This is a genomic window from Kitasatospora sp. NPDC097643 (genome assembly GCF_040302625.1).
Taxonomy (GTDB): domain Bacteria; phylum Actinomycetota; class Actinomycetes; order Streptomycetales; family Streptomycetaceae; genus Kitasatospora.
This window is the reverse complement of sequence record NZ_JBEOSA010000049.1, coordinates 1-56,603: the sequence shown is the minus strand read 5'-3', so window position 1 is coordinate 56,603 and position 56,603 is coordinate 1. Positions and strand designations below refer to the sequence as shown.

General features: G+C 72.7%; 51 protein-coding genes and 1 pseudogene (1 of these 52 running past the window's edge). 39 read left to right on the top strand and 13 right to left on the bottom strand.

Translation table 11 applies throughout. The annotated features are described in order from the left end of the window. Together ABTY15_RS27155 and ABTY15_RS27150 are read right to left on the bottom strand one after the other, a co-directional pair. Positions 1 to 50: the 5' portion of a DUF4231 domain-containing protein gene (locus ABTY15_RS27155; RefSeq protein ID WP_350600759.1), read on the bottom strand. 859 nt of this gene lie to the left of the window's left edge; the window shows 50 of its 909 coding nt (coding positions 1-50); it begins with the start codon at positions 48 to 50; the stop codon falls past the left edge of the window. 254 nt (positions 51 to 304) lie between these two features. Next, positions 305 to 1,069 carry a sugar isomerase domain-containing protein gene (locus ABTY15_RS27150; RefSeq protein WP_350600758.1) on the bottom strand — a complete coding sequence of 255 codons (765 nt, stop codon included), beginning with the start codon at positions 1,067 to 1,069 and terminating at the stop codon, positions 305 to 307. 219 nt (positions 1,070 to 1,288) lie between these two features. Here ABTY15_RS27150 and ABTY15_RS27145 point away from each other — a divergent pair, with 219 nt between their 5' ends. Next, on the top strand, positions 1,289 to 1,981 hold the full coding sequence (locus ABTY15_RS27145) for an iron-dependent transcriptional repressor DtxR (RefSeq protein ID WP_350600756.1): 693 nt from the start codon (positions 1,289 to 1,291) through the stop codon (positions 1,979 to 1,981). Between the two features lie 445 nt (positions 1,982 to 2,426). Here ABTY15_RS27145 and ABTY15_RS27140 read toward each other — a convergent pair whose 3' ends face one another. Next, entirely contained in the window at positions 2,427 to 3,134 is a 708-nt protein-coding gene (locus ABTY15_RS27140) for a bifunctional DNA primase/polymerase (protein WP_502893598.1), read from the bottom strand. 306 nt (positions 3,135 to 3,440) lie between these two features. Here ABTY15_RS27140 and ABTY15_RS27135 point away from each other — a divergent pair, with 306 nt between their 5' ends. Together ABTY15_RS27135 and ABTY15_RS27130 are read left to right on the top strand one after the other, a co-directional pair. Beyond that, positions 3,441 to 4,817 (top strand): NsdA family TPR-like regulatory protein, encoded by a 1,377-nt coding sequence (locus ABTY15_RS27135; protein ID WP_350600754.1) that lies wholly within the window; start codon positions 3,441 to 3,443, stop codon positions 4,815 to 4,817. A gap of 160 nt (positions 4,818 to 4,977) precedes the next feature. Beyond that, a complete protein-coding gene (locus ABTY15_RS27130) occupies positions 4,978 to 6,117 on the top strand; it encodes a hypothetical protein (protein WP_350600751.1) in 1,140 nt (379 codons plus the stop codon). A gap of 70 nt (positions 6,118 to 6,187) precedes the next feature. Here ABTY15_RS27130 and ABTY15_RS27125 read toward each other — a convergent pair whose 3' ends face one another. Continuing rightward, positions 6,188 to 7,489: an ABC transporter substrate-binding protein gene (locus ABTY15_RS27125; protein ID WP_350600749.1), complete on the bottom strand. Its 1,302-nt coding sequence runs from the start codon at positions 7,487 to 7,489 to the stop codon at positions 6,188 to 6,190. A gap of 255 nt (positions 7,490 to 7,744) precedes the next feature. Between ABTY15_RS27125 and ABTY15_RS27120 the strand changes: the two genes are divergently transcribed. Together ABTY15_RS27120 and purU are read left to right on the top strand one after the other, a co-directional pair. Next, positions 7,745 to 8,179 carry an SCO4402 family protein gene (locus ABTY15_RS27120; RefSeq protein WP_350600747.1) on the top strand — a complete coding sequence of 145 codons (435 nt, stop codon included), beginning with the start codon at positions 7,745 to 7,747 and terminating at the stop codon, positions 8,177 to 8,179. A 145-nt stretch (positions 8,180 to 8,324) separates the two neighbouring features. Continuing rightward, positions 8,325 to 9,191, top strand: coding sequence for a formyltetrahydrofolate deformylase (gene purU / locus ABTY15_RS27115; RefSeq protein ID WP_350600744.1), 867 nt, complete (start codon positions 8,325 to 8,327; stop codon positions 9,189 to 9,191). 67 nt (positions 9,192 to 9,258) lie between these two features. Here the strand turns inward: purU and ABTY15_RS27110 are convergent, their stop codons facing one another. Next, the gene (locus tag ABTY15_RS27110; RefSeq protein WP_350600742.1) at positions 9,259 to 10,464 is read right to left on the bottom strand and encodes a zf-HC2 domain-containing protein; all 1,206 of its coding nucleotides are present in this window, start codon (positions 10,462 to 10,464) and stop codon (positions 9,259 to 9,261) included. Then, positions 10,461 to 11,144: a sigma-70 family RNA polymerase sigma factor gene (locus ABTY15_RS27105; RefSeq protein WP_350600739.1), complete on the bottom strand. Its 684-nt coding sequence runs from the start codon at positions 11,142 to 11,144 to the stop codon at positions 10,461 to 10,463. The genes ABTY15_RS27110 and ABTY15_RS27105 overlap by 4 nt, the downstream gene beginning before the upstream one ends. Before the next feature lie 653 nt (positions 11,145 to 11,797). On the opposite strand from ABTY15_RS27105, the gene ABTY15_RS27100 reads away from it, so the two are divergent. Beyond that, a complete protein-coding gene (locus tag ABTY15_RS27100; protein WP_350600736.1) occupies positions 11,798 to 12,274 on the top strand; it encodes an ATP-binding protein in 477 nt (158 codons plus the stop codon). A 411-nt stretch (positions 12,275 to 12,685) separates the two neighbouring features. Here ABTY15_RS27100 and ABTY15_RS27095 read toward each other — a convergent pair whose 3' ends face one another. Next, positions 12,686 to 13,675, bottom strand: a complete 990-nt coding sequence (locus tag ABTY15_RS27095) for a GlxA family transcriptional regulator (protein WP_350600733.1) — start codon at positions 13,673 to 13,675, stop codon at positions 12,686 to 12,688. A 184-nt stretch (positions 13,676 to 13,859) separates the two neighbouring features. On the opposite strand from ABTY15_RS27095, the gene ABTY15_RS27090 reads away from it, so the two are divergent. From ABTY15_RS27090 to ABTY15_RS27075, 4 genes are all read left to right on the top strand, one after another. After that, positions 13,860 to 15,185, top strand: coding sequence for an MFS transporter (locus tag ABTY15_RS27090; RefSeq protein ID WP_502893597.1), 1,326 nt, complete (start codon positions 13,860 to 13,862; stop codon positions 15,183 to 15,185). Positions 15,186 to 15,206: 21 nt separating this feature from the next. Next, the gene (locus ABTY15_RS27085) at positions 15,207 to 15,734 is read left to right on the top strand and encodes a GNAT family N-acetyltransferase (protein ID WP_350600727.1); all 528 of its coding nucleotides are present in this window, start codon (positions 15,207 to 15,209) and stop codon (positions 15,732 to 15,734) included. 135 nt (positions 15,735 to 15,869) lie between these two features. Then, on the top strand, positions 15,870 to 16,211 hold the full coding sequence (locus tag ABTY15_RS27080) for a DUF4229 domain-containing protein (RefSeq protein ID WP_350600724.1): 342 nt from the start codon (positions 15,870 to 15,872) through the stop codon (positions 16,209 to 16,211). Positions 16,212 to 16,252: 41 nt separating this feature from the next. Next, positions 16,253 to 17,419: a LacI family DNA-binding transcriptional regulator gene (locus ABTY15_RS27075; RefSeq protein ID WP_350600722.1), complete on the top strand. Its 1,167-nt coding sequence runs from the start codon at positions 16,253 to 16,255 to the stop codon at positions 17,417 to 17,419. 112 nt (positions 17,420 to 17,531) lie between these two features. Here the strand turns inward: ABTY15_RS27075 and ABTY15_RS27070 are convergent, their stop codons facing one another. Beyond that, positions 17,532 to 18,755 carry an MFS transporter gene (locus ABTY15_RS27070; RefSeq protein WP_350600718.1) on the bottom strand — a complete coding sequence of 408 codons (1,224 nt, stop codon included), beginning with the start codon at positions 18,753 to 18,755 and terminating at the stop codon, positions 17,532 to 17,534. Positions 18,756 to 19,171: 416 nt separating this feature from the next. On the opposite strand from ABTY15_RS27070, the gene ABTY15_RS27065 reads away from it, so the two are divergent. Beyond that, positions 19,172 to 20,536 carry a dicarboxylate/amino acid:cation symporter gene (locus ABTY15_RS27065; RefSeq protein WP_350600717.1) on the top strand — a complete coding sequence of 455 codons (1,365 nt, stop codon included), beginning with the start codon at positions 19,172 to 19,174 and terminating at the stop codon, positions 20,534 to 20,536. 218 nt (positions 20,537 to 20,754) lie between these two features. Here ABTY15_RS27065 and ABTY15_RS27060 read toward each other — a convergent pair whose 3' ends face one another. Continuing rightward, the gene (locus tag ABTY15_RS27060) at positions 20,755 to 20,958 is read right to left on the bottom strand and encodes a cold-shock protein (RefSeq protein WP_030060085.1); all 204 of its coding nucleotides are present in this window, start codon (positions 20,956 to 20,958) and stop codon (positions 20,755 to 20,757) included. A gap of 457 nt (positions 20,959 to 21,415) precedes the next feature. Between ABTY15_RS27060 and ABTY15_RS27055 the strand changes: the two genes are divergently transcribed. From ABTY15_RS27055 to ABTY15_RS27025, 7 genes are all read left to right on the top strand, one after another. Continuing rightward, a complete protein-coding gene (locus tag ABTY15_RS27055) occupies positions 21,416 to 22,381 on the top strand; it encodes a menaquinone biosynthetic enzyme MqnA/MqnD family protein (protein ID WP_350600712.1) in 966 nt (321 codons plus the stop codon). 185 nt (positions 22,382 to 22,566) lie between these two features. Beyond that, entirely contained in the window at positions 22,567 to 24,837 is a 2,271-nt protein-coding gene (locus ABTY15_RS27050; RefSeq protein WP_350600708.1) for a serine/threonine-protein kinase, read from the top strand. A 154-nt stretch (positions 24,838 to 24,991) separates the two neighbouring features. Further along, entirely contained in the window at positions 24,992 to 26,212 is a 1,221-nt protein-coding gene (gene mqnC, locus ABTY15_RS27045) for a cyclic dehypoxanthinyl futalosine synthase (RefSeq protein ID WP_350600706.1), read from the top strand. Between the two features lie 121 nt (positions 26,213 to 26,333). Continuing rightward, entirely contained in the window at positions 26,334 to 27,089 is a 756-nt protein-coding gene (locus ABTY15_RS27040; protein WP_350600704.1) for an amidohydrolase family protein, read from the top strand. Positions 27,090 to 27,338: 249 nt separating this feature from the next. Continuing rightward, positions 27,339 to 27,926, top strand: coding sequence for a hypothetical protein (locus tag ABTY15_RS27035; RefSeq protein WP_350600702.1), 588 nt, complete (start codon positions 27,339 to 27,341; stop codon positions 27,924 to 27,926). Positions 27,927 to 28,046: 120 nt separating this feature from the next. Next, complete coding sequence (locus ABTY15_RS27030; protein WP_350600699.1) at positions 28,047 to 28,742, top strand: demethylmenaquinone methyltransferase; 696 nt, start codon at positions 28,047 to 28,049, stop codon at positions 28,740 to 28,742. Positions 28,743 to 28,947: 205 nt separating this feature from the next. Continuing rightward, entirely contained in the window at positions 28,948 to 30,237 is a 1,290-nt protein-coding gene (locus ABTY15_RS27025; RefSeq protein ID WP_350600790.1) for a geranylgeranyl reductase family protein, read from the top strand. 113 nt (positions 30,238 to 30,350) lie between these two features. Here the strand turns inward: ABTY15_RS27025 and ABTY15_RS27020 are convergent, their stop codons facing one another. From ABTY15_RS27020 to ABTY15_RS27010, 3 genes are all read right to left on the bottom strand, one after another. Continuing rightward, positions 30,351 to 30,788 (bottom strand): MazG-like family protein, encoded by a 438-nt coding sequence (locus tag ABTY15_RS27020; protein ID WP_502893596.1) that lies wholly within the window; start codon positions 30,786 to 30,788, stop codon positions 30,351 to 30,353. Between the two features lie 137 nt (positions 30,789 to 30,925). After that, positions 30,926 to 31,630 (bottom strand): peptidylprolyl isomerase, encoded by a 705-nt coding sequence (locus tag ABTY15_RS27015; protein WP_350600698.1) that lies wholly within the window; start codon positions 31,628 to 31,630, stop codon positions 30,926 to 30,928. A gap of 144 nt (positions 31,631 to 31,774) precedes the next feature. After that, positions 31,775 to 32,557, bottom strand: coding sequence for a TetR/AcrR family transcriptional regulator (locus ABTY15_RS27010; RefSeq protein WP_350600695.1), 783 nt, complete (start codon positions 32,555 to 32,557; stop codon positions 31,775 to 31,777). A 95-nt stretch (positions 32,558 to 32,652) separates the two neighbouring features. Here ABTY15_RS27010 and ABTY15_RS27005 point away from each other — a divergent pair, with 95 nt between their 5' ends. After that, positions 32,653 to 33,318, top strand: a complete 666-nt coding sequence (locus ABTY15_RS27005) for a CatB-related O-acetyltransferase (protein WP_350600694.1) — start codon at positions 32,653 to 32,655, stop codon at positions 33,316 to 33,318. A 194-nt stretch (positions 33,319 to 33,512) separates the two neighbouring features. Then, positions 33,513 to 34,442, top strand: coding sequence for a DMT family transporter (locus tag ABTY15_RS27000; protein ID WP_350600788.1), 930 nt, complete (start codon positions 33,513 to 33,515; stop codon positions 34,440 to 34,442). 13 nt (positions 34,443 to 34,455) lie between these two features. Here ABTY15_RS27000 and ABTY15_RS26995 read toward each other — a convergent pair whose 3' ends face one another. After that, positions 34,456 to 35,028, bottom strand: coding sequence for a hypothetical protein (locus ABTY15_RS26995; protein WP_350600693.1), 573 nt, complete (start codon positions 35,026 to 35,028; stop codon positions 34,456 to 34,458). A 193-nt stretch (positions 35,029 to 35,221) separates the two neighbouring features. On the opposite strand from ABTY15_RS26995, the gene ABTY15_RS26990 reads away from it, so the two are divergent. The 19 genes and pseudogenes from ABTY15_RS26990 to ABTY15_RS26900 all read left to right on the top strand — a co-directional run. Further along, positions 35,222 to 36,340, top strand: a complete 1,119-nt coding sequence (locus tag ABTY15_RS26990; protein ID WP_350600689.1) for a sensor histidine kinase — start codon at positions 35,222 to 35,224, stop codon at positions 36,338 to 36,340. Continuing rightward, positions 36,337 to 37,032, top strand: coding sequence for a response regulator (locus ABTY15_RS26985; RefSeq protein ID WP_350600686.1), 696 nt, complete (start codon positions 36,337 to 36,339; stop codon positions 37,030 to 37,032). The genes ABTY15_RS26990 and ABTY15_RS26985 overlap by 4 nt, the downstream gene beginning before the upstream one ends. 772 nt (positions 37,033 to 37,804) lie before the next feature. Continuing rightward, positions 37,805 to 38,164 carry an NADH-quinone oxidoreductase subunit A gene (locus ABTY15_RS26980; protein ID WP_030060100.1) on the top strand — a complete coding sequence of 120 codons (360 nt, stop codon included), beginning with the start codon at positions 37,805 to 37,807 and terminating at the stop codon, positions 38,162 to 38,164. Between the two features lie 100 nt (positions 38,165 to 38,264). Further along, entirely contained in the window at positions 38,265 to 38,819 is a 555-nt protein-coding gene (locus ABTY15_RS26975) for a NuoB/complex I 20 kDa subunit family protein (RefSeq protein ID WP_031079294.1), read from the top strand. Continuing rightward, positions 38,816 to 39,529 carry an NADH-quinone oxidoreductase subunit C gene (locus tag ABTY15_RS26970; RefSeq protein ID WP_350600683.1) on the top strand — a complete coding sequence of 238 codons (714 nt, stop codon included), beginning with the start codon at positions 38,816 to 38,818 and terminating at the stop codon, positions 39,527 to 39,529. The genes ABTY15_RS26975 and ABTY15_RS26970 overlap by 4 nt, the downstream gene beginning before the upstream one ends. Then, entirely contained in the window at positions 39,529 to 40,869 is a 1,341-nt protein-coding gene (locus ABTY15_RS26965) for an NADH-quinone oxidoreductase subunit D (protein ID WP_350600681.1), read from the top strand. The genes ABTY15_RS26970 and ABTY15_RS26965 overlap by 1 nt, the downstream gene beginning before the upstream one ends. Next, complete coding sequence (nuoE, locus tag ABTY15_RS26960) at positions 40,866 to 41,663, top strand: NADH-quinone oxidoreductase subunit NuoE (protein ID WP_350600678.1); 798 nt, start codon at positions 40,866 to 40,868, stop codon at positions 41,661 to 41,663. The genes ABTY15_RS26965 and nuoE overlap by 4 nt, the downstream gene beginning before the upstream one ends. Beyond that, positions 41,663 to 43,024 carry an NADH-quinone oxidoreductase subunit NuoF gene (gene nuoF, locus ABTY15_RS26955; protein WP_350600675.1) on the top strand — a complete coding sequence of 454 codons (1,362 nt, stop codon included), beginning with the start codon at positions 41,663 to 41,665 and terminating at the stop codon, positions 43,022 to 43,024. Before nuoE ends, nuoF begins: the two co-directional genes overlap by 1 nt. Continuing rightward, entirely contained in the window at positions 43,021 to 45,567 is a 2,547-nt protein-coding gene (locus ABTY15_RS26950; protein ID WP_350600673.1) for an NADH-quinone oxidoreductase subunit G, read from the top strand. Before nuoF ends, ABTY15_RS26950 begins: the two co-directional genes overlap by 4 nt. Further along, positions 45,564 to 46,907: an NADH-quinone oxidoreductase subunit NuoH gene (gene nuoH, locus ABTY15_RS26945; protein WP_350600671.1), complete on the top strand. Its 1,344-nt coding sequence runs from the start codon at positions 45,564 to 45,566 to the stop codon at positions 46,905 to 46,907. Before ABTY15_RS26950 ends, nuoH begins: the two co-directional genes overlap by 4 nt. Positions 46,908 to 46,913: 6 nt before the next feature. Further along, positions 46,914 to 47,525, top strand: a complete 612-nt coding sequence (gene nuoI, locus ABTY15_RS26940; RefSeq protein ID WP_350600667.1) for an NADH-quinone oxidoreductase subunit NuoI — start codon at positions 46,914 to 46,916, stop codon at positions 47,523 to 47,525. Beyond that, complete coding sequence (locus tag ABTY15_RS26935) at positions 47,522 to 48,454, top strand: NADH-quinone oxidoreductase subunit J (protein WP_350600664.1); 933 nt, start codon at positions 47,522 to 47,524, stop codon at positions 48,452 to 48,454. The genes nuoI and ABTY15_RS26935 overlap by 4 nt, the downstream gene beginning before the upstream one ends. Further along, entirely contained in the window at positions 48,451 to 48,750 is a 300-nt protein-coding gene (gene nuoK / locus ABTY15_RS26930; RefSeq protein ID WP_195911268.1) for an NADH-quinone oxidoreductase subunit NuoK, read from the top strand. Before ABTY15_RS26935 ends, nuoK begins: the two co-directional genes overlap by 4 nt. A gap of 14 nt (positions 48,751 to 48,764) precedes the next feature. After that, complete coding sequence (nuoL, locus tag ABTY15_RS26925; protein WP_350600660.1) at positions 48,765 to 50,660, top strand: NADH-quinone oxidoreductase subunit L; 1,896 nt, start codon at positions 48,765 to 48,767, stop codon at positions 50,658 to 50,660. Positions 50,661 to 50,771: 111 nt separating this feature from the next. Next, complete coding sequence (locus ABTY15_RS26920; RefSeq protein WP_350600655.1) at positions 50,772 to 52,406, top strand: NADH-quinone oxidoreductase subunit M; 1,635 nt, start codon at positions 50,772 to 50,774, stop codon at positions 52,404 to 52,406. Next, on the top strand, positions 52,403 to 54,040 hold the full coding sequence (nuoN, locus tag ABTY15_RS26915) for an NADH-quinone oxidoreductase subunit NuoN (protein WP_350600652.1): 1,638 nt from the start codon (positions 52,403 to 52,405) through the stop codon (positions 54,038 to 54,040). Before ABTY15_RS26920 ends, nuoN begins: the two co-directional genes overlap by 4 nt. Positions 54,041 to 54,352: 312 nt before the next feature. Next, positions 54,353 to 55,363: a polyprenyl synthetase family protein gene (locus ABTY15_RS26910; RefSeq protein ID WP_350600650.1), complete on the top strand. Its 1,011-nt coding sequence runs from the start codon at positions 54,353 to 54,355 to the stop codon at positions 55,361 to 55,363. Positions 55,364 to 55,457: 94 nt separating this feature from the next. After that, entirely contained in the window at positions 55,458 to 56,120 is a 663-nt protein-coding gene (locus tag ABTY15_RS26905; protein WP_350600648.1) for a response regulator, read from the top strand. 229 nt (positions 56,121 to 56,349) lie between these two features. Beyond that, positions 56,350 to 56,603, top strand: a pseudogene (locus ABTY15_RS26900) (2-oxoacid:acceptor oxidoreductase subunit alpha); the annotation flags it as partial.

Below are 56,603 nucleotides of genomic sequence, written 5' to 3'. Positions count from 1 at the left end.
GCCGCGTCGGCGGTCCAGAAGAGCTCGGGCAGCAGTTCCCGCTCGCGCACCCACCCCGTCCGCCCCGCCCCAGACGCCATCCTCGGCCCCCACCCGTCGCTCCGGTCGCACCGCTCTCCTGCCCCGGGCGGCTTCCCGGTACGCCTGCGCCGGGCCGGGGCCGCCCGCAATGGCCGGGAAGCCCCGGTGGATTGTCCGGGCCCGGTACGTTCGGTAGGCGAACCGGCACGGGCGGTGGCCGGGAGTGCCCCACCGGTACGGGTGCCCCGCCGGTACCGGTGTCCTGCCTGTGCAGTGCGGTGGATCAGTAGGTGTAGAAGACCCGGTCCGCGTTGTCGGCCATCTGCTTGGCGTTCCACTCGGTGCCGCCCGGGACGTTGCCGGAGCGGAACAGCGGCGGGGCGGCGGCGGTGCCGGCGGCCGCCGCGTCCGCCAGCCGGCCGACCGCCGAGGCCACCACGGCCTGCATCAGCGCGCTGGTGACGATCGTGGACACCGGGCCGAAGGTGGTCTCCGCGCCCGGATGGGTCAGCTCGCCGTCCCCGACCGCGATCTTGTTGTCCAGCACCACGTCGCAGTGGTCCTTCAGGTAGGTACCGGACGGGTGCGCCGAGGGCACCTCGGCCGGGTAGGCGAGCGAGGTCACCCCGACCACCTTCAGCCCGCGGTCCCGCGCGTACCGGGCCAGCTCCACCGGCATCATCTGGCGGCCGGACAGCGAGATCACGAACAGCAGGTCGCCCGCCGTGGCCGGGGTCAGGTCGAGGGTGGTGGTGGCCAGGCCGGAAACCCGCTCCAGCGCGCTGGACAGCGGCGCGGGCATCACCGTCACCCCGGCCATCCCGGGGACGTTCAGCAGGTTCACCGGCACCAGCCCGCCGGCCCGGTACACCACGTCCTGGGCCGGCAGCGCCGAGTGCCCGGCGCCGAAGGTGAACACCCGGCGGCCCTCGGCCACCGCCTGCGCGAGCAGCGCGGCGGCGGCCTCGATGGTGTCCGCCTCCTCCTCGCGGACCCGCTGGAGGTGCGAGACCGCGGCGTCGAAATAGCGGCCGACCAGGTCGTTCATCTGTTGCCTTCGCTCTCTGCCGGTGGGGGAGCCGGCCGGGTGGGGCGGTCCGGTGGTCCAGACCGCCAGTGGAGAAAGCTACGGCGAGCACGGTGCTGCCTCGGCGGCGCCGCTGTCAACAGGAACGAAAACCGCTGTCACGGGGCCCCGGGCGGGCCCGGTTCCCGCCCCGGTACGTCAGAATTGGCGTGAGGACACCGAGGAACGGAGCCAGCGGCGATGTCTGGGCTGATCGACACCACTGAGATGTACCTTCGCACCATCCTGGAGCTGGAGGAGGAGGGCATCACCCCGATGCGCGCCCGGATCGCCGAGCGCCTGGAGCAGAGCGGCCCCACGGTCAGCCAGACGGTCGGCCGGATGGAGCGCGACGGGCTGCTCCAGGTCGCCGGGGACCGCCACCTCGAACTCACCGAGGAGGGCCGCCGGCTCGCGGTGCGCGTCATGCGCAAGCACCGCATCGCCGAGTGCCTGCTGGTCGACGTGATCGGCCTGGAGTGGGAGCAGGTCCACGAGGAGGCCTGCCGCTGGGAGCACGTGATGAGCGAGACGGTCGAGCGCAAGGTGCTCGCCATGCTCGGCCACCCCACCCAGTCCCCGTACGGCAACCCGATCCCGGGCCTGGACGAGCTGGGCGACGCCAAGGCCGAGGGCGAGGGCTTCGACGCGGCGCTCGTGCCGCTGGACACCGTCCAGCCGGGCGACGACGGCGCCAGCGTCGTGGTCCGCCGGATCGGCGAGCCGATCCAGACCGACGGCGAACTGATGCGCACCCTGCGCCGGGCCGGGGTCCGGCCGGGCTCCACCGTCCAGGTGAGCGCCGGGGTCGGCGGTGTGCTGGTCGGCACCGGGGAGAACGCGGCGGAGCTGGGCAAGGACATCGCCCAGCACGTCTTCGTCGCCCAGGCCTGAGCCCGCCGCACGGACGAACGATCAGGGCCCGCTGCTCCCCGTGCAGCGGGCCCTTCTCGTCCTCCCCTCTTCCCTCCCGTTCCCCTCCACCCCTCCCGTTCCCCTCCGTCCCCTCCGTCCCTCCCGGTTTCCCCTCCGACCGCCTCGCCCGGCTTCCCCGTCCGAGCGACCCTTCCGGCGTCCCCTCGCACCGCAAATCCTCCCCTCGGCCGATCATGGCAATCCTTGAGCGTTGTCACTCGTCCGGGCGGCTTTCGCCGTTGACCAGCGGGTACACCGAGGCCTTATCCGGACATGCGTCTGACGGGCCCCGTCTCCGGTGGGAGACAAGGCCCGTCAGTCGCCGCGCGGGGTGTCGCGCGTTGCACGCCCTCACCCGATCGGCGGAGGGCGGCCGTTCACGGGACGGTGATTTCCCCGTCGCTCCCGCTCAGTGCACCGCCGCTCAGTGCACCGCCGCCGGCTGGGCGGGCTGGGGGCGGGCCGAGGGCGCCTCCCGGCCGCACGCGTACGCGAGCGGGCTGATCAGCTCGGCGGCGTCCGGCAGCCAGCGGTTGAGCGCCGAGGGGGAGCGGGCCCACTGGGCGTAGCCGGTGCCGCCGATCCGGGACGGCGGGGCGACCGTCCAGTCCCCCTCGCCGCGGGCGACCAGGTCGAGCCGCCCGGGCGGCCAGCCGAGCTTGCGGAGCATCTCCGGCAGCTTGGCCGCGACCCCGGGCAGCACCAGGAAGTGCAGCCGCCGCCCGATCCGCCCGGGCGCCGCGGGCAGCACCACGACCGGACCGAGCTGGAGGTCCATCCGCTCCATCCGGGCCAGCGCCAGGCAGCCGGCCGTCTCCGGGACGTCCAGGACGTCGAAGGAGCGGCCGGTGGGCAGCAGGATCGAGGCCTGCGGCCGCTCGGTCCACCAGCGCCGCACCGCACCCGGGCCGGCGCTCGCCTTGCGGGCCCAGTCCGCGTCCAGCGGGTGGGCCCCCGGCAGCGGGCAGCGCAAGTCGCCGCAGGAGCAGCGGGCGGGCCCGTCGCCGTCGATCAGCCAGGCGCCCGGGGCGACCTCCCAGTGGCGGTTCTCGGCGTAGCTGACGGCTTCGATGAGCAGCGGGGGCAGTCCGGCGTTCTTGCCCTGGTCGGGGGAGTCGGGGATGTCTTCCACACGCTGCTCAACTACCGTGTGTGAGGCTGGTTACGGCCCGGCGGAAGCCGGATGGGCGCATCCCGCCAATGTCACCCGAACCGGTTACCCAACCGCGCTGGAGCGGGCGGGGACGGGCGCAGTGGGGGCGCACAGGAGCATTTACCAGGGCGCGCGGGGGGTGGGGATCGTCACCGTGGGTATCCCGCTGGCGTTGCTGATCGCTAACCTGGTGTCAGATTCCTTGGACGGTCGGACAGTCGGCAACAGATCAGCAGAATCGTCGCCCGCCGGCCGGGACCGGAGGGTGTGGGGAGGCGAAGCCCAATGGCCGCGAGACCACTCGTCGCACGACAGCCCAACGAGCGTCTGCAGCAACTGATCCAGGAGGCCAGCTGCTCCAACGCCGGCCTGGCCCGGAGGGTCAACCTCTGCGGCGCCGAACACGGCCTGGACCTGCGGTACGACAAGACCTCCGTCGCGCGGTGGCTGCGCGGGCAGCAGCCGCGCGGGCAGGCGCCGGCGGTGATCGCCGAGGCGCTGGGCCGCAAGCTCGGGCGCAGCGTGTCGGTCGAGGAGATCGGCATGGCCGACGGCAAGAACCTCAGCTCCGGCATCGGCCTGCAGTTCGCGCCCACCCTGAACGGGGCCCTGGAGCAGGTCTGCGAGCTCTGGCGCAGCGACGTCGGCCGGCGGGACTTCCTGACCGGGGCGACGGTCGCCGCCTCCGCGCTGGTGGAGCCCAGCCGGGACTGGCTGATCACCCCGCCCGACCCGGTGGTGGCCCGCACCGGCGGGCCCCGGGTCGGCCCGACCGACGTGGCCGCGATCAGGGCGACCACCACCATGCTGGTCGACCTGGACCACCGCTTCGGCAGCGGGCACGTCCGCCCGGTGGTCGTGCACTACCTCAACTCGGTGGTGTCCGGCCTGCTCGGCGGCTCGTACCGGGACGAGACCGGGCGTCAACTCTTCGCCGCCGTCGCCAGGTTGACCGAGCTGGCGGGCTACATGGCGGTGGACACCGGACAGCCCGGCCTGGCCCAGCGCTACTACATCCAGGCGCTCCGGCTGGCCCAGGCGGCCGACGACCGCGGCTACGGCGGCTACGTGCTCGCGGCCTCGATGAGCCACCTGGCGGCCACCCTCGGCAACCCGCGCGAGATCGCCCAGCTCGCCCGCGCCGCCCAGGAGGGCGCCCGCACCGTCGCCACCCCGACGGCGATGGCGATGTTCTACGCCGCCGAGGCCCGCGGTCACGCCCTGCTCGGGGACGCCCGCTCCTGCGAGGCGGTGGCGGCCAAGGCACTGGAGATGATGGCGAAGCGCCGCCCGGAGGACGACCCGGACTGGATCGCCCACTTCGACGACGCCTACCTCGCGGACGAGCTGGCGCACTGCCACCGGGACCTCGAACAGGCCGGACCGGCCGAGCACTACGCCCGCCGGGCGCTCGACCTGCACCCGCCGACCCGGGTCCGGCGCCGCGCGGTGGACCTCGTGCTGCTCGCCACGGCGCAGCTCCAGCAGCGGGACGTCGAGCGCGCCTGCGAGACGGGCGCCCAGGCGGTGCGGCTGCTGAGCGGGCTGCGGTCGAACCGGGGCGTGGAGTACCTGGACGAGTTCCGGCGCCGACTGGAGCCGTTCCGCGAGCAGCGGGTGGTCCGCGAGTTCCACGCCAGGGCGGACGCCGAGGCCGCGTAACGCCCCGTGCGGGGAGCGTGAGGGATGTCCCGCCCACGTGGTCACCCGGTTCGGCGAACCGGTAGCGTGGGCGCGACGTCCAAGGAACTGTGATGCTCCCAAGAACCGACGAGATGTGGTCCGCCGTCAGCGCGCGGTCGTGCACAGGTGAGGAATCGCGTTGAGCCAGCGCCGCTCGTACCCCAACTCGGGTGACTTCAACCTGGACGACCTGTTCCGCCCCGAGCCCGGCCAGCAGCCCCAGGGCCAGCCGGGCCAGCCGGGCCCGCACGGCCAGCCGCCGCTGCCGCCGGTGGGCCAGCCGTCCGGGCAGCCGGAGTACCTCGGCGAGGCCGCGCACGCGATGCCCACCCAGGCCGTGCCGGCCCAGCAGGCCGCGCCCTGGGCCGGTGCGCCGCAGCCCGGCTACGGGCCCGCGCAGCACGAGCAGGCCCCGCAGACGCAGCACCTCCCGCCGTACCCGGTCGCCGACCCGCACGGCGGCTACCCGGCCGCGCAGGCGCAGCCCGGCTACCCGCAGCCCGGGCCGGCCCCGGTGCCGCAGCCGGACCCCGGCCAGCCGGGCTACCCGCCGGCCGGCTACCCGCAGCAGCCCGCGCTCGGCTGCGACCCCCGGATCTGGGAGAACACCCAGACGATCGACCGCGGGAGCCGCCGCCCGTCCCCGAAGCTGATCATCGGCGGGGTGGTGGCCGGCTGCGCGGCGGCGGGCATCCTGGTCGCCGTGCTGATGGGCGGGGACAACGACACCAAGGCCGACCCGAAGCACACCCCGGTGGCCGCCACCGGCAGCGCCGCCCCCGGCCCGGCCAGTGCCAGCGGCGCGGCCGCCGCCACCGTGAACCCCGAGGTCCAGGCCCAGGCGCAGCCGCTGTCGGACCTGCTGGGCACCGCGAGCGACAGCCGCGCGGCGGTGATCGGCGCGGTCGGCTCGGTGCAGAAGTGCGACAAGCTGCCCGACTCGCAGCAGGCGCTCACCGGGGCCGCCGGCAAGCGGCGCGAGCTGCAGACCAAGCTCGGCCAGCTGAAGACGGACAAGCTGCCCGGCGGCCAGCAACTGGTCGACCAGCTGAACGCGGCCTGGACGGCCTCGGCGCAGGCCGACGACGAGTACGCGGCCTGGGCGCAGGACTCCCAGGCCCCGGGCGCCTGCGACCCGAAGAAGCTGGACAACCAGCACTACAAGAACGCCGTCCAGGCGAGCGGCACGGCGACCACCGCCAAGAAGCAGGCGTCCACCCTGTGGAACGTGATCGCCGGCCAGACCGGGCTGCCCACCCGCGGCGACGGGGACCTGTAGGCGCGGGCGGTGGGCGGACGGGCGACGGGCGGACGGGCCGGTGGAGCGGCCCGTCCCGTGGGATCCGGGCTCAGGCCGGCGGGTGGCCGCCGGTGAGGACCCAGCGGACGTCGACGAAGCCCGGTTGTTGCAGGGTCATCCGGCCGCCCTTGACCACCTGGTAGGTGACCCAGGTGTTGACCAGCCGCGGGGACTCGGTGCTGGGCAGCATGTTGGTGGTGCCCCAGTTCAGCGGCGGGGTGAGGCCGACGTCGATGCCCTCGCCGGTGTCCAGCAGCCCGGAGACCGACTTCGAGGTGATCTGCTTGCCGGCCGCGTCCAGCTTCTCGACGACCGCCCGGAACACCTCGTACGAGACCCAGGTGGTCTGCACGCCCGGGTCGGACACGTCGATGGTCCGGCCGCCGGTGGTGTCGGCGCGCACCACCGCGCGCAGCCCGTCCCAGACCTTGGCCGACTCCGGCGGGTACCAGCTGGTGACGTAGGCGCCGGCCAGCGGGCCGGTGTCGCCGCCGGTGGAGTCGACCACCGACTGCTGCACGCTGCCGATCACCGAGGCGATCCGGGTGTTCCTGGGGTTCAGCCGCCGGTAGGAGTCCAGCAGGTTGCCGGTCGGCTCGGCACCGAGGGCGCTGGTGATGCAGTTGCCGGCCTCGTCCTTGCCGATCGCCTTGCGGGCCACCGGGGTGTAGTCGGAGGACTTCTCGGGGGCCTTGACGTCGAGCAGCTTGAGCCCGGCCGGCTTGAGCGCGTTGGCCAGGTAGCCGAGCAGGTTGTCGCCGGCCGGGGTGTCCGGGCGGACCAGCGCGACGCTCTTGCAGCCGGCCTCGACCAGCTGGCGGCCGCTGCCGCCGATCAGCGCGGGCATGCCGCCGTCCACCGGGTACGACAGCGGGCTGCTGAACTCGGGCTGGGAGAGGCCGTAGCCGCCGATCAGCGGGATGCCGGCGCGCTCCAGCACCGGCATGAAGCGGTCGCCCCACTGGCTGTAGGAGCCGATCACGGCGACGGCCTTGGCGTCCACCGCCTGCTGGGCGCAGGCCGTCGCGCCCTCGACGGTGTTGTGCTCGTTGCAGGTGAGCACGCGCAACTGGCGGCCGTTTAACCCGCCCTTGAGGTTGACGTCGCGCCCGATCGCCTCGGCGAGCGCGGTCATGCCGGGGCGGTCGGCCGAGCCGGTGCCGGCCGGGGCCCAGGTCATCACGGTGAGCTCGCCGTTGCTGGTCGAGGCGTCGGCCGGTCCGCCGCACGCGGAGGCCGAGAAGAGGGTGGGGAGCAGGGCTGCGGCGGTCGCGGCGGCGGCGACCGGGCGCCGACGGCGCGGTCGCACGGGCACCGGCCGGGGCCGGAACGTGTCCCTTCGGCTGGTCATTGGTCTTCCCTCTCTGGCGCGCACTCCGGCGCACCGGATTCAGCCAAGCCCTGGCGGCACAAGGCGAGAGGGCCGAAAAATGAACGGCCGGGAAACGGACACCTAATAGCGGAGCGGTACGCGTGTAGATCGGGAGTGGAGTACGAACGAAGGGGGAACGTACGATCGCTGTCCATGTCCGCCAGCACAGATTCTTCGCACCGGTCTGCTCGAAACTCTTCTCGACCGGGCCACCGCTCCAGCACCATGGGCGCCATGCCCCTCAACGACCTGCCCTGGTGGCGCTGGCGCGCCCGACTGCGCTCGGCGCTGCACATGCTGTCCGACCTCGGGTTCCAGCAGGAGACCTGGCTCACCGGCCGGGAGGGGTACGGCGACGTGACCGACGCCGTCTACCGCCTCGTCGAGGACACCTGGCTGGACCGCTGGTCGGCCGAGAAGTACGTCGGCACGATCTTCCGCGACTCGACCGAGGCCGCCCTCGTCGACGTCGCCGTCCTGCGGGTGGTCCGGCTGCTGCACGAGGTCGGCGCGGACGCCCCCGCCTCCGCCTACCTCGGCCACCCCGGCTGGCCGGACGCCGTCCGGGCCGCGCGCGAGGCCCACCTCACGCTGGCCGGCAACGACGGGGACGACCCGCAGGCGCCGCCCAAGTCGCTGGACGTGCTGCGCATCCTGACCCAGGTCTGAGTCCGCGGCCCCCAGCCCCCGGCCCGGGCCCTGAGCAGCGCCGTCCCGCAGTACGGGCAGCGGGACGGCGACCGTCCAGGATGTGACACGCTGGACCATTCAGCATCCGTAGGCATCCGCACGACCTCAGGACGGGATACCCCCAGTGGACCAGCAGCCGGCCAGCGCCCAGTACGTCCTCACGCTGTCCTGCCCCGACAAGCAGGGCATCGTCCACGCCGTCTCCAGCTACCTCTTCATGACCGGCTGCAACATCATCGACAGCCAGCAGTTCGGGGACGGCGACAGTGGACTGTTCTTCATGCGGGTGCACTTCTCCGCGGTCGAGCCGGTCACCGTGGACAAGCTGCGGGCCAGCTTCGCCGCGATCGGCGCCTCGTTCGGGATGGACTGGCAGATCCACCCCACCGAGGAGCGGATGCGGATCGTCCTCATGGTCAGCAAGTTCGGCCACTGCCTCAACGACCTGCTCTACCGCACCCGGATCGGCGCGCTGCCGGTGGAGATCGCCGCGGTGGTCTCCAACCACACCGACCTGCGGGACCTGACCGAGAGCTACGGCATCCCGTTCCACCACATCCCGGTCACCCGGGACACCAAGGCCGAGGCGGAGCAGCAACTGCTGGACCTGGTCGCCAAGGAGAACGTCGAACTGGTCGTGCTGGCCCGCTACATGCAGGTGCTCTCGGACCAGCTGTGCACCGCGCTGTCCGGCCGGGTGATCAACATCCACCACTCCTTCCTGCCGAGCTTCAAGGGCGCCAAGCCCTACCACCAGGCGCACGCCCGCGGCGTGAAGCTGATCGGCGCCACCGCGCACTACGTCACCGCCGACCTCGACGAGGGCCCGATCATCGAGCAGGAGGTGGCCCGGGTGACCCACGACATCACCCCGGACCAGCTGGTCGCGCTCGGCCGGGACGTCGAGTGCCAGGCGCTGGCCCGCGCGGTGAAGTGGCACAGCGAGCACCGGGTGCTGCTCAACGGCAGCCGGACGGTCGTCTTCGGGTAATCCCTCCATTCTGGTCCGTTGCGGTCCGGTCCGGTCCGGTCCGTTGCGGTGCGTTGCGGTGCCGGGCTCAGGGCCGGGACAGCAGCGGCAGCGCGTGCAGCACCTCGCGAATCGCGGCCCGGTCGCCGTGCTCGCCGACCGGCAGCCGGTCCGGGTCACGGTGCGCGGCGGCCAGCTGGCAGAGCTCCAGGCCCTCCAGCACCATCGAGGCCACCGGCTCACCGCCGGGCGGGCCCGGGTCCGGGCCGTCCAGGGGTATCAGCCACTCGCCGGCCGCCGGGCCGTCGACCACCAGCCGCAGCCGGCGGCCCCGGGCACCCCGGATGTTCAGGTCACCCCGGTCACCCCGGTCACCCCGGACGCTCCGGTCACCCCGGGCCGCCCGCAGCCCGGCCAGCGCCTGCGGGAGCATCCGCACCGCCAGGTCGACCATCTGCCGCAGGTGCTGGGGTGCCGGCGGGTCGTACGGGTAGGCGACCGCGCGGGCCACGTCCTCGCCGTGCGCGTAGCAGACGAAGGCGCGGTCCACGAAGGCGTCGCGCAGCGGCAGGGTCACGAAGCCGTAGTCGACGGGGGTGTTGCCCTGCGGCGCCAGCGCGGCGCTGCGGACCAGGTCGTGGGTCTGCCGCCGCCACCGGGCGCGCACCGACTGCGGTGGCAGACCGGCCTGTTCGGCGACCAGCCGGGCGGTGCGCCCGGTGATCCCGGCGTACCGGCCGCCCTGTGGTGGTACCCGGGGCACCGGGGCCGGCCCGGCCGACTCCTGCGGCGGCACCCGCCGTTCGGCCGGCGCGGGCGCGCCGCCCGGGGCCGCGGGCACCGGGTCGGGCAGGCCGAGGGCGCGGGCCAGGTAGCCGTCCACGGCGGTGAGGTGGCCCAGCACCTCGGCCGGGCGCAGGTGCTGGACGCCGCCGTGCCACGGCAGTTCGGCCACCTCCTGCCACTCTTCCGGGCCGAGGTCGCGCAGCAGCGCGTCGAGCTTGGCGGTCTCCGCGCCGTACGGCAGACCCCAGGCGGGGACGGGCAGTTCGGCCGGCCGGCGGGCCAGGCACCAGTCGAGCACCTGCTGGCGCAGCGGGCCGGGCTGGTCGAGCGGTTCGTCCAGGGCGAGCCAGCCGGCCGCCTCGCGCAGCCGGGCGGCCTCTGCGGCGCACTCCGGGCAGCCGCGCAGGTGCTGTTCGAGCTCGGCGGCCTCCTCGCCCGGGCAGGCGCCGAGGGACCAGGCGCCGAGCAGCGAGCGGTGGGCGTCGTGCTGCTCCTCGGTGGTCGTCACGTGCCCCCTTCCCCGTGGTCGTCGGTGTCCGGTCCGGACCGGTCCGGCTCGGACCCGTCCGGTTCGGCCGTGTCCTGGCGGGCGTTCTCCTCGGCGTGCTGCTCGGCCGGTTCGGCGGCCAGTTCGGTGGCCAGCAGCTCCAGGCCGAGCCGCATCCGCTGCTTGGCGGCCTGCTCGCTGATGCCGAGCAGACGGGCCGTCTCCCGGTAGGTGCGGCCGTCGTAGTACGTCACCGCGATGGTCTCACGCAGGGGTTGGGGCAGGGAGTCGACCACGTACTGCATGCGCGCGGCGGTGGCCACGGTGCGGATCTCCGCCTCGGCCGCGCCCGCGTTCGCGCCGCCCGCGCCCGGCGGGGCGTCCGGGGCGCCCGCCGGGCCGTACTCGGCGGCGCGCCGCGCCCGCAGCCGGTCGACGGCGCGGCGGTGGGTGAGCGCGCCGAGCCAGGAGCGCAGCGAGCCCCGCGCGGGGTCGAACTCCTCGGGGTGCTCCCAGACGTGGGCGAAGATCTCCCGGGTGAGCTGACCGGCGGCGGCCTGGTCGGCCAGGACGCGCCCGGCCAGGCCGTGCACCATCGGCGCGAGCTGGTCGTAGAGTTCGCCGAGCGCCGTCTCCTCGCCCCTGGCGAGGCGTCGTTGCAGCTGCTCGTCCCAGCGGGGGGTGCCGTCCGGGGTGGCCATCGGGAACCACCCTCCTGTGCCCAGGTCCGCTGGCGTACTCAACGGTATCCTGCGCCCGACCGGCGGCGGGAGCAATCCCCGAAGATCGCGACGGAGATCGCGACGACGATCGGAGCGGGCTCCGGAACGGCGATCGGAGCGCGGTCCGGAGCGGAGTTCGGAACGGGTCCGGGGCCCGGTCCGGCGGATCGTCACATGGTTCGACGGTCCGCTCGTGGGACGGTCCGTCGAAGCCGCTGTTCGAAGGCGGTCGGACATATGTCGCACGGGTGGTTCGCGAGTGGCGGGCCGGGTGTCGGGGGTGTGCGGCGGTAGGTTCGCCACTGCGGAACCGGCAGGTCGGCCGGGCCCGGACGAGCGCCGGTGCGAGGCTCGCGAGCGTGAACGGGACAGTATGCACTGCCCTGTCCCCCGATCGCTGGAATATGCCCGAAGCGCTTGCTGCGGTTCGTCGGCCGACTCATCCTGAGGCGTATTCGTGTCGCGGCCAGTGCGCGACTGACGAGGCGGCGCGGGCGGACAGGCCGGGTGAGCGTCGGGCGAGAGCCCGGTTGAGGGTCCGGGTGGCGCCGGGCGACGTGCGAAGGCCCGCCGGCCGGCCGACCCGGCCCGATCGGGACGATGGCCGAACTGCGAGTGCAGGTGGTGGAGCGGTGCAGGTTCTTCAGGTGCAGCTGGCGGTGCAGGCGGACCCCGCCGAGGTCGGCCGGGCCCGTCGGTGGGTGCGCTCGCGGCTGCTGAACCACGGCGTGGACCCGGACGCGCCGATCGCCGAGACGGTGGTGCTGGTCGTCTCCGAACTGGTCACCAACGCCGTGGTGCACACCGGTTGTCCGGCCGTGCTGCGGCTCTGTCTGCCGGTGGACGAGACCCCGGCGGGCGGCGCGGAGCCGGCCGGCCCGCTGCGGGTGGAGGTCGCCGACGCCAGCCAGTCCGCGCCCTGTCCGCGCCGGGCCGGGGCGGACGAGGACGCCACCAACGGGCGCGGCCTGGAGCTGGTCGAGCTGCTCTGCGACCGCTGGGGCTGGTACCCGGACGGCTCGGGCAAGCGGGTCTGGTGCGAGATCGGCGCCGACGCCCGGCCGACCGACCCGCTGGCCGCGGTGGACTGGGCGGCGCTGGCGCAGTAACCCCCCGCTGACCCCCCCGCCCGCTGACCCCCGCCCCGGAGCCCCGGTGGCCCCGACAGCGATCAACGGGCCGAAAGTTGACGCAACCATTCCGAATTTCGGACTAGCCATTGACGTGACGTATCCGACTGATCACGCTTGGGTGCAGCTCTTCGTCGCGAGGGGACGCCGAGGGACACCCGAACGCCGCCGCGGTGCTGCTGTCCAGGGGGATCGTGCCAGCAGGGGGGCCGTGGACTGCCGGTCGGGGGTTGCTCCTTGGCGAGTGCGGAGGGCGTGCGCGGGTTCAGGGCCCGTGCGTCGCGAGGGGATGGCGGCGGGCCGTGCCGCGCTGGGGGTGCGCGCGGCTCGCCGCCGTCCCTTTCGTCGTCCCGTTCACCGTCCAGGTGCGGCGCTTTCCGGCCAGTGGGCTCAACTCGCCCGTTCCGTCGGCGGTTCGACCGCACGGAAGGTCCGCCGGTAGACGCTCGGCGCCACGTCCAGCCGGCCGCGCAGCTGGAGCCGCAGCGAGGCCGCGGTGCCGAAGCCGGACTCCCGGGCGACCTGGTCGATCGTCAGGTCGGTGCGCTCCAGCAACTGGCGGGCCCGTTCGGTGCGTTGCACGGTGAGCCACTGGCCGGGGCTGGCGCCGGTCTCCTCGCGGAAGCGCCGGGTGAAGGTCCGCACGCTCATGCCCGCCCGGTCGGCGAGCTGGCGCAGGGCCAGCGGCCGGTCCAGGTGTTCCAGCGCCCAGGCGCGCACCGCGGCGGTGCCGTGGGTGCCGGAGTCCACCGGGCTCGGGGCCTCGACGTACTGCTTCTGGCCGCCCTCACGCCACGGCGGCACCAGGCAGTTGCGGGCCACCGCGTTGGCCACCGCGCTGCCGTGGTCGCGCCGGACCACGTGCAGGCACAGGTCCACCCCGGCGGCCACCCCGCCGGAGGTCAGGACGTCGCCGTCGTCGGTGTACAGCACGTCGGGGTCCAGCCGCACCCGCGGGTACAGCTCGGCGAAGCGGTCGGTGTAGCGCCAGTGCGTGGTGGCCGGGCGGCCGTCCAGCAGCCCGGCGGCGGCCAGCAGGAACGAGCCGGTGCAGATCGACATCAGCCGGGTACCGGGCCGGATCCGGGCCAGGGCGGCGGCCAGTTCGGGGGTGAAGGCGGCGTCGGGGCGCGCCGGGCTGCTGTCGGCGGAGGCCGGGATCACCACGGTGTCGGCCCGTTCCAGCAGTTCCGGGCCGTGCTCCACCGCGACCCGGAAGTCGGCGCTGGTGGCGACCGGCCGGCCGTCCAGGGTGCAGGTGGCCACCTGGTACAGCGGGCGGCCGTGCCGGTCCTTGGCGCCGCCGAAGATCCGGGCGGGGATGCCCAGTTCGAAGGCGATCACCCCGTCCAGGGCCAGGACCGCGACCAGGTGCGCCATGCCGTTCCTCCCGTTCTCCGGTGCTCAGGTGCTCCGGATTTCCGATGCTCCGGTGTTCCGGTGCGCCGGTTCCTTCGCCGCTGCTGCTGCGGGCCAGCGTACGCCGGGCCGTGGCCCGATCCTTGCGAAAGCTGTCAGTCAGGCCACTCGTCGCCGGCCGCCGCGCCCCGGGACACTCGTCCGCGTGACCGAACGGAACGCCCTCGCCCCGGACCCCGCGACCGCCCCCACCAGCACTCCCGCCCGCCCCGCCGGCCCCCGCGTGCACTACGCCTGGGTGGTGGCCGGCGTCTCGCTGCTCGTCCTGCTCGGCTCGGCCGGCTTCCGCTCCACACCGAGCCTGATGATGGACGCGCTGCACAACGAGTTCGGCTGGTCGCTCGGGACCATCTCCAGCGCCACCTCCGTCAACCTCACCCTCTACGGCCTCACCGCCCCCTTCGCCGCCGCCCTGATGGACCGCTTCGGCGTCCGCCTGGTGGTGGTCTGCGCGCTGCTGACCATCTCGGTCGGCGCCGGGCTCACCATGCTGATGCGCCAGCCCTGGCAACTGGTGCTCTGCTGGGGCGTGCTGGTCGGCCTCGGCAGCGGCTCGATGGCCGGCGCCTTCGCCACCACCGTCACCGGCCGCTGGTTCCGGGCCCGCCAGGGCCTGGTCACCGGGGTGCTGACCGCCGCCGGGGCAGCCGGAAACCTGGTCTTCCTGCCGGTCGGCGCCTGGTTGGTCGAACACCACGGCTGGCGCTCGGCGGTGATCGTGGTCTCGCTCGCCGCCAGCGCCGTCGCCGTCCCGGTCCTGCTGCTGATGCGCGAGCGGCCCGCCGACCTCGGCCTGCTCCCGTACGGCGCGACCGAGGCCCCGCCCGCCCCGGTGGCCGACGCGCGCGCCCTGACCCGCTCGCTGCGGGTGCTCCGCGGCGCCGCCCGCTCCCGGGCGTTCTGGCTGCTGGCCGGCTCGTTCGCGATCTGCGGCGCGACCACCGCGGGCCTGGTCGGCACCCACTTCATCCCGGCCGCGCACGACCACGGCATGCCGGTCACTACCGCCGCGAGCCTGCTCGCCCTGATCGGCGTCTTCGACGTGATCGGCACGATCTTCAGCGGCTGGCTCACCGACCGGGTCGACTCCCGGATCCTGCTGGTCGTCTACTACGGCCTGCGCGGGCTCTCGCTGCTCCTGCTGCCGCAGCTGCTCGCCGGCTCGCCGCAGCCGCCGATCCTGGCCTTCGTGATCTTCTACGGCCTGGACTGGGTGGCCACCGTCCCGCCGACCGTCGCGCTCTGCCGCCGGCACTTCGGCGAGGACGCGCCGATCGTCTTCGGCTGGGTACTGGCCAGCCACCAGATCGGCGCGGCCCTGGTGGCCGGGCTGGCCGGCCTGGCCCGGGACGCGCTCGGCAACTACGACCTCACCTGGTACGGCGCGGGCGCCCTGTGCGCGATCGCCGTCGGGCTCTGCCTGGCGCTGCGCACCGGGCGGCCGGAGCGGGCGGTTCCGGTCCTGTCGTAGCGGATCGCTAGGCTCCGCTTCATGACCCTCACCTTCACGCTGGACCCGAAGCCCGACCCCGACCTGCGCACCGCCGTCGTCCGGCTCTGGATGGACGTCAGCAACGCCGGTGGCGCGGTCGGCTTCGTGCCCCCGGTGACGGAGGACCAGGTCTGGGACTCCGCCGACCGGCAGTTCGCCGGGACCGATCCGGACGGCCCCGACCGGCTGCTGGTCGCCCACGAGACCGCGACCGGCCGGCTGGTCGGGGTGCTCTTCTTCGAGTCGATGCGCTTCGAACTGATGGAACACTGGCGGACGCTCAAGCGGGTCATGGTGCACCCCGACTTCCAGGGCCTCGGCTACGGCGCCCAGCTGCTCGCCGAGGCCGAGCGGGTCGCCCGCGACTGGGGCCTGCAGAGCCTGCGGCTGACCGCGCGCGGCGGGCACGGCCTGGAGCACTTCTACGCCCGCAGCGGCTACCGCGAGGTCGGCCGGGTGCCGGCCGCGATCCGGGTCGCCCCCGGCGACGAGCGGGACGAGATCACCATGTGGCTCGACCTGCGCTGACCGGGCGGCGGGCCGGGGTCCCGGGGTGGGCTGACCGGTGCGGGGGCGGGCCACCCGTTCCCCGCACCACGCGTTGGGCATGCTTCACTGGGAGACCGGCCCATGCCCAAACCCAGTCGAGAAGGATGTGTCCCCGTGAGCAGCACCGGCCCGGAGAAGTCCCACGCCACGCTCCGCTACACCTCCCTGCGGGTCAGCATCTTCCTCGGCTGCCTGCTGGTCGCGCTGCTGCTCGGGCACTTCCAGATCCTCCCGGTCAGCGGTGAGCTCGGCGTGATCTTCCTGTTCCTGCTGGCCGCGATCGTCTCCGCGCCGCTCAGCTACGTCCTGCTGAGCCGCCAGCGCGACGAGATGTCCGCCCAGATCAGCGACAAGGTCTCCGGCCTGCGCAGCCGTACCGCCGAGCGGATCGCCGCGCAGAACGCCGAGGAGGACGCCGCCGACGAGGCGTCCCGCGCCACCACCCGCCAGGGCTGAGCGCCGGCCCGGCCCGGACCCAGACCCCGATCGCAGCCGCCGTGCGCGCCTCCGAACCCACCCCGCCCGCTGCCGAGCAGCCGCCGTCCGCCGCCCGGCCGCCTGCCGAGCAGCCGCCGTCCGCCGCCCGGCCGTCCGCCGCCCGGCCGTCCGCCGAGCAGCCGCCGCCCGCCGAGAGTGCGGCCGGGACCTGGCCGGCCGCGGTGCGTCGGCCCACCGGCCGGGACGTCGCCCGGCTCGCCGGCGTCTCCCAGGCCACCGTCTCGCTGGTGTTCTCCGGCTCCGAGGCCGGCTCCCGGGTCTCCGACGCCACCCGGGAACGGGTCCGGGCGGCCGCCCGCAGCCTCGGCTACCGCCCGCAGGCGGCCGGCCGGCAGCTGCGCCTGGGCCGCAGCGGGATGATCCTGCTGGCCGTGCCGAACATCCTCGGCCCCTTCTTCGGCCGGGTCCTGGAAGGCGTCCACGAGGAGGCCGGCCGGCACGGCCTGGCGGTCGTGGTCAGCTCCGGCTGGGGCAGCGCCACCCTCGCCGAGGCCGCCACCACCAGCCGCTTCGACGGCCTGCTGATCTGCTCCCCGGACGACAGCCAGCTCGGCGAACTCCCAACCGACACCCCGGCCGTCTTCCTGGACGCCGACCCCGGCACCGACCGGGCCCGGCCGACCATCGAGCTCGACGTGGCCGGCGGGATGCGCGCCGCCGTCCAGCACCTGGCCGGCCTCGGCCACCGCCGGATCGGCCGACTGCGCTCCACCCACTCCGCCTACACCTTCCGGGTCCGGCAGGCCGGCTTCGAGCGGACCGCCATCGAACTCGGCCTGGACGTCGTGGAGTTGGGCGTCAGCCTGAACGAGGGCCAGCCGGCCGCCCGGATCGCCGCGCGCCGGCTGCTGGAACGCCCGGACCACCCGCGCGCGGTGATCTGCGACGACGACGTGGTCGCCTCCGGGGTCTACCAGGCCGCCGCCGAGCTGGGGCTGCGCATCCCGGCCGACCTGTCCGTGGTGGGGATGGACAACGTCCCGGTGGCGGCGCTGCTGGCCCCGCCGCTGACCACCGTCGACCTGCCGGGCGAGGAGCTGGGCCGGGCGGGCGCCGCGGCCCTGGCCGGCCTGCTGCGCGGCGAGCGGGTGGCGCCGCTGTCGCCGCTGGCCACCTCGCTGGTGCTGCGCTCCTCCACCGCCCCGGCGACGGCCGTGGCGGGCTGACCGGAGCGCGCCGCCCTGCCCGCCACGGCTGATCACCGTGACGTAAGAGGGGAAGAGCGAACCGCGCCCGCCGGCCAGACCACCGGCGGGCGCGGTCGTACGTGGGGCCGGCTCAGCCGACCGGCACCGCCTCGCCCGGCACCGGCTCGACCCGCGGCGCGAGCGGCGCCGCCCGGAACCAGCCGCGGGCGCCGAACAGCAGCACACCGCCCAGCGCGATCCCGCCCGCCGCGCACAGCGCCACCGAGCGCAGCGAGCCCTCGGCGAGGTTGCCGGACACCGCGTACCCGAGCGAGTTGCCGGTCGCGAACAGCGTCACCAGCCAGGCGAACGCCTCGGTCACCGTCCCGGTCGGCGCCAGCTCCGCGACCAGCACGAACGCCGCCGCCAGCAGCGGCGCCAGCACGATCCCGGACAGGAACGCCAGCGCGGCCATCGGGTACGGCCCGGGCAGCGCCACCAGCGGCAGGTAGGAACCGGCCATCGCGAGCGCCATCACCCAGGTGCGGGTGGCCGTGCTGCTGCGCCACTTCACCGCGCCGTAGGCGAGCGCGCCGAGCAGCCCGCCGAGCGCCGCCAGCGCCAGCAGGGTGCCCGCGCCGCCCGGCAGGGCGCCGGCGTGGCGTTCGGCGTAGGCGATGAACAGCACGTTCTGCGCGCCGACCGCCCAGCCGGCCCCGGCCAGCCCGAGCAGCAGCAGCACCAGGCCGGGCGAGCGCAGCGGGCCGAGCAGCCCGGCCGAGTGCTCCCGGGCCGGGGCGCGCCAGGCCCGGGCGGGGGCGGCGGTGGCCACGATCAGCGCGCCCGCCAGGCCCAGGCCAGCGGCCACCCAGAGCGCGGCGACCGGGCTGAACAGCCCGGCGATCCCGGCCACGGCGAGCGGTCCGGCCACGTAGAGGATCTGCTGGGAGGCGGAGTCGAAGGCGTACGCGGTGTCGAGCTGCTCCTCCTCGACCACGGCCGGCCAGAGCGAGCGCAGGCAGGGTTCGAGCGGGGGCATGGCCAGGCCGGCGATCGCGGCGCCGACCGGGGCGGCCAGCGCGGAGTCGGGGGCGAGGGCGAGCAGCGCGTACCCGCCGCCGGCGAGGACGGCGGAGGCCAGCAGCACGCGCGGCTGCCCGGTGCGGTCCACGATCCGCCCGAGCACCGGCCCGCCGACGGCGGCGGAGATCGCGTACGCGGCGGTGGCCAGCCCGATCCGGCCGTACGGCGCGCCGGCCTCGCGCAGGGCGAGGGCGATCACCAGGGCGGTCATGCCGGCGGGCAGGCGGCCGAGCAGGGTGCCGAGGAGCAGACGGCTGACGTGCGGGGCGCGGAGCAGGGCGAGGTAGCCCATCGGCGTTCTTCTCCGGTCTGGGCAGGCGGGGGTGGGGGCGTTGTCAAAGTTATACGTATAACTGCTCAACGGTCAATCGGGGCGGCCGCGTCGGCGCCTCGCCGTCGCCGCGCTGCCATCTCAAACAACAACTTTGAACATCTCAAACCTTTACTGCTAACGTGTCGGCCATGACCACCTCAGACGCACCGCGGATGCACGGCCGGGGCTCACAGCCCGCGGCCGCCCGCCCGTGCCGTCTGACCGGTGCTGTGGACAGCCCGCGCCCCTGTCGCGCCATCAGCTGTATTTCGGCGGCACGCCCCTGACCGGGGCCGTGACCCCTTCGTCCGGCCCGCGCGCCGTGCCGCCCTCCCCACCCCGCTCATCCCGCTCGCCCCGCCACAAGCCACGCCCTCCCCCGGAGCCGCACCGTCATGTCCACAGCGCCCGAGGCGACCCCGTCGCCCTCCGTGCTCGCCCGTATCCGGAAGACCCCGTTCTGGGTCCAGATCGTCGCCGGCCTCGCGCTCGGCGTCGGCCTCGGCTACCTCGCCCGCGCCGCCGACATCTCCTGGCTGGCCACCACGCTGGAGACCATCGGCAAGATCTTCGTCCAGCTGCTCAAGCTGGCCGTCCCGCCGCTGGTGTTCACCGCGATCGTGGTGAGCGTCGCCAACCTGCGGGGCGTCGCCAACGCGGCCCGCCTCGCCGTCCGCACCCTGCTCTGGTTCATGGTCACCTCGCTGATCGCCGTCGCCATCGGCCTGGGCCTGGGCCTGCTGACCAACCCCGGCCAGGGCACCGACCTCAAGACCGAGGGCCTCAAGGCGCAGGACGGCAAGGGCACCTGGATCGACTTCCTGACCGGCATCTTCCCGACCAACATCGTCGACTCCTTCGCCAAGGTGAACGTGCTGCAGATCGTCTTCCTGGCGATCGTGGTCGGTGCGGCGATCCTCAAGCTCGGCGCCAAGGCCGAACCGGTGCTCAAGCTCAGCGAGTCCGTCCTGGAGCTGACCCAGACCGCCCTGTGGTGGGTCATCCGGCTCTCCCCGCTCGGCACCCTCGGCCTGATCGGCAAGTCCGTCGCCAAGTACGGCTGGGACCTCCTCAAGCCCTTCGCCACCCTGACCGTCGACATCTACGTCGGCTGCGCGCTCGTCCTCTTCGTCGTCTACTCGCTGCTGCTGAAGTTCGCCGCCGGCCTCAACCCGCTGAACTTCTTCAAGGGCGCCTGGCCCGCCATCCAGCTGGCCTTCGTCTCCCGCTCCTCGGTCGGCACCCTGCCGCTCACCCGCCGCGTCACCGAACGCCTCGGCGTCCCCAGCGAGTACGCGAGCTTCGCCGTCCCGTTCGGCGCCACCACCAAGATGGACGGCTGCGCCGCGATCTACCCGTCGATCGCCGCGATCTTCGTCGCCCAGGTCTACAACATCGACCTCGGCATCAAGGACTACGTCCTGATCGCCTTCGTCTCGGTCGTCGGCTCCGCCGCCACCGCCGGCCTCACCGGCGCCATCGTGATGCTGACCCTCACCCTCTCCACCCTCGGCCTGCCCCTGGAGGGCGTCGGCCTGCTCCTCGCCATCGACCCGATCCTCGACATGATGCGCACCGCGACCAACGTCGCCGGCCAGGCGCTGGTGCCGGTGCTGGTCGCCGCGCGGGAGAAGATCCTCGACGTCGCCGCGTACAACAACCCGGCCGGCGACCTCTACCCGGAGAGCCCGGCGACCCCGGCGGCCGTCGCCGTGCCGGCGCAGGGCGGCGCCGCGAAGGCCGCCCCGGTCGCGGGCTGACGGCGTCCGACCGCAAACAGGGCCCGCTCCGCACCGGTTGGTGCGGGGCGGGCCCTGCTGCGTCGTCAGTCGCGGTGGTGAAGGTCCCGGCGGAAAGGCAGGGGGCCCGCCGGTCGGGCGGGCCCCCTTGGGTACTGCTCTTGTGCTCATGGTGACGGCCGTCGGGAGCCGCCTGCGGACCCGTTGGGGTCCCGAGCGATCAGATCATCAGAGGATGGTCAGATAGCGGTGACGTTCTCCGCCTGCGGGCCCTTCGGGCCCTGGGTGACGTCAAAGCTCACCGCCTGGTTCTCCTCCAGCGAGCGGAAGCCGCTCGCGTTGATGGCGGAGTAGTGGACGAAGACGTCGGGGCCGCCGCCCTCCTGGGCGATGAAGCCGAAGCCCTTCTCAGCGTTGAACCACTTGACGGTTCCCGTGGCCATGCCGTTCTCCTTGCGAGGGACGTGTCGGGGCCACACCGTGTGGCACCCGGTCCGCTGCGCTGATCGCCCTGCCTCCGGACGAGTCCGAAGTTTTTCGATATTGCTGAAAAACTACAAAAAGCCTGCGGTTACATGCTCCGCAGGCTTCAAGTACTGCAAGGGGAATCAAACTGCAACTGAGGGCAACGCTAGCATGCGGTCGCTGTGACGACCAGGGGTGACTTGCGGGGTGGACAGCGCGTGTCGTAAGGGGGCGGAGAGCGCGCGACAGGGGCGCGGAGGGCGTGCGGCGACCGGGCCGAGGGGCCTGCGGCGACGGGGTGGAGGGGCGTGCGGTGACGGGGTCGGCGGGGGTGCGGCGACGGGTGCGGAGGGCGTGTCGGGTGGGCGGTGCGAGCCATTCGCGACAGCGGGCATACGCTGCGGGGAAGCGCACGAACAGTAAGGGAGCGGCGCAGTGCCAGTACCGGACGCACAAACGCGGGAGCCCCACGAGAACACCCCGGTCCGGCCCCGAGTCGGGCATATTCAGTTCCTGAACTGCGTCCCCCTCTACTGGGGCCTCGCCAGGACCGGCAATCTGCTCGATCTCGACCTCACCAAGGACACCCCGGAGAAGCTGAGCGACCAGCTCGTCGACGGCACACTGGACATCGCGCCGATCACCTGTGTGGAGTACCTGCGCCACGCCGACGAGCTGCTCGTCCTGCCCGACATCGCGGTCGGCAGCGACGGCCCGGTGATGTCCTGCATCATCGTCAGCAAGGTCCCGCTCGCCGACCTCGACGGCCGCCGGGTCGCCCTCGGCTCCACCAGCCGCACCTCCGTACGGCTCGCCCGGCTGCTCCTGGAGGAGCGCGAAGGCGTTCGCCCCGAGTACTTCAGCTGCCCGCCCGACCTCGGCGCCATGCTCGCCGAGGCCGACGCCGCCGTCCTGATCGGCGACCCGGCGCTGCGCGCCTACCTCGGACAGGCCGCCGACCTCGGGCTGACCGTCCACGACCTCGGCGAGATGTGGAAGGAGTGGACCGGGCTGCCGTTCGTCTTCGCCGTCTGGGCCGTCCGCCGCGAGTTCGCCGAACGCAGCCCGGAACTCACCGCGGCCGTCCACCGGGCCTTCCTGGAGTCCCGCGACCTGTCGCTGGTGGAGGCCGCCAAGGTCGCCGAACAGGCCGCCCGCTGGGAGACCTTCGGCGCGGACGTGCTGGAGCGCTACTTCAGCGAGGCGCTCGACTTCTCGCTCGGCGAGCGGCAGCTGGCCGGCGTCGCCGAGTTCGCCCGCCGGGTCGCCCACGACAGCGGCTTCGCGCCGGACGTGGTGGTGCGGCTGCTGGAGCGGACGCCGCGGGTGGCGGGGCTGGGGCTGGGGCCCGAGGCGGGGCCGGAGCCGGAGGCGGAGGCGGTGGCCGTTCCGGTGGGGTGAGTTCGACCGGAAGAGCCCTGACGTGTACGGGACCGGAAGTTGACGCATCGCCATGGAGTAGTGGGGCGAGGCGGATTTGTGATCGTGTGACGACGATTCCGTAACACCATTCCCATGACGCCGGTACGCCCCGGCCCGATACCGTCTGCTCCGGGAGACGGTGGGCGTCGAGGGGAGCGTGCGGGATGCAGCCGCTGGCAGCGGACGATCCGCGGCAGGTGGGCAAGTACCGGTTGCTACGGCAGCTCGGCGCCGGCGGAATGGGCCGGGTCTACCTCGGCCGGACCTCCGGCGGCCGCACCGTGGCCGTCAAACTCGTCCGCCGCGACCTCGCCGGGGACGCCGACTTCCGCGCCCGCTTCCGGGCCGAGGTCGCCGCCGCCCGGCGGGTCGGCGGCACCTGGACGGCGCCCGTCCTCGACGCCGACACCGAGGGCGAACAGCCGTGGGTCGCCACCGGCTACGTCGCGGGCCCCGCACTCGGCACCGCCGTCCAGCAGTACGGCCCACTGCCCGAACCCGCCGTGCGGAGCATGGGCGTCGGCCTCGCCGAGGCCCTCGCCCACGTCCACGGACTCGGCCTGGTCCACCGCGACGTCAAACCGTCCAACGTGCTGCTCACCCTGGACGGGCCGCGGCTGATCGACTTCGGCATCGCCCGCGCACTGGACGCCAACACCGTGGTCACCCAGTCCGGCTACGTGGTCGGCTCGCCCGGCTTCATGTCCCCCGAGCAGGCCCGGGGCCGGCGCGCCGGGCCGCCCACCGACGTGTTCTCGCTCGGCGCGGTGCTCGCCTACGCCGCCACCGGGAAGGCGCCGTTCGGCGACGGGGTGAGCGCGGCCGTCCTGCTCTACCGGGTCCTGCACGAGGAACCCGACCTCACCGGACTGACCGGGCCCCTGCACGACATCGTCCTCGACTGCCTGGCGAAGGACCCGGCCGCCCGTCCGACACCGGAACGGCTGCGCGCACAGCTCGACCAGGACGGCGCCTCGGCGGCCCGGCTCGGGCACGACCACTGGCTGCCGCCGGCGCTCTCGGCGGCGGTCGGGCGCAGTGCGGTGCAGCTGCTGGACCTGGAGGGGGAGGGCGGTACGACGCAGGCGCGGGTGCCGTCGGTGCCGCCGGTGCCGGCCACGCCGCCGACGGGGGCGGGGGGTGCGGGGACGGCTGCGGCGACTGCTGCGGCGACGACGCCGGATGCTCCGGCCCGGCCTACCGTGCCGCCGACGGCGGCTGCGACGGCGGCTGCGACGGCCGCGGCAACGGCGCCGGACAGGCCGGCGGCGCCGCCGACCGTGCCGCCCACCGCGCCGCGGACCGTGCTCGCCGAACCTCCGGCCAAGCCGGCCGGGCCGCCGGCCGCGCCCGCTGCGCCGCCGGAGACGCCGAAGGTGCCGACCGTGCCACCGGCCAGACCCGCCGAAGCGCCGGCCGCGCCGGTTGCCCCGGCGACGCCCGCCGCGGCCACGCCCGCCGCGTCCCCTGCTGCTGCGGCTGCTGCTGCGGTGCCCGAGACGCCCGCCGCTCCTGCCGCCCCCGCCGCTCCCGCCACGCCTGCCGCTCCCGTGAAGGCGGCCGGCGAGCCCGGCGGAGGGTCGAAGGCGACCGACACCGCGAAGGGCGCGAAGGTGGTGGAGGCCGCCCGGGTCGTCGAGGCGGCCCGGGGCGTGCAGGGCGGGTGGTCCACGGCGGGCGGCGGCGTACGGGCGATCGGCACCCCGGTGCCGCCCGGGTACGGGCAGCCGACCTTCGGGACGCCCGGCTATCCGGCGCCCCGCTTCGGCGCCGCGACGGGCGTCACTCCGCTGCCGGAACGCCGGCGCGGGAAGGGCGGCGTGCTGGCGGTGGTGGCCGTGGTGATGGTCCTCCTGCTGGCGGGCGGCGGCTACCTGCTCGTCAAGGGCCTGCCCGGCGACGGCACCACGGGCGGCGGGTCCACGACCGCGAAGAAGGACCCGACCGCCGCCCCGATCGCCGGCGGCACCGCCGCGCCGGCCCCGACCGGCGGCGCGTCCGCCCAGCCCTCCGCCCCCGCGAACACCGCGTCCCCCGAGGACAGCCCCGAACCCGACGACTCCCCGACCAGCCCCGGCCAGGGCATCATCCCCGCCCAGTTCCTCGGGAAGTGGACCGGCGAGCGGTCGGCTTCCGGCGGGAGCCCCATCACCCTCACCCTCACCATCGCGCAATCGGCCCAGAGCGAGGAGAAGAGCACCCTCCGCACCAACGACCCCAAGGACAACAGCTGGTGCGAGGCCGCCTGGACGCTCACCACCGCCAACCAGAACGAGGTGTGGTTCGCGGCCCGGGTCAGCAAGTCCTCGCCCGGCAAGTCGTGCGTCAACATCTCGGTCTACCGCGCGGTCGTCATCCACGACGACGGCACCTTGCACTACTTCCAGAACGCCCTCGACCGGTCCCAGTTCATCGTCATGCACCACGCCCGCTGACCCGGCGCCGGGCGACGCCCCCTGACGCGGCGAGCGGGCTGGCGCGGGGCCCGGAAAGGGCTGGCGTAGGCTGGTTCGGCCGTACCCGGACACCCGTCGTCCGGGCCCCGGCAGCGCCGAGAACAGCAGTACCCGAGAGAGAGAAGGCCGCCAGGTGACCGAGCTCGCAGCGACCACCCTCGATGCGCCCAGCACCGACCTGCGGGCCGTGCTCGACCGGGCCGCCGCCGGTGGCCGGATCACCCCGGAGGAGGCGCTGGAGCTGTACCGCTCGGCGCCGCTGCACGCGCTCGGCTCCGCCGCCGACGCGGTGCGCCGCCGCCGCTACGCCGGGACCGAGCACATCGCGACGTACATCATCGAGCGCAACATCAACTACACCAACGTGTGCGTGACGGCGTGCAAGTTCTGCGCCTTCTACGTGCCGCCGAAGAGCGACAAGGGCTGGTCCCGCGAGCTCGACGAGATCCTGCGCCGCTGCGCCGAGACGGTCGAGCTGGGCGGCACCCAGATCATGTTCCAGGGCGGCCACCACCCGGACTACGGCGTCGAGTACTACGAGCGCGCGTTCTCGGCGATCAAGGCCGACTTCCCGCAGCTGGTGATCCACTCGCTGGGCGCGTCCGAGGTCGAGCACATGTCCCGGATCTCCGGCGTCTCCATCGAGGAGGCCATCACCCGGATCCACCGGGCCGGTCTGGACTCCTTCGCCGGCGCCGGTGCCGAGCTGCTGCCCGAGCGGCCGCGCAAGGCGATCGCGCCGCTCAAGGAGTCCGGCGAGCGCTGGCTGGAGATCATGGAGGCGGCGCACGGCCTCGGCGTCGAGTCCACCTCCACCATGCTGATGGGCACCGGCGAGACCAACGCCGAGCGGATCGAGCACCTGCGGATGATCCGCGACGTGCAGGACCGCACCGGCGGCTTCCGCGCCTTCATCCCGTACACCTACCAGCCGCAGAACAACCACCTGAAGGGGTCCACCCAGGCGACCGTCTTCGAGTACCTGCGGATGATCGCGATCGCCCGCCTGTTCCTCGACAACGTCGCCCACATCCAGGGCTCCTGGCTCACCACCGGCAAGGAGGCCGGCCAGCTGTCGCTGCACTACGGCGCGGACGACCTCGGCTCGGTCATGCTGGAGGAGAACGTCGTCTCGGCCGCCGGCGCCAAGCACCGCTCCAACCTCACCGAGCTGATCCACCTCATCCGGGCCGCGGACCGCGTGCCGGCGCAGCGTTCCACCACGTACGAGCACCTGCGGGTGCTCGACGACCCGGCCAACGACCCGGTGGACCCGCGGGTCGCCTCGCACATCGCCTCCACCGCGATCGAGGGCGGCACCGCGCACCCCGAGCTGAAGATCCTGGACAACTGAGCGTCCGGGGGGTTCGTTTCCCGGTGGGGTCCTTCCTCCGCCGGGTCCGTTTCCCGCTGGGTCCGTTCCACTGCCGGGCTCGCTGAATCCGGTGGTCCCGCTGTCATGGTGATGTGCTGACATGCTGACGTTGCACCGGGCGGCCTTCGTGCTGCCCGATCCGGCCGATCCCACCGCCCCGTCCTTCGCCGACGGGGCGGTGCTGGTGCGTGGCGAACTCGTCGAGGCCGTCGGGCCGTACGGCGGGCTGGCGGCCGCACACCCGGGCGCGCGGGTGCGCGACTGGGGCCCGGCGGTGCTCACGCCGGGGCTGCGCAACCCGTACGGGCACTGGCTGTTGGAACGGGCGTACCACCCGGATCCGCGGGAGGAGATCGGCGTCGAGCCGGTGGCGGACGGGCTGGTGGGTCCGGCCGGTTCGGTTGGTCCGGGCGGTGGCGCCGACGAGGCGCGGTGCGGGGCGAGCGCGCGGCGGGGGTTGCAGCGGATGCTCGGGTTCGGGGTGACGGCGGTGGCCGGGCCCTTCGAGCGGGCCGCGGTGCGGACGGCCGTGGCGCGCTCCGGGCTGGCGGCGCTGGCCCGGTCGGCTGGAGCTGGGGCTGAGGCTGGGACGGGTGCCGGTGCCGGTGCGGGTGCTGGGGCTGCCGGCGCTGGGGTTGTCGGGTTCGGCGGGGAGGGTCCGTTGGATCCGCTGGCCGTCCTGCCGCTCGCGGCCGCCGTGCACGGGCGGGTCGAGGCCGGGGGCCGGGCGGACTTCGCGGTGTTCCCGCTGGCCGGCGGCGCGGCGGGGAGCGGGGGCGGGGAGAGCGTGGCGCCGTCGCCGGGCGGGTGCCTGGCCACCGTGCTGGGCGGCCGGCTGGTGTACCGCAGACGCTGAGGTCCCGCGCGGAACGTGTGACGTACTCGACGGTAGCCCGACTTCCTTGCGGCACACGGGACTTCCTTCGTGTGCTGTCGAACTCCGGTGTCCACCCTGCGGGGTGATTCACCCTTCGCCGTGACCTGAGGGCCCGCCAGCGGATAGCATCCCGGACAGCTCAGTCCGTACACCCTCACCACACCACCGTCCGTCCCGCGGACGGCGGGGCCACGTCCCGGGCCCCGAAGGCAAGCCAGGACAGGAACCATGCGATCCGCGACCGTCCCCCCGCCGCGCTCCCCGCGGTTGGGCCGTGGCTGGTACCTCGCCGCTGTGCTCAGCGCCGTGCTGGCCGTCGGCATGTGCCTGCTCGGTTGGCGCCAGGCCGACCAGGCCGACCGGATCGGGGCCCACCCGGTGAGAGTCGAGGGCATCGTCACCCAGCTCCCCACCGGCGGCGGCTCCTACAGCGCCGTCAGCTACCGGGCGGCCGGGCAGACGCACACCGCGGCCGCGCTGCCGCTCGCGGACGGCCTCAAGGTCGGCGACACGGTCTGCCTGGAGCACGCCGCCACCGACCCGGGCGCGGTCCGGATCTGCGGCGCCACCTACCCGCAGCCGGTCGGCGTCGGACTGGCCTGGTTCAGCGTGCCGGTGGCCGTCCTGCTCTTCGTGATCTGCGTGGTGCGCATCCGGCGGCACCGGCGGGCCGTCGCCGTCCGGACCGGGCAGGGCCGGCTCGCCGACGCGGTCGCGCTGGCGGCCGGAGCGCTGGCCGAGGGGATGCCCGCGATAACGCACGGCAAGCGCTCGCGCCGCCGGCGGCGCGCGGGCGGGCGGCGCGCGCAGCACTGACGCGGGTGCCGGGGCCCGGCCGGCCCGTGGGGCCCGGGGGACCCCCGGTCCGCGGGGACGGTGACGCTCCGGGTGCGCCCCGTTGGTCGGGGCGTCGGCGGCAGGGTGAACAATGGGGGAGTGACCCGAGCCTCTCTGGACAAGCAGCCGCACGAAGTCGCCGCCATGTTCGACGACGTCGCGGCGAACTACGACCGCACCAACGACGTGCTCTCCCTCGGCCAGGCCCGCGCCTGGCGCCGGGCGGTGGCCGAGGCGGTGGCCGCCGGGCCGGGAGACCTCGTACTCGACCTCGGGGCCGGCACCGGCACCTCCTCGCTGCCCTTCGCCGAAGCCGGCGCCAAGGTCGTCCCGTGCGACTTCTCGGTCGGCATGCTCGCCGAGGGCAAGCGCCGTCACCCCGAACTGGCCCTCACCGCCGGCGACGCCACCAGGCTGCCGTTCGCGGACGGCACCTTCGACGCGGTGACGATCTCCTTCGCGCTGCGCAACGTCCAGGACACCGACGCGGCGCTGCGCGAGATGCAGCGCGTCACCAAGCCCGGCGGCAAGCTCGTGATCTGCGAATTCTCCACGCCGACCTGGACGCCGTTCCGCACGGTCTACACCGAGTACCTGATGCGCGCCCTGCCGCCGGTCGCCACCGCCGTCAGCAGCAACCCGGACGCCTACGTCTACCTCGCCGAGTCCATCCGGGCCTGGCCCGACCAGCCCGCGCTGGCCGCCAAGCTCCAGGACGCCGGCTGGTCGAAGGTCGCCTGGCGCAACCTCACCGGCGGCATCGTCGCCCTGCACCGCGCGTACAAGCTCGCGTAACGGCCGACCGTAGACTGCCCGAGACAGAAGCCGTTCCCGTCGTGCCGCCGGTGCCGCCGGTACCGCCGGTACCGCAGGTCCCGCCGTCCCCGTACGGCTGTCCGGCCCGCCGATCGGCGCGCCGTTCGGCCGCCCCCCGCCGGCGCGCCGCCGCCCCCGTCGTAGCTCCAGGAGAGTGCCCACCGTGTCCGAGACCGCAGCCGACCTGACGAAGCCGGACAGCACCGTCGAGAGCACGGCCGACGTCATCGTGGTCGGCGCGGGCCCGGCCGGGTCCACCACCGCCTACTACCTCGCCCAGGCCGGGCTGGACGTGCTGCTGCTGGAGAAGACCGCGTTCCCGCGCGAGAAGGTCTGCGGTGACGGTCTGACACCGCGCGCCACCAAGCAGCTGGTGGACATGGGCATCGACGTCTCCACCGCCAACGGCTGGCTGCACAACAAGGGCCTGCGCATCATCGGCGGCGGCGTCCGGCTCGAACTGGACTGGCCCGAGCTGGCCTCCTTCCCCGACTACGGACTGGTCCGCAAGCGCGCCGACTTCGACGAGCTGCTGGCCCGTCAGGCCGAGAAGGCCGGCGCCCGCCTCTACGAGCGGTGCAACGTCAGCGGGCCGGTCCTGGACGACCGCACCGGCCGCATCGTCGGCGTCACCGCCAAGCTCGGCGACGAGAAGCGGCCCGTCACCTTCCGGGCCCCCCTCGTCGTCGCCGCCGACGGCAACTCCACCCGGCTCTCGCTCGCCATGGGCCTGCACCGCCGCGAGGACCGCCCGATGGGCGTCGCCTACCGCACCTACTTCACCTCGCCGCGCCACCAGGACGACTACCTGGAGTCCTGGCTGGAGCTGTGGGACACCCGCGACGGCCAGCGCAAGCTGCTCCCCGGGTACGGCTGGGTGTTCGGCATGGGCGATGGCACCTCCAACGTCGGCCTCGGCATCCTCAACTCCTCGCCCGCGTTCGGCGAACTCGACTGGCGCGAGGTCCTCAAGGCCTGGTGCGCCAGCATGCCGGAGGAATGGGGCTACACCCCCGAGAACATGACCGACCCGATCCGCGGCGCGGCGCTGCCGATGGCCTTCAACCGGCAGCCGCACTACACCCGCGGACTGCTGCTCGTCGGCGACGCGGGCGGCATGGTCAACCCGTTCAACGGCGAAGGCATCGCCTACGCGATGGAATCCGGCCAGCTCGCCGCCGGGGTCATCGTCCAGGCCCACGCCCGGATCACCGACACCGGACGCGAGCGTGCCCTCCAGGCCTACCCGCGCATCCTCAAGGACGTCTACGGCGGCTACTACACGATGGGCCGCGCCTTCGTGAAGCTCATCGGCAACCCCAAGGTGATGCAGCTCGCCACCCAGCGCGGGCTCACCCACCCGATGCTGATGCGCTTCACCCTCAAGCTGCTCGCCAACCTCACCGACCCGCAGGGCGGCGACGCGATGGACCGCGTCATCAACGGCCTCGCGAAGGTCGCGCCGAACGCCTGACGCCTGACGCCTGACGGCGGCGGTCGCGGTCGTGGCTGCGGCGGCTGGCGGGCGGTCGGCGGGCGGTCGGCGGGCGGTCGGCGGGCGGCCGGCACGCAGCCGGCCGCGTGCGGCTAGCGCGCGTTGGGCGGTGCGGTCTGCTGCTCCGCCGTTCGCTGCTCCGTGGATTCCGGCTCCTGCCCCGCCGTCTCTTGTTCCGCCGTCTCCTGTCGTTCCCGGGTGTCGTTCGGGCGGCGGGAGGCGGCGGAGCGCTGCTCGACGTAGGCGAGGCGATCGGCGAAGACCCGGGCCGCGTCGGGCGTGAGCGTCCGGAGCGCGACGAGGGCCGAGAAGACGACGTCGCAGAGCTCGTGCTGGACGTCCTCCCAGCTGTGCGTCACGCCCTTGCGCGGGTTCTGGCCGGTGGCGCCGATCACCGCCGCGCCGACCTCGCCGATCTCCTCGGAGAGCTTGAGGATCCGCAGCAGCCGCTCCTCCTGGGGCGACTGGGTGCTCTCCTCGTCGAGCCAGGCGACCAGGTGGTCGACGCTCTCCCAGATCCTGCTGTCCATGCGGCGCTGCTCCCGTGCGGTGTCGTTGGTGCTGCCACCGTACGGGAGCGGTGCGGTGCGGGACGGTGCGGTGTGGGATTGCGCGGTGCAGCAGGTAGGGGCGGTGCGGTGGCGGGCCGGGTGCCGCCACCGCCGGTTCAGCGCGTGCTGATCTTCACGTGGCGGATGTTCACCGGCAGGTTGGGGAAGCCGTCACCCGGGTTGTTCTGGTCGTCCTCACCGCCCGCGGCGATCTTCTGCAGGACGTCCAGGCCAGCCGTGACCCGGCCGAACGGGGTGTAGGCGGGGGACAGCTTGGTGTCCTTCCAGGCGAAGAAGAACTGGCTGCCGTTGGTGTTCGGGCCGGCGTTGGCCATGGCCACCGTGCCGGCCGGGTAGGTGGCACCGGTCAGGTTCTCGTCCGGGAAGGAGTATCCCGGGCCGCCGCTGCCCGTCCCGGTCGGGTCACCGCACTGCAGGACGTAGATCCGCTGGGTGGTGAGGCGGTGGCAGTGGCTGCGGTCGAAGTAGTCGTGCTCGGCGAGGAATCGGAACGAGAAGGTGGTGCAGGGAGCCTTGTCGGTCAACGCCTCGAAGGTGATCGCGCCCTGGCCGGTCCGCAGGGTCGCGCGGTAGGGCTGGGCGGCCTTCTTGGCGTCGAACACCGGGATGCCCTTGAAGTTGTCGGCCGGCACCGCGGGTGTGTAGGTGCAACTGGCGCCGGGCGTGGGCGGCGGGGTGTCCGCGACGGCGGTGCCGCTGGTTGCCGCGAGCGGGAGGATGGTGGCGACGGCGAGCAGTGACCAGTGTGCGCGCTTCACGTGACGGGCCTTCCGGGGGGTGGTGGACGGCATGATTGTCATGGCGACATCATCCACGGCCGGGTGGCGATCCGGTAGGGGGCGGCGTGGTTCGGGTTCCGGCGGTTGAGCGCTGAGGCGGTGGGTGGGGGCGGGAGTTGGGGTGGCGGGGGATCGGGCCCGGGGCCGGCGGGGCGGGCTGCGGGGTCAGGGGGTCGGGAGGTCGTTGGTGATGCCGGGGGCGTGGCTGTCGGCGTGGCTGGTGTCGGTGTCGGTGTCGGGGGTGGCGGCGGTGTCCGGCGGGAGTGTGAACAGTCCGGCGCGGGCAGCCAGGGCGGCGGTGTCGGCGGCGCGCTCGGCGGCGGAGGCGTCCAGCGGCTCGCCGGTGACAAACAGTCGGTAGTAGAGCGGCGCGGTGGCGGCCCGGACCATCTCGGCGCCGTCCGTTCCGGCGGGCAACTCGCCGCGGGCGATGGCGCGTTCGGCGACCTCGGCGGCCTGGCGGTGCCTGGCCGTGAAGAAGTCCCGCAGGGCGGCCGCGCCGACGTCGGACCGCTGAGCGGCGGTGATCAGCGCGGTGGGGGTGGGGCCCAGCTCCGGGTCGGTGAAGACGGCGAACACCTCGTGGGTGATCAGGCGGAGGTCCTCGCCGAGGTCCCCGGTGTCGGGCAGGGGCCAGGGCTGGTCGGCGGAGGCGGTGAGGGCGTCGGCCACCAGGCCGTCCACCCCGCCCCACCGCCGGTAGAGCGTCGCCTTGTGGACGCCGGAGCGGGTGGCGACCGCCTCGGCGGTGAGGCCGTCGTACCCCTTTTCGGTGACCTCGGCGAGCGTGGCGGCGACGACGTCCGCCCGGACCCGGGCGCTGCGACCGCCGGGCCGTGGCGTCGGCGTCCCGGGCTGCCGCGGGCGGGGGTTGGCGGGCTCCTCGGCGTTGAGGGGCTTCGGGTCCTCAGGAGGGTTGGGGGTCTCGGGGTGGGTTGTCTTGCTCAAAGTCGACTCCTGTCGCGTTAAGGCTTGCTGCTGCGCCGGCAGCCGTGCCATGCTCATCGTAATGCGACTCATGTCGCATTACGAGAGGAGCCTGCATGCCCGCCAGCGCCATCCCCGACCCCACCGCCCTCCACCCGCTTCCCGGCCACGACCGGGTGGTCCTGCTGCGCCCGCTCGTCACCGACCCGAGGATCGAGGTCGGCGAGTACACGTACTTCGACGACCCCGACGGGGCCACCCGCTTCCAGGACCGCAACGTCCTCTACGCCTACGGGCCCGAGCGGCTGGTGATCGGCAAGTACTGCGCGATCGCCACCGGAACCCGCTTCCTGATGGCCGGCGCCGCCCACCCGACCATCGGCGTCTCCACCTTCCCCTTCGCGATGTTCGGCGGCGCCTGGACCGAGCAGACCCTCGACATCGTCACCGGCATGCCCAGCCGAGGCGACACCGTGATCGGCAACGACGTCTGGTGCGGCTTCGGCGCCACTGTCCTGCCCGGCGTCCGCATCGGCGACGGCGCGATCATCGCGGCCGGCGCGATGGTCACCGCCGACGTCCAGCCCTACACCGTCGTCGGCGGCAACCCCGCCCGACCGATCCGCCGCCGCTTCGACGACACCGACATCGAACGGCTGCTCCGCGCGGCCTGGTGGAACTGGCCGGTCGAGCTCGTCACCGAACACGTCCGCGCCATCATGTCCGGGACCCCGGCCGACATCGAGGAGATCGCCGCCGCGAACGGTCTGCTCGCCGCCTGACCCACCCGGGCCCGGAAACGGCGTTGATGGCGCGCGGCCCGGTGCGCGAAGATGGCGCACCCTTGATCCACGCCCCGCCCCGTTCACCGCCGAGCCCTCCGCTCGGCTCCTGGGTCCGTCCGACGCCGTACGGTACTCGCGCCCGCCGGTTCCGTTCGCTCGGAGGGATCCAACCCGTGCGTGCCACCCCGTTCATGTCCTCGTCCTCTCCGGTCCTTCGTGACCTGCCGGTCCTGCTCGTAGCGGTGGTGTGGGGGTCGAGCTTCCTCGCCGTCCAGCAAGTGGCCGAACCCGGGACGGTGGTGGCGATGCTCGTCCTGCGGTTCGGGCTGGTGCTGCCGCTCCTCGGGGCAGTCGCATGGCGGGCCCTGCGAAGGCTCAGCCGCGCCGAGTGGCTGGGCGGAGCCGCGCTCGGACTGGCGCTCAGCGGCATCTTCCTGCTGGAGACCTACGGCGCCGTCCACACCTCCGCCACCAACGCCGGACTGATCATCAGCCTTGCCATGGTGCTCACGCCGCTCGGCGAGAGCGCCCTCAGCAGGACGGCGCCACCGCGCGCCTTCCTCGCGGCCGCCGGGCTCGCCGTGCTCGGCGTCGCACTCCTCACCGTGGACGGCGGGCTGCGCCCACCCGCCCTCGGCGATCTCCTGGTGCTGGGCGCCGCCCTGGTCCGCTCGGCGTACGTCCTCGCCACGGCCCGCCTCCGGGCCGTCCGCGATGCCGACACACTGGCCGTCACCTGGGTCCAACTCGCCGTTGCCACCGCGGTCTTCGCGGCCGTCGCGCCCGCCGTAGGGCCGTCGCCGTGGGCCGTCGCCGCCGCGTACGGGCCGGCCCAATGGGCCTGGCTGTTGCATCTGTCCCTGTTCTGCACGCTGTTCGCCTTCTTCGTTCAGATGTGGGCCGTCCGGGCCACGTCCCCGTCCCGGGTAAGCCTGCTGCTCGGCACCGAGCCGCTGTGGGCCGCCGTCTTCGGGATCACCATCGCCGGGAACCGGATGGGCCTGCTCGCCGTGGTCGGCGGAGCTCTCGTCCTGGCCGCGACCGAGTGGGGCCGGCGCACCGCCCCAGAGCCGCACCGGGGCGGGACGGTCGAGCCGGAGGCCGAACCCGTCCCGGTGTGACCCGCGGCCGTGGTCACCCGCGCCCCAGCGTCCGGCGCGCGTAGTCGACGGTGACCGCCCCGAGCAGCGGACCCCAGGCCACCAGCGGGAGGTAGGCGAGGGTCATCACCAGAGCGGCGAAACCGTGCGGCGAATCCGGGTCCGCCATGTTGCCGCTCCACCCACCGACCAGGGCGGATATGCCCAGCACGGTCAGGACCGCCGAGCCCAACGCGGCCGGAACGATCGCGGCCAGCGGACGGACCGCCCGGCCGCCGATCAGCGGGATCCACCGCGGAACGACTTGCCCCCAAGGCCGTACCAGGCCGAGGGTGAGGAAGGCCAAGGTCTCGGCCAGGGCGCTCAGCACCACGACGTAGACCGTCCCCCAGCCCGGCTGGTGCTCGGCGTACCGCGCCGCCGTGGCGCCGCTGAAGCCGACCGGGACGCCGAAGCCGAACGCGATCCGCCACAGGCCCGAGGGCACGGTGGTCCAGACGGTCGCCCTGGCGGCGAACTCGGCCCAGCGCGGCGCCGACGGCACGACCCGCCTGATCGAGCCGCCCGGACGGTCGGCGGTGTGGGCATTGATCATGATCTTCGACATGGTGCTCGACTCCCTTCGCGGCCGGACTCCCCGACCGCTTCGAGGCCCAAGCCTGGCCCCTCGGCCGCGTCGGCGGCAGATGCCGATCGGGCTGTCCTCGCAGCTCAACAGGCCTGTGAAATATGCCGATCGGCACAGGCGGCACATCCGTGACGCGTCGTAATGTGACGGAAGTCGAAGGGAGGCGATGGCGATGAGTCAGTTCCTGGCGCTGGTCGTCCCGGCCGTGCTGCTGCCGCTCTGGGTGGCGCGCCGGCGCTACGGAGCGGCGGCCATGACGGGGGCCGCCGGGGCGATGTCCGCGGCGGTCACGGTCGGCATCTGGTTCGCCGGCCGCTGGGCGGAGTCGGACCGGTGGCCCGGGCTGCTCGGCCTGGCCGAACTGGCCGCCCTGCTGCTGGCGGTGGTCCTCGCACTGCGCGCCGAGGACGGCCCACGGTGTGCGGTCGCGGTCTGGACGGCCTGCGGCGCGGTCGCCCTGTGGCCGTCCCGCTTCGAGGCGATCGCCGGGCCCACCGACGTGATCACCCTGTTCGGGTTCGGATCGATGCTGGCCCTGCCGGCCGTCCTGGTCGGGCTCTACCTGAGGGGGCTGGACGAGGGCCGGCGCCGCGCGGTCGCCGAGGCCAGGCGTGCACAGCGCCTCGAACTGGCCCACGACCTCCACGACTTCGTGGCACACGACGTGAGCGGCATGGTCGCCCAGGCCCAGGCCGGGGCCTACCTGGCAGCGGCCGACCCGGCCCGGGCCGTCGAGATGTTCGAGCGGATAGAGCAGGCCGGGCAGCGGGCCCTCGCCTCCCTGGACCGGACGGTACAGCTGCTGCGCACGGAGGAGGCGGGGGAGCGCGGTCCGCAGCCGGGGCTGGCAGAACTCGCCGAGGTGGCGGAGCGGTTCACCACCTCGGGCGGTGCCGAGGTCCGACTGGAGTTGCCGGAGGGGCCGGTCCCCCGAGAGGTGGAGGGCACGGTCCACCGGATCGTCGTCGAGGCGCTGACCAATGTGCGGCGGCACGCGCCGGGCGCCGGGGCGGTCGAGGTGCGTGCCCGCCGTACCGGCGGGTGGCTGGAGCTGACCGTGACCAACGACGTCCCCCCGTCCGGTGCGGGTGGGAGGGCGAGGCGAGGTGGAGGCAGCGGGCTATCGGGGCTGGCGGCCAGGGTGGAGGCCTTGGGTGGTTCGTTCGACGCCGGGGCCCATGAGCGGGAGGCCTGGCGGGTGACCGCGGCGCTTCCCCTGGAGGGCGCGCAGTCGAAGCGGGAGAAGCGCCAGAGGCCCGTGGGGCTCAGCGCAGAGGAGAGGCAGACATGAGCGGCGGCAAGGGACCGGTTCGGATCCTGGTGGCGGACGACCAGGCGGATGTCCGCAGCGCGTTCCGGATGATCCTGGACGCCCAGCCGGACATGACGGTGGTGGCCGAGGCGGCGGACGGCGCCGCAGCGGTGGAGGAGGCGAAACGGCTGCGGCCGGACGTGGTGCTGGCGGACATCCGGATGCCGAAGCTCGACGGCCTGGAGGTTACCCGGCAGCTGGCCGGCCAGTGCAAGGTGATCGTGGTGACCACCTTCGATCTGGACGAGTACGTGCATACGGCCTTGCGGCACGGTGCGGCCGGGTTTCTGCTGAAGCGGTCTGGGCCGGTGTTGTTGATCGAGGCGGTTCGGGCGGCGATGGCCGGGGATGCGCTGATCAGCCCGCAGGTCACCGTTCGCCTTCTGCGGCACATGACGGATAGCGCGGAGGACCGGCGGCCGGGGCCCGGTGCCGGACCGGCTGCGGCAGTCCCGCTGATAGCCGGCCCCGTGGAGGAATTGACCGCGAGAGAAAGGGAGATCGCTGAGCTGGTGGCCGACGGCGCGACCAATGCCGAGATCGGCGCCGGGCTGTTCATCTCACCAGGGACGGTGAAGAACCACCTCGCCAACGTCCAGCGCAAGCTCGGTGCCCGAAACCGGGTGGGCATCGCGGCCTGGGTCTGGGAGCAGGCGGCCGGTAACCGGTAGCCGGCCAGCTGCCAGGGAGAAGCGGGGAGCCAGGGAGGAAGGAGGCGGAGAGGAAGGCCAGGCCCGGCAGGGAGCTGGGGGCGTAGACGGAGGCGGAGGCCGCCCCGGCGCGAGGACCGAAGAGGGGCGACACAGGAGGAGGGCCTGCCCGCAAGAAGGCTGGGCCAGGAGAGGAGAGGCTGACCCCCAGGGCTGCGGACGAGCGCCAGCCCCCGCGCTGGGCTGGGATCCCGGCCCAGCGCGGGGAGACAGTGGCGCGGGCGGCGGGCGGCGGGCGGCGGGCGGCGGGCGGCGGGCGGGAGGGGTGGGGGAGGGGGAGGGAACCCCACCCCACACACGAGTTCGCGCGCTTGTGAACGAAGGGTCAAGCGCGCGTTCGCACCCCCGCCACCCCTCAGGGTGAGCCGCTATAACACGTCAACATGACGCCCGGAAATTTGCCCCGGGCGACGCATAGTTGATATAGAAGCGCGGCCCTGACCAGCCGCTTCACAAGTAAATGCGACTGGTTGTGACCATTTGACTTCTTTGCGTTGACAACTCTGGGCATGTTCACATTCGCCACCATTCCCAAGGTGTCGTAGATCACAAAGATGACGGTGAACTGCGTGTCGCAGATCACAAGCCACCGGGCATAGGATGCGCTCGTTCCAGGCTTTGTGAACTGCCTCACATGAGGTGGATCCAGGGAACTGGAACGCGGGTTCACCTCAGCGTGACCCGCCGGTTCCGATCTGCAGTCAAGGACGACTGGACGGAGGGAGCGGGGGCTATGAATGCCTACGCGCCGATCCTCGTACTCGGTGCCATCGCGGCGGCGTTCGCGGTCGGCTCCGTCGTGATGGCCTCACTCACCGGCCCCAAGCGCTACAACCGGGCCAAGTTGGAGGCGTACGAGTGCGGCATCGAGCCGACCCCGCAGCCCGTGGGCGGCGGTCGGTTCCCGATCAAGTACTACCTGACGGCGATGCTCTTCATCGTCTTCGACATCGAGATCGTCTTCCTTTACCCGTGGGCGGTGACCTTTGACGCCCTGGGGATCTTCGGACTGGTCGAGATGCTCCTGTTCATCGCCACCGTCTTCGTCGCCTACGCCTACGTCTGGCGCCGCGGCGGCCTGGAGTGGGACTGAGCGCGGGGTGGCCGCCGCCCTTGTGAACGAGCGGACAAGCCCGAACGGGCCGGACGTACCAAGGACTTGAGGGCTTCTTGAGGGCATTGAGAGGGATCTGATGGGAATCGAGGAGAAGCTGCCGAGCGGCTTTCTGCTCACGACCGTGGAGACGGCCGCCGGCTGGGTGCGCAAGGCGTCACTCTTCCCGGCCACCTTCGGTCTGGCCTGCTGCGCGATCGAGATGATGACCACCGGGGCCGGCCGCTACGACCTGGCCCGGTTCGGCATGGAGGTCTTCCGGGGCTCCCCCCGGCAGGCCGATCTGATGATCGTGGCGGGCCGGGTGAGCCAGAAGATGGCCCCGGTGCTGCGCCAGGTGTACGACCAGATGGCCAACCCGAAGTGGGTCATCTCGATGGGCGTCTGCGCCTCCTCCGGCGGGATGTTCAACAACTACGCGATCGTGCAGGGCGTCGACCACATCGTCCCGGTGGACATCTACCTGCCCGGCTGCCCGCCCCGCCCGGAGATGCTGATGGACGCGATCCTGAAGCTGCACGACAAGATCCAGCACGAGCCGCTGGGCGTGAACCGCCGCCGGGCCGAGGAGCTCGGCGAGGCGCTCGCCCTCAAGGCCACCCCGATCAGCGAGATGCGGGGGCAGCTGCGATGAACGAGCAGGTACCCGAGACCCGCCGCGAGCAGCCGGTCCGCGAGATCCCGGTCGAGGTGGTCGGCCGCCGCCAGGGCATGTTCGGCGCCCAGGGCAGCGGCGACACCTCCGGCTTCGGCGGTCTGGCAGCCCCGATCGTGCTGCCCGGCCCGAGCGAACGGCCCTACGGCGGCTGGTTCGACGAGGTCGCCGACGAGCTGGAGGGCGCCCTGGAGGAGCAGCACCTGGACCCGGCCGAGGTGATCGAGAAGACCGTCGTCGACCGCGGCGAGCTGACCTTCCACATCGACCGCGAGCACCTCCTGCGCACCGTCCGCACCCTGCGCGACGACCCGGCGCTGCGCTTCGAACTGTGCCTGGGCGTGAGCGGCGTGCACTACCCCGGCGACCAGGGCCGCGAGCTGCACGCGGTCTACCACCTGCGCTCGATCACCCACAACCGGCTGATCCGCCTGGAGGTGACCGCGCCGGACGCCGACCCGCGGATCCCGTCCGTGGTGAGCGTCTACCCGACCAACGACTGGCACGAGCGCGAGGTCTACGACTTCTTCGGCCTGGTCTTCGACGGCCACCCGGCGCTCACCCGGATCATGATGCCGGACGACTGGCTGGGCCACCCGCAGCGCAAGGACTACCCGCTCGGCGGCATCCCCGTCGAGTACAAGGGCGCCCAGATCCCGGCGCCCGACCAGCGGAGGTCGTACAGCTGATGGACACTCAGCACCACGAAGAGGCCCAGCAGGCAGAGCCCCGGGAGACCACCGAGGGCCGGGTCTTCACGGTCACCGGCGGCGACTGGGGCGAGGTGGTCGAGGCGGTCGGCCGGGCCGACGACGAGCGCATCATCGTCAACATGGGCCCCCAACACCCCTCCACCCACGGGGTGTTGCGCCTGATCCTGGAGATCGACGGCGAGACGGTGAAGGAGGCCCGCTGCGGCATCGGCTACCTGCACACCGGCATCGAGAAGAACATGGAGTTCCGCAGCTGGGTCCAGGGCACCACCTTCGTGACCCGGATGGACTACCTGACCCCGCTGTTCAACGAGACCGCGTACTGCCTGGCGGTCGAGAAGCTGCTCGGCATCACCGACGACATCCCGGACCGGGCCAGCGTCATCCGCGTGATGATGATGGAGCTCAACCGGATCTCCTCGCACCTGGTCTGCCTGGCCACCGGCGGCATGGAGATCGGCTCCACCACCCTGATGATCTACGGCTTCCGGGACCGCGAACTGATCCTGGACGCCTTCGAGCTGGTCACCGGCCTGCGGATGAACCACGCGTACGTGCGCCCCGGCGGCCTCGCCCAGGACCTGCCGCCCGGCGCCGTCGACCTGATCCGCGAAGCGGTGAAGACGATCCGCTCCCGGATGCACGAGTACGACAAACTCGCCACCGGCAACCCGGTGTTCAAGGCCCGCCTGGTCGACGTCGGGTTCCTGGACCTGCCCGGCTGCCTGGCCCTCGGCGCCACCGGCCCGATCCTGCGCGCCACCGGCCTGCCGCACGACCTGCGCAAGACCGACCCGTACTGCGGCTACGAGAACTACGACTTCGAGGTCGCGACCACGGACACCGCCGACTCCTACGGCCGCTTCCTGATCCGCCTGGAGGAGATGAAGCAGTCGCTGCGGATCGTCGAGCAGTGCCTGGACCGGCTGCGCCCGGGCCCGGTCATGGTGGCGGACAAGAAGATCGCCTGGCCCGCCCAACTCGCCGTCGGCCCCGACGGCCTGGGCAACTCGCTCGACCACATCCGCACCATCATGGGCACCTCGATGGAGGCCCTGATCCACCACTTCAAGCTGGTCACCGAGGGCTTCCGGGTCCCGGCCGGCCAGGCGTACGCGGCGGTCGAGTCGCCCAAGGGCGAGCTGGGCGTGCACGTGGTCAGCGACGGCGGGACCCGCCCGTACCGGGTCCACTTCCGGGATCCGTCGTTCACCAATCTGCAGTCGATGGCGGCGATGTGCGAGGGCGGCCAGGTCGCCGACGTGATCGTCGCGGTGGCCGGGATCGACCCGGTGATGGGAGGCGTGGACCGGTGACCAATGTCGAACTCGGACTGCCGGCGCTGCCGGCCAAGCCGTACCCCGAGGAGGTGCACGCCCGGCTGGCGGCCGACGCCGCGGAGCTGATCGGCCGCTACCCGGTGGCCCGTTCGGCGCTGCTGCCGCTGCTGCACCTGGTGCAGGCCGAGGAGGGCTTCGTCAGCCCGACCGGCATCCGGTTCTGCGCCGAGCAGCTGGACCTGACCACCGCCGAGGTCACCGCGGTCGCCACCTTCTACACCATGTACCGGCGCCGCCCGGCCGGGACGTACCACGTCGGGGTGTGCACCAACACGCTGTGCGCGGTGCTCGGCGGCGACCAGATCTTCGCGGAGCTCCAGCAGCACCTGGGCATCGGCAACAACGAGACCACCGAGGACGGTGCGATCTCGATCGAGCACATCGAGTGCAACGCGGCCTGCGACTACGCGCCCGTGGTGATGGTCAACTGGGAGTTCTTCGACGACCAGACCCCGGAGAGCGCGAAGCGGCTGGTCGACGACCTGCGCGCGGGCCGGGAGGTCCGCCCGACCCGGGGCGCCCGGCTCTGCGGCTTCAAGGAGACCGCCCGGATCCTGGCCGGCTTCCCCGACGAGCGCCCGGGCGCCAACGACGAGTCCGGCGCCGGCGGCGCGCCCTCGCTGGCGGGGCTGCGGCTGGCCCGCGGCGAGGTGCTGCCCGGCACCGGCGCCGCCAGCAAGGTCGTCGCGCCCCGCCACGAGGAGCGGCTCCGCCACGAGCAGCGGCCCGGTCACGAGGAGCGGCCCGGCCAGGAAGGGACCGAAGCGTGATGACCTCCGCCGAGCCGGCCGAGAAGCTGCTCACCCCCGTGCTGTCCGCCTCCTGGGACGACAGCCGCCCCTGGACGCTCGCCACCTACCGCCGCCACCACGGCTACGAGGGCCTGAAGGCGGCCCTCGCGATGCCCCCGGACGACGTGATCGCCCTGGTCAAGGACGCCGGCCTGCGCGGCCGAGGCGGCGCGGGCTTCCCCACCGGGATGAAGTGGCAGTTCATCCCGCAGAACGACGGTAAGCCGCACTACCTGGTGGTGAACGCGGACGAGTCCGAGCCGGGCACGTGCAAGGACATCCCGCTGCTGTTCGCCAACCCGCACTCCCTCATCGAGGGCATGATCATCGCCTCCTACGCGATCCGCTGCGACCACGCCTTCGTCTACCTGCGCGGCGAGGTCGTCCCGGTGCTGCGCCGCCTGCACGCGGCGGTCGCCGAGGCGTACGGGGCGGGGCTGCTGGGCCGGAACATCCTCGGCTCGGGCGTGGACCTGGACATCACCGTGCACGCCGGCGCCGGCGCCTACATCTGCGGTGAGGAGACGGCGCTGCTGGACTCCCTGGAGGGCCGCCGCGGCCAGCCGAGGCTGCGGCCGCCGTTCCCGGCGATCGCCGGCCTGTACGCCTGCCCGACGGTGGTCAACAACGTCGAGTCGATCGCCTCGGTGCCGCCGATCCTGGCCCGCGGCAAGGAGTGGTTCAAGGGCCTGGGCACCGAGAAGTCCCCGGGCTTCACGCTGTACTCGCTGTCCGGCCACGTCACCAACCCCGGCCAGTACGAGGCGCCGCTGGGCATCACGCTGCGCCAGCTGCTGGACATGAGCGGCGGTGTCCGGGCCGGGCACCGGCTGAAGTTCTGGACCCCGGGCGGTTCGTCGACGCCGATGTTCACCGACGAGCACCTGGACGTCCCGCTGGACTACGAGGGGGTCGGCGCGGCCGGGTCGATGCTCGGCACCAAGGCGCTTCAGGTCTTCGACGAGACCACCTGCGTGGTGCGGGCGGTCACCCGCTGGACCGAGTTCTACGCCCACGAGTCCTGCGGCAAGTGCACGCCGTGCCGCGAGGGCACGTACTGGCTGGTCCAGCTGCTCCGGCGGATCGAGGCCGGTGAGGGCGTCGAGGGCGATCTGGAGAAGCTCCTCGACATCGCCGACAACATCAACGGCAAGTCGTTCTGTGCGCTGGGCGACGGCGCGGCGAGTCCGATCGTCTCCTCGCTCCAGCACTTCCGGGCCGAGTACGAGCAGCACCTGGCCGAGCGCCGCTGCCCGTTCGACCCGGCCGCCTCCACCGTCTGGGCCGACGGCCCCCGCCCCGGCCACCAGTCCGCCACCGAGAGGGAGGTGCACGCGTGACGATCACAGAGCCAACTGCCGCCAAGGCCCCGGTCGAACTGGTCACGCTCACCATCGACGGCGTCGAAGTGCAGGTCCCCAAGGGGACGTTGGTGATCCGGGCCGCCGAGACGATCGGCACCCAGATCCCGCGCTTCTGCGACCATCCGCTGCTGGATCCGGCCGGTGCCTGCCGGCAGTGCATCGTCGAGATCGAGGGTCAGCGCAAGCCGGTCGCCTCCTGCACCATTCCGGTGGCGGAGGGCATGGTGGTGCGCACCCAGCTGAGTTCGCCGGTGGCGGAGAAGGCGCAGCGCGGCGTGATGGAGCTGCTGCTGATCAACCATCCGCTGGACTGCCCGGTGTGCGACAAGGGCGGCGAGTGCCCGTTGCAGAACCAGGCGATGTCGACGGGTGACGCGCAGTCCCGGTTCGAGGGGGTGAAGCGCACCTACCCGAAGCCGGTGCCGATCAGCAGCCAGGTGTTGCTGGACCGGGAGCGCTGTGTGCTGTGTGCGCGCTGCACCCGGTTCTCGCAGCAGATCGCCGGGGATCCGTTCATCGATCTGGTGGAGCGCGGGGCGCTCCAGCAGGTCGGTACCGGTGAGGGGGACGACTTCGAGTCGTACTTCTCGGGGAACACGATCCAGATCTGCCCGGTGGGCGCGTTGACGTCGGCGGCTTATCGTTTCCGCTCGCGTCCGTTCGACCTGGTGTCCTCGCCGAGTGTGTGCGAGCACTGTTCGGCGGGTTGCGCGCAGCGCACGGACCACCGCCGGGGCAAGGTGCTGCGCCGGCTGGCGGGCGAGGATCCGGCGGTGAACGAGGAGTGGAACTGCGACAAGGGCCGGTTCGCGTTCCGGTACGCGCAGCAGCGGGACCGGCTGACCACGCCGCTGGTGCGGGTGGACGGCGAGCTGGTGCCGGCGTCGTGGCCGGAGGCGCTGGCCCGGGCGGCGCAGGGTCTGCGCGGGGTCCGGGCGGGGGTGTTGACCGGTGGCCGGGTGACGGTGGAGGACGCGTACGGCTACGCGAAGTTCGCGCGGGTGGTGCTGGGCACCAACGACGTGGATTTCCGGGCCCGGGCGCACAGTGGTGAGGAGGCGGACTTCCTGGCGGCGGCGGTGGCCGGGCGCGGGGTGGACGTGGACGGCTCCGGGGTGTCCTACGAGGAGTTGGAGGGCGCGCCGGCGGTGTTGCTGGCGGGTCTGGAGCCGGAGGAGGAGGCGCCGATCGTCTTCCTGCGGTTGCGCAAGGCGGGCCGGGCCCGTGGTTTGCGGGTGTTCTCGGTGGCGGCGTTCGCGTCGCGGGGCCTGGCGAAGCTGCGGGGGGCGTTGTTGCCGGCGGCTCCGGGGACGGAGGCGGAGTGGTTCGCGGCGTTGGCGGCGGACGAGCCGTTGAACGACGAGGCGGGCCGGGCGGCGGAGCTGTTGCGGTCGCCGGGTGCGGTGATCCTGGTGGGCGAGCGGCTGGCGGCGGCGCCGGGTGCGTTGACGGCGGTGTTGCGGTTGGCGCACGCGACGGGTGCCCGGTTGGCGTGGGTGCCGCGCCGGGCGGGGGAGCGGGGCGCGGTGGAGGCGGGTGTGCTGCCGGGTCTGTTGCCGGGTGGCCGTCCGGTGGCGGCTCCGGTGGCGCGGGCGCAGGCGGCGGCGGTGTGGGGGGTGCCGGAGTTGCCGGCGCGGCCGGGCCGGGACACCGATCAGATGTTGGCGGCGGCGGCGCGGGGCGATCTGGACGCGTTGCTGGTGGGCGGGGTGGATCCGGACGATCTGCCGGATCCGGCGTTGGCGGACGAGGCCTTGGCGGCGGTGCCGTTCGTGGTGTCGCTGGAGTTGCGGCCTTCGGCGGTGACGGCGCGTGCGGACGTGGTGTTGCCGGTGGCGGCGGTGGCGGAGAAGGCGGGCACCTTCCTGGACTGGGAGGGCCGGGTGCGGATGTTCGAGGCCGCGCTCAAGCCGGATCAGTTGATGGGCCGTCATCTGTATGCGGATGTCCGGGTGTTGTCGATGCTGGCGGACGCGATGGGGCACCGGCTGGGTTTGCCGGATGTCCGGGCGGCGCGGCTGGAGCTGGACAGGTTCGAGCCGTGGGCGGGTGACCGTGCGGCGGATCCGGCGGCGCATCCGGGTCTGTTGCCGCGGCCGGCCACCGGTCAGGCGGTGTTGGCGGGTTGGCGGCTGCTGCTGGACAACGGTTCCTTGCAGGAGGGCGATCCGCACTTGGCGGGGACGAGGCACCGGGCGGTGGCCCGGTTGGCGGCGACGACGGCGCGGGAGATCGGGGCCGAGGCGGGTGGCCTGGTGCGGTTGACCGGCCCGGCGGGGTCGGTGACGTTGCCGCTGGAGGTGGTCGAGGGGATGCCGGACCGGACGGTGTGGGTTCCGTTGAACTCGACGCCGGGTGGCGCGCAGCGCGCGCTCGGTACGACGGTGGGCCATCTGGTGACGGTGGCGGCCGCCGGTGCGGAGCCGGCCGTCCGGGACGGGGCCGCGGCGGTTGCCGGGGATCCGGCCGGTGCGGGTGCGGGCCGTGAGGACGCGGGCAGTGAGGGGGAGGTCCGATGACTCCGCAGCCGTACGAGACGTTGCAGTTCTTCGGCCAGGACCCGTGGTGGCTGGTGCTGCTGAAGGCGGTGTTCTGTTTCGCCTTCCTGGTGCTGACGGTGCTGGTGGCGATCGTCTGGGAGCGCAAGGTGGTGGCCTGGATGCAGTTGCGCATCGGGCCGAACCGGCACGGCCCGTGGGGGTTGTTGCAGTCGCTGGCGGACGGCGTGAAGCTGGCGCTGAAGGAAGACCTGGTGGTCAAGGGCTCGGACAAGGTGGTCTACGTCCTGGCTCCGATCGTCTGCGCGATTCCGGCGTTCATGGCCTTCGCGGTGATCCCGTTCGGTCCGGCCGACAACGAGGTGTCGATCTTCGGCACCCGGACGGCGATGCAGTTGACGGACTTCCCGGTGGCGCTGCTGTACATCCTGGCGACGGCTTCGGTGGGCATCTACGGGATCGTGCTGGCGGGTTGGTCGTCGGGTTCGACGTATCCGCTGCTGGGCGGGTTGCGGTCGTCGGCGCAGATGATCAGCTACGAGATCGCGATGGGTCTGTCCTTCGCGGCGGTGTTCATCTACTCGGGGTCGATGTCGACGTCGGAGATCGTGGCGCACCAGCAGTCGACGTGGTTCGCGGCGTTGTTGCCGGTGTCGTTCATCGTCTACATCATCGCGATGGTCGGTGAGACGAACCGGGCGCCGTTCGACCTTCCGGAGGCGGAGGGCGAGCTGGTCGGGGGTTTCAACACCGAGTACTCCTCGTTGAAGTTCGCGATGTTCATGCTGGCCGAGTACGTGAACATGGTGACGGTGTCGGCGGTGGCGTCGACGTTGTTCCTGGGCGGCTGGCGGGCGCCGTGGCCGGTGTCCACGTTCTGGGAGGGCGCGAACCACGGCTGGTGGCCGATGCTGTGGATCGTCCTGAAGATCCAGTTGCTGCTGTTCTTCTTCATCTGGTTGCGCGGGACGCTGCCGCGGTTCCGCTACGACCAGTTCATGAAGCTGGGCTGGAAGGTGCTGATCCCGGTCTCGTTGGTGTGGCTGGTGCTGATCGCGAGTGTGCGGGCGCTGCGCAACGAGGGGTACGGCTTCGGCGAGGTGGTGCTGTACGTGGGTGCCCCGGTGGGGGTGCTGTTGTTGCTGGTGCTGCTGCGGGACTTCCTGCGGAAGGGTCCGGAGCCCGCTGTGACATTCAACGACGGGCCGGTGAACGGCGGCGAGTTCGATCCGTTGGCGGGCGGTTATCCGGTGCCGCCGCTGCCCGGTCAGGTGTTGCCGCCGGTGCCCCGTCGGCGCAGCCGGGCCCCGAAGCAACTGCAGGACGCCCTGAACGGGGCCGATCACTCCGAAGGGAGCTGAACCGAGATGTCGTCCGATCAGACGGACCGGCCCGGCGGGGCGGAGCGGCCCGAGCGGCCGTCGGTCCTGGGCCCGGCCGCCGGCTTCGGCGTGACCTTCAAGGCCATGTTCAAGAAGCGGCTGACCGAGCAGTATCCGGAGCAGAAGAAGCCGACCGCGCCGCGTTTCCACGGCCGTCACCAGCTGAACCGTTACCGGGACGGCCTGGAGAAGTGCGTGGGCTGCGAGTTGTGCGCGTGGGCGTGCCCGGCCGACGCGATCTACGTGGAGGGCGGGGACAACCGGGACGAGGAGCGTTACTCGCCCGGTGAGCGGTACGGCGCGGTGTATCAGATCAACTACGCCCGCTGCATCCTGTGCGGGCTGTGCGTGGAGGCGTGCCCGACCCGCGCGTTGACCATGACGAACGAGTACGAGCTGGCGGACTCCTCGCGCAAGGACCTGATCTTCACCAAGGAGCAGTTGCTGGTGGGCCTGTCCGAGGGCATGGTCGACACCCCGCACGCGATCTTCCCGGGCACCGACGAGGGTGCGTACTACCGGGACGAGATCACCTCGGCGGCGCCGGGGACGGTCCAGCAGGAGCGCACCGACCGGGAGCCGGAGGTGCGGCCGTGAACAGCTGGAAACTGGCCGCCGTGGCCGGGGCGACCTCCACCGGGGAGGCCGTGCAGTTCTGGGTGCTCGCGGTGATCGCGGTGGGCGGCGCGCTGGGCATGGTGCTGATGCGCAAGGCCGTGCACAGCGCGCTCTGCCTGGCGGCGACGATGATGGCGCTGGCGGTCTGTTACATGGCCGAGGGCGCGGTGTTCCTGGGCGTGGTGCAGATCGTCGTCTACACCGGCGCGATCATGATGCTGTTCCTGTTCGTGGTGATGCTGGTCGGTGTGACCAGCGAGGACTCCTTGAAGGAGCAGCTGAAGGGCCAGCGGTTCGCCGCGGTGCTGTGCGGGCTGGGCTTCGGGGTGCTGCTGATCGCCGGGATCGCGAACGCGAAGCTGAGCCACTTTACCGGCCTGGCGGAGGCGAACGCGGAGGGCAATGTGCCGGGTCTGGCCCGGCTGATCTTCACCCGGTACGTGTGGGCGTTCGAGGTGACCGGCGCGCTGCTGATCACCGCGGCGATCGGTGCGATGGTGCTGACCCACCGGGAGCACGTGAAGGCGCCGAAGACGCAGCGCGAGCTGGCGGAGCAGCGGGTGCGGGACAACATCCAGGTGCCGCCGCTGCCGGCGCCGGGGGTGTACGCGCGGCACAACGCGGTGGACGTGCCGGCGCTGTTGCCGGACGGCACGGTGGCGGAGGACTCGGTGATGGCGACGCTGCGCGAGCGGGGTCAGGTCCGGGACGTCAGCCAGGAGATGCTGCGGCGGATGGCCGAGTTGGAGAACAGCACGGCGGACTGGCTGGGCCGGGCGTCGTCCGAGCGGCCGCCGGTCGCCGGGCCGCGCAAGACCCTGGAGCCGGTGCGGGCGGCCAACGGTTCGAACGGCGCGAACGGCACGAGCGGTGCGAGCGGCGGGGCCGGCGAGGAGGGCGTGGAGTGAATCCGGTCAACTACCTGTATCTGTCGGCCCTGTTGTTCACCATCGGCGCCGCCGGCGTGCTGATCCGGCGCAACGCGATCGTGTTGTTCATGTGCGTCGAGTTGATGCTGAACGCCTCGAACCTGGCCCTGGTGACCTTCTCCCGGCTGCACGGCACCCTGGACGGTCAGATCATCGCGTTCTTCACCATGGTGGTCGCGGCGGCCGAGGTCGTGGTCGGCCTCGCGATCATCGTCTCCATCTTCCGGACCAGGCACTCCGCTTCGGTCGACGACAGCAACCTGATGAAGCTGTAGGCGGAGGGCCTTCGGTGAACTCTCTCATTCCGCTGCTGGTGGCGGCTCCGTTGGCCGGTGCCGCCCTGCTGCTGCTCGGCGGTCGGGCCCTGGACCGGGTCGGCCACTGGCTGGCCACCGCGCTCGCCGCGTTGTCCTTCGGCTTCGGCCTGGCGCTGTTCTCGGACATGCTGGGCCGGGCCGCCGACGACCGGGCGCTGACGAAGTACCTGTTCACCTGGATCCAGGTGGACGGCTTCCGGGCCGACGTGTCGTTCCGGCTGGACCAGCTGTCGATGACCTTCGTCCTGCTGATCACCGGTGTCGGCACGCTGATCCACCTGTACTCGGTGGGCTACATGGCGCACGACGAGCGTCGGCGCCGGTTCTTCGCGTACCTCAACCTGTTCCTGGCCGCCATGCTGCTGCTGGTGGTCGCCGACAACTACCTGCTGCTGTACGCCGGTTGGGAGGGCGTGGGGCTGGCCTCCTACCTGCTGATCGGTTTCTGGCAGCACAAGCCGAGCGCGGCGACGGCGGCGAAGAAGGCGTTCATCGTCAACCGGGTCGGCGACCTGGGCCTGTCGATCGCGATCATGCTGATGTTCGCCGAGTTCGGCTCGTTCGCCTTCCAGCCGGTGTTCGGCGCGGCGCACGAGGCGAGCGAGGGCAAGCTGACGGCGATCGGCCTGATGCTGCTGCTGGCGGCCTGCGGCAAGTCGGCGCAGGTGCCGTTGCAGTCCTGGCTCGGCGACGCGATGGAGGGCCCGACCCCGGTGTCGGCGCTGATCCACGCGGCGACCATGGTGACCGCCGGCGTCTACCTGATCACCCGCTCCTCGGCGATCTTCGACCTGGCGCCGGACGCGCAGACCGCCGTGGTGGTGGTCGGCGCGGTCACGCTGCTGTTCGGTGCGATCGTCGGTTGCGCGAAGGACGACATCAAGAAGGCGCTGGCCGGTTCGACGATGTCGCAGATCGGCTACATGGTGCTGGCGGCGGGCCTGGGCCCGATCGGCTACGCCTTCGCGATCATGCACCTGGTGACGCACGGCTTCTTCAAGGCCGGGCTGTTCCTGGGCGCCGGGTCGGTCATGCACGGCATGGACGACGAGGTGAACATGCGTCACTACGGCGGCCTGCGTAAGTACATGCCGGTCACCTTCGTCACCTTCGGCCTCGGCTACCTGGCGATCATCGGCTTCCCCGGGCTGTCCGGCTTCTTCTCCAAGGACAAGATCATCGAGGCGGCCTTCGCCAAGGGCGGCACCGAGGGCTGGATCCTCGGCCTGTGCACGCTGGTCGGCGCCGCGGTCACCGCGTTCTACATGACCCGGGTGATGCTGCTGACCTTCTTCGGCGAGAAGCGCTGGCAGACCGACGAGGACGGCAACGCCCCGCACCCGCACGAGTCGCCGCGGACCATGACGCTCCCGATGGTCCTACTGGCCTTCGGCTCCGTCTTCGCGGGCGGGCTGTTCGCCTACAACGACTCCTTCCTGACCTGGCTGGAGCCGGTCACCGGCTACCAGGAGGGCGACTCGCCGCTGACCCCGATGGTGGTCACCGTGCTGACCACCATCTGCATGCTGGTCGGCGTCGGCGTCTCGTACCTGATGTACGGGCGCTCCGCCGTCCCGGTGGTGCCGCCGGTCGGCTCCCCGCTCACCCGGGCGGCCCGCCGCGACCTGCTCCAGGACGACTTCAACCACGCCGTCCTGGTCCGGCCCGGCTCGGCGCTCACCGCCACGCTGGTCTACTTCGACAGCCGCGGCCTGGACGGCTTCGTCAACGGCCTGGCCGCCACCATCGGCGGGCTCTCCAGCCGGCTGCGGCGGCTCCAGAACGGCAACGTCCGCTCGTACGCGCTCTCCATGTTCGGCGGCACGCTGGTGCTGGTCGCCACGACTCTCCTGATGAGGTCCGTGTGATGACTCGTCCTAATTCAAACCGGGGAGGTGCCGCATGAGCGAGCGAAGCGAGCGAATCATCGAAAGGCGCGCGTGGGCGAATGCCCCTGCCGAGCGAAGCGAGGTGGGAGCATGAGCATCCTGCTCACCGTCACCTGCGCCGTCCCGGCGGCCGGCGCGGTGCTGACCGCCGCGCTGCCCGCCGGGTCCACCGAGCGCCGGCGCTCGACCACCAAGGCCGTCGCCCTCGGCGTCTCGGCCGTCACCCTGGTGCTGGCCGCCGTGGTGGCCGTCCGGTTCGACCCGCACGGCGCCCGCTACCAGCTGACCGAGTCGTACAGCTGGATCCGCTCCTTCGGCATCACCTTCGCGCTCGGCGTGGACGGCATCGGCGCCGTCCTCGCCCTGCTCACCGCCGTCCTGGTGCCGGTGGTGATGCTCGCCTCCTGGCACGACGCCGACCCGGCACCAGCCGGGCCCGACGGCACGTTCGCCCCCGACACTTTTGAGGGCAGGCGGCGCACCCAGGGCTTCTTCGCCCTGATCCTGGCGGTGGAGGCGATGGTGATCGTCTCCTTCTATGCCACCGACGTCTTCGTGTTCTACGTGTTCTTCGAAGCCATGCTGATCCCGATGTACTTCCTGATCGGCGGCTTCGGCGACCGGGCCGGCGGCCCCGAGTCGGCCCGCCAGCGCTCCTACGCGGCCGTCAAGTTCCTGCTCTACAACCTGCTCGGCGGCCTGGTCATGCTGGCCGCCGTGATCGGCCTGTACGTGATCGCGCAGGACCAGGGCTTCGCCACCTTCGACCTGCCGACCCTGAGCACGGCGATCGCCGACGGCAAGCTCCAGTTCTCCGGCACCGCCGAGAACGCGCTGTTCCTGGGCTTCTTCTTCGCCTTCGCGGTGAAGGCCCCGCTGTGGCCGCTGCACACCTGGCTGCCGAACGCGATGGGCGAGGCCACCGCCGGCACCGCGGTGCTGATCACCGCCGTGGTCGACAAGGTCGGCACCTTCGCGATGCTGCGCTTCTGCCTGGGCCTGTTCCCGGACGCCTCGAAGACCTTCGCCCCCGCGATCCTGGTCCTCTCGCTGATCGGGATCGTCTACGGCGCGCTGCTGGCCGTCGGCCAGAAGGACATCAAGCGCCTGGTCGCCTACGCCTCGATCTCGCACTTCGGCTTCATCATCATGGGGATCTTCGCGCTGACCAGCCAGGGCCAGAGCGGCGCCACCCTCTACATGGTCAACCACGGCATCTCCACCGCCGCGTGGATGCTGGTCGCCGGCTTCCTGATCTCCCGCCGCGGCTCGCGCCTGATCGCCGACTACGGCGGCGTGCAGAAGGTCGCCCCGGTACTCGCCGGGACCTTCCTGATCGGCGGCCTGGCCACCCTGTCGCTGCCCGGGCTCGCCCCGTTCGTCAGCGAGTTCCTGGTGCTGGTGGGCACGTTCACCCGCTACCCGGCGATCGGCATCATCGCCACCTTCGGCATCGTGCTGGCCGCGCTGTACGCGCTGCTGCTGTACCAGCGCACCATGACCGGCCCGGTGAAGGCCGGGGTGGGCGGGATGCCCGACCTCAAGGCCCGCGAACTCGCCGTCGTCGCCCCGCTGGTGGCGCTGACCATCCTGCTCGGCGTCTACCCCAAGCCGCTCACCGACCTGGTCAACCCCTCGGTGAACGCGACGCTCTCGCAGATCCACGAGACCGACCCGGCGCCGGCCCACCCGGCCGCCGCCACCTCAGGAGGTGAGCACAAGTGAGCACCACCGGCCTGCTCGCCGCCGCGGGCGGCAACACCCCCAGCATCCCGGCGCCGCACCTGGAGTACGGCCAGCTCTCCCCGATGCTGGTGGTGTTCGGCGCCGCCGTGGCCGGCGTCCTGGTGGAGGCCTTCGTGCCCCGCCGGCTGCGGCACTGGACCCAGGTGACGCTCGCCCTGGCCGGGCTGATCGGCTCCTTCGTCGCCGTGGTGGTGCTCGCCGCGCAGGGCCACGGCACCACCAAGGTGGACCTGCTGGCCATGGAGTCGGTCGCCATGGACGGCCCGGCGCTGTTCCTCCAGGGCGTGATCCTGCTGGTCTCCGTGGTCGCGGTGCTCACCTACGCGGAGCGCCGGCTGGAGCCCAAGGCCGGCGGCCTGCCCGCCGACGCGTTCGCCGCCCAGGCCTCCGCCACCCCCGGCGGCGAGCAGGAGCGGGCCGCGATCCGGGCCGGGTTCGGCACCTCCGAGGTCTTCCCGCTCACCATGTTCGCGGTCGGCGGCATGCTGCTGTTCCCCGCCGCCAACGACCTGCTGACCATGTTCGTGGCGCTGGAGGTCTTCTCCCTCCCGCTCTACCTGCTGTGCGCGCTGGCCCGGCGCCGCCGGCTGCTCTCCCAGGAGGCGGCCGTCAAGTACTTCCTGCTCGGCGCCTTCGCCTCGGCGTTCTTCCTGTTCGGCACCGCCCTGCTGTACGGCTACGCGGGCAGCGTCAAGCTCGGCGACATCGCGGACGTCATCGCCGGCAAGGCCATGCTGAACCCGGCCCTGGCGAGCAGCACCCAGAGCGACGCGCTGCTGCTGACCGGCCTCGCGATGCTCGCCGTCGGCCTGCTGTTCAAGGTCGGCGCCGTGCCCTTCCACGCCTGGACCCCCGACGTGTACCAGGGCGCGCCGACCCCGGTGACCGGCTTCATGGCGGCCGCCACCAAGGTCGCGGCCTTCGGGGCGTTCCTGCGCCTCTTCTACGTGGCCTTCCCCGGCCTGCGGCTGGACTGGCGGCCGGTCATGTGGGGGGTGGCCATCCTCACCATGGTGGTCGGCGCGGTCCTCGCGGTGACCCAGCAGGACGTGAAGCGGCTGCTCGCCTACTCCTCGATCGCGCACGCCGGGTTCATCCTGACCGGCGTCATCGCCACCACCCGGCAGGGCCTCGGCTCGGTGCTGTTCTACCTGCTCGCGTACTCCTTCGTGACGCTCGGCGCGTTCGCCGTGGTCACCCTGGTGCGCGACTCCAAGGGCGAGGCGACCCACCTGTCCAGCTGGGCGGGGCTCGGCCGGCGCTCGCCGCTGGTGGCGGCGGTGTTCGCGCTGTTTCTGCTGGCCTTCGCCGGGATCCCGCTGACCTCCGGGTTCACCGGCAAGTTCGCGGTGTTCCAGGCGGCGGCGGCCGGCGGCGCGACCCCGCTGGTGATCGTCGGTGTGCTGAGCTCGGCGGTGGCCGCGTTCTTCTACATCCGGGTGATCGTGCTGATGTTCTTCTCGGACCCGAAGCCGGGCGGTCCGACGGTGGCGATCCCCAGCGCCTTCACGGCGACCGCGATCGGCTTCGGGGTGCTCGTCACGCTGGGTCTCGGCCTGCTGCCGCAGTACTTCCTGGACCTGGCGTCCAAGGCCGCGCTGTTCGTCCGCTGACCCGGCGGCGCCGCCCCGGCGGCCCGCCCCGGAGGCCGTGCCCCGGAAGCCCGCCTCCACCCCCGCCCCGGCCCCGGCCGGGCCGGCGCCCGGATATTCCGGGCCCCGGCCCGGCCTTTATTTCCGCACCAATTCACCCCCACCGCCGCACCGCCCCCACAGCCGCCCTGACCAGGGCTTCCGGCCGGATCATGACAGGATCCGCACGCCCGTGCAGTGATCCACTCGTGACCGGATACCCTGCCTGTATGGCCAGCGGCGGCACTCAGGGACCAGGCCGCTAGATCGACCAGGGACAGAGGAGTGGTCTTCGTGACCGTCGTGGGACCCTTCGGGCTCAGCGTGCAGGACCGCGACCTGACCCGGGACGTCCAGGCCGGACTGGACGCGGTGGAAGCGGCGCTCGCCGAGGCCGTCAAGAGCGACGTCCCCTTCATCACCATCACCGCCAGTCACCTCATCGAAGCCGGCGGCAAGCGCTTCCGCCCGCTGCTCCTGCTGCTCGCCGCCCAGTTCGGCGACGCCGGAGCCCCCGGGGTGGTGCCGGCCGCCGTCGTCGTCGAGCTCACCCACCTCGCCACCCTGTACCACGACGACGTCATGGACGAGGCCCCGGTGCGCCGCGGCGCCCCCAGCGCCAACTCCCGCTGGGACAACTCGGTGGCCATCCTCACCGGCGACTTCCTCTTCTCCCGCGCCTCCCAGGTGCTCGCCGACCTCGGCCCCGAGGCCGTCCGGATGCAGGCCGACGCCTTCGAACGGCTCGTCACCGGCCAGATCCTGGAGACCCGCGGCCCCGGCCCGGACGGCGACCCGCTGCTGCACTACCTCGACGTGCTCGCCGGCAAGACCGGCTCGCTGATCGCCGTCTCCTGCCGGCTGGGCGCGCTCACCGCCGGCGCCGAGCCCTGGATGATCGACACCCTCAGCGAGTTCGGCGAGCGGATCGGCATCGCCTTCCAGCTGGCCGACGACGTGCTCGACATCGCCAGCGACGGCCACGAGTCCGGCAAGACCCCCGGCACCGACCTGCGCGAGGGCGTGCCCACCCTGCCCACCCTGCTGCTGGGCCAGATGCCCGCCGACCCCGCCGACCCCGCCGACACCCGGCTGCGCGAGCTGCTCGACCAGGACCTCGCCGACGACGACCGGCACGCCGAGGCGCTGCGGCTGCTGCGCCACCACCCCGCCCTGGAGCGCGCCCGCCGGGAGACCTTGCGCCAGGCCGAGGAGGCCCGCGCACTGCTCGCCCCGCTGCCGGACTGCCCGGCGAAGGCGGCCCTGGAAGCGCTCTGCGACTCGGTGGCCATCCGCACCATGTAGGCGAGGGGGCCGCCCGGTACGGAAACCCACCGGCGGGCGGTCCACCTTTGCGGAAGACTGACCCCGGTCCGTTCACCCCTGCCGGAAGGTCGCCATGCGTCGCGTCGTCATCGCCGAGGACTCCGTACTGCTGAGGGAGGGTCTGACCCGGCTGCTCACCGACCGGGGCCTGGAGGTCGTGGCGGGCGTCGGCGACGGCGAGGCGCTGCTGCGCACCATCCACGAGCTGGCCGCCGCCGACGCGCTGCCGGACGTCGTCGTCTCGGACGTGCGGATGCCCCCCAGCCATACCGACGAGGGCCTGCGCGCCTGCGTCGAGCTGCGCGGCCACTACCCGGCGCTGGGCGTCCTGGTGCTGTCACAGTTCGTGGAGGAGCGTTACGCCTCCGAACTGCTGGCCGGTTCCACCCGGGGCGTCGGCTACCTGCTGAAGGACCGGGTCGCCGAGGTGCGCGAGTTCGCCGACGCGGTGGTCCGGGTCGCCGAGGGCGGCACCGCGCTGGACCCGGAGGTGGTGCAGCAGCTGCTCAGCCGCAGCCGCAAGGGCGACGTCCTGGCCAACCTCACGCCGCGCGAGCGCGAGGTGCTGGGGCTGATGGCCGAGGGGCGCACCAACGCCGCCGTGGCGAAGCAGCTGGTGGTCTCGGACGGCGCGGTGGAGAAGCACGTCAGCAACATCTTCCTCAAGCTGGGCCTGGCGCAGAGCCCGGAGGACCACCGCCGGGTGCTGGCGGTGCTCACCTACCTCGACTCGTAGCCGGGGTGTTGTCGTGCGGCCGTCGGAATGATCTCCGGCGGCCGCGCGTTGTAGCGGGTGTGCGGTAGGGGCGCGGGTCGGTGTTTCCGCGCGGGTCCGGTGTTTTCCCGCCGCACGCGGGAGTTCCGTCCGAGACCGAGCCCCCGCGCATAGGATGCGAGAGGTGCACCAGCGGACGGGGCACGGGGCCGCGCCCGCGGGTGGTGTGCCCTCTAGGAGGTCCGCCGCAGTGACCAGTCAGGTCGATCAGTCAGAGGCAGTGGACGGCTCGGACGGCGACGAGGGTCGTACCGGGAACGGTGACGGGCGCACCGGTCCGAGCGCGCCCGCCGGCCCCTCCGGCCCGGGCGACGCCGCGAAGAGGCGGGCCAAGCCGATCCGCAGACTCGACCGCGTGATCATTCGTTTTGCCGGTGATTCCGGTGACGGTATGCAGTTGACGGGTGACCGTTTCACGTCGGAGACGGCGTCGTTCGGTAATGA

What these genes read in the sequence shown, in the direction of transcription:
- ABTY15_RS27150 (WP_350600758.1), bottom strand. Translation starts at nt 1,069, where the DNA reads ATGAACGACCTGGTCGGCCGCTATTTCGACGCCGCGGTCTCGCACCTC.
- ABTY15_RS27145 (WP_350600756.1), top strand. Translation starts at nt 1,289, where the DNA reads ATGTCTGGGCTGATCGACACCACTGAGATGTACCTTCGCACCATCCTG.
- ABTY15_RS27135 (WP_350600754.1), top strand. Translation starts at nt 3,441, where the DNA reads ATGGCCGCGAGACCACTCGTCGCACGACAGCCCAACGAGCGTCTGCAG.
- ABTY15_RS27125 (WP_350600749.1), bottom strand. Translation starts at nt 7,489, where the DNA reads ATGACCAGCCGAAGGGACACGTTCCGGCCCCGGCCGGTGCCCGTGCGA.
- ABTY15_RS27120 (WP_350600747.1), top strand. Translation starts at nt 7,745, where the DNA reads ATGCCCCTCAACGACCTGCCCTGGTGGCGCTGGCGCGCCCGACTGCGC.
- ABTY15_RS27105 (WP_350600739.1), bottom strand. Translation starts at nt 11,144, where the DNA reads ATGGCCACCCCGGACGGCACCCCCCGCTGGGACGAGCAGCTGCAACGA.
- ABTY15_RS27095 (WP_350600733.1), bottom strand. Translation starts at nt 13,675, where the DNA reads ATGGCGCACCTGGTCGCGGTCCTGGCCCTGGACGGGGTGATCGCCTTC.
- ABTY15_RS27085 (WP_350600727.1), top strand. Translation starts at nt 15,207, where the DNA reads ATGACCCTCACCTTCACGCTGGACCCGAAGCCCGACCCCGACCTGCGC.
- ABTY15_RS27070 (WP_350600718.1), bottom strand. Translation starts at nt 18,755, where the DNA reads ATGGGCTACCTCGCCCTGCTCCGCGCCCCGCACGTCAGCCGTCTGCTC.
- ABTY15_RS27065 (WP_350600717.1), top strand. Translation starts at nt 19,172, where the DNA reads ATGTCCACAGCGCCCGAGGCGACCCCGTCGCCCTCCGTGCTCGCCCGT.
- ABTY15_RS27060 (WP_030060085.1), bottom strand. Translation starts at nt 20,958, where the DNA reads ATGGCCACGGGAACCGTCAAGTGGTTCAACGCTGAGAAGGGCTTCGGC.
- ABTY15_RS27050 (WP_350600708.1), top strand. Translation starts at nt 22,567, where the DNA reads ATGCAGCCGCTGGCAGCGGACGATCCGCGGCAGGTGGGCAAGTACCGG.
- ABTY15_RS27040 (WP_350600704.1), top strand. Translation starts at nt 26,334, where the DNA reads ATGCTGACGTTGCACCGGGCGGCCTTCGTGCTGCCCGATCCGGCCGAT.
- ABTY15_RS27035 (WP_350600702.1), top strand. Translation starts at nt 27,339, where the DNA reads ATGCGATCCGCGACCGTCCCCCCGCCGCGCTCCCCGCGGTTGGGCCGT.
- ABTY15_RS27020 (WP_502893596.1), bottom strand. Translation starts at nt 30,788, where the DNA reads ATGGACAGCAGGATCTGGGAGAGCGTCGACCACCTGGTCGCCTGGCTC.
- ABTY15_RS27015 (WP_350600698.1), bottom strand. Translation starts at nt 31,630, where the DNA reads ATGACAATCATGCCGTCCACCACCCCCCGGAAGGCCCGTCACGTGAAG.
- ABTY15_RS27005 (WP_350600694.1), top strand. Translation starts at nt 32,653, where the DNA reads ATGCCCGCCAGCGCCATCCCCGACCCCACCGCCCTCCACCCGCTTCCC.
- ABTY15_RS27000 (WP_350600788.1), top strand. Translation starts at nt 33,513, where the DNA reads ATGTCCTCGTCCTCTCCGGTCCTTCGTGACCTGCCGGTCCTGCTCGTA.
- ABTY15_RS26995 (WP_350600693.1), bottom strand. Translation starts at nt 35,028, where the DNA reads ATGTCGAAGATCATGATCAATGCCCACACCGCCGACCGTCCGGGCGGC.
- ABTY15_RS26990 (WP_350600689.1), top strand. Translation starts at nt 35,222, where the DNA reads ATGAGTCAGTTCCTGGCGCTGGTCGTCCCGGCCGTGCTGCTGCCGCTC.
- ABTY15_RS26985 (WP_350600686.1), top strand. Translation starts at nt 36,337, where the DNA reads ATGAGCGGCGGCAAGGGACCGGTTCGGATCCTGGTGGCGGACGACCAG.
- ABTY15_RS26980 (WP_030060100.1), top strand. Translation starts at nt 37,805, where the DNA reads ATGAATGCCTACGCGCCGATCCTCGTACTCGGTGCCATCGCGGCGGCG.
- ABTY15_RS26975 (WP_031079294.1), top strand. Translation starts at nt 38,265, where the DNA reads ATGGGAATCGAGGAGAAGCTGCCGAGCGGCTTTCTGCTCACGACCGTG.
- ABTY15_RS26970 (WP_350600683.1), top strand. Translation starts at nt 38,816, where the DNA reads ATGAACGAGCAGGTACCCGAGACCCGCCGCGAGCAGCCGGTCCGCGAG.
- ABTY15_RS26965 (WP_350600681.1), top strand. Translation starts at nt 39,529, where the DNA reads ATGGACACTCAGCACCACGAAGAGGCCCAGCAGGCAGAGCCCCGGGAG.
- nuoF (WP_350600675.1), top strand. Translation starts at nt 41,663, where the DNA reads ATGACCTCCGCCGAGCCGGCCGAGAAGCTGCTCACCCCCGTGCTGTCC.
- nuoH (WP_350600671.1), top strand. Translation starts at nt 45,564, where the DNA reads ATGACTCCGCAGCCGTACGAGACGTTGCAGTTCTTCGGCCAGGACCCG.
- nuoI (WP_350600667.1), top strand. Translation starts at nt 46,914, where the DNA reads ATGTCGTCCGATCAGACGGACCGGCCCGGCGGGGCGGAGCGGCCCGAG.
- ABTY15_RS26920 (WP_350600655.1), top strand. Translation starts at nt 50,772, where the DNA reads ATGAGCATCCTGCTCACCGTCACCTGCGCCGTCCCGGCGGCCGGCGCG.
- ABTY15_RS26905 (WP_350600648.1), top strand. Translation starts at nt 55,458, where the DNA reads ATGCGTCGCGTCGTCATCGCCGAGGACTCCGTACTGCTGAGGGAGGGT.